The organism is Nostoc sp. CHAB 5836, from assembly GCF_020829445.1.
In the GTDB taxonomy this organism is placed as follows: Bacteria; Cyanobacteriota; Cyanobacteriia; order Cyanobacteriales; family Nostocaceae; genus Nostoc.
This window is the reverse complement of sequence record NZ_JAIVFV010000013.1, coordinates 1-57,671: the sequence shown is the minus strand read 5'-3', so window position 1 is coordinate 57,671 and position 57,671 is coordinate 1. Positions and strand designations below refer to the sequence as shown.

Here is a 57,671-nt window from a genome sequence, read left to right as displayed (position 1 = left end):
GCGTTTCACACAGTTTCGCAGTTGGGCTTTATCCTCGCTGCGCCGTCCGTGGGTGGTTTTTATGCGCTGACGCACGGACTGGTTAAATCGGCGCTTTTTCTAATTGCCGGGGCTTTACCGAGTCGCAATTTCAAGGAACTGCAACATCAACCGATCGCTACCCCGGTTTGGATTGCCTTAGTTATAGCCAGCTTCTCGATATCGGGCTTTCCCTTGTTATCCGGCTTTGGGGCGAAAGTATTGACGACAAAGAATTTACTGCCTTGGCAAGCGATCGCAATGAATGTTGCAGCCCTCGGAACCGCAATATCCTTTGCCAAATTCATATTTCTGCCGCGTGGAGGAAAAGCCGATTTAAAGCCTAGTTTCTGGGCAGCCATGATTCTGTTGCTCGGTGGGCTAATTCTGGCTAATGTTGTGTATTACGAGGCCTACACCGTTGCGAATATCATCAAACCCCTGGCAACCATCGGCGTTGGCTGGTTGGCGTACTTACTGATTTTTAAACATTCAATAATCAAGTTACCGCGTGTCCTTGAACAATTTGACCATTTGGTCGGTGTCATGAGTCTGATTTTAATCCTGTTGTTCTGGAAGGGATTTGCATGGTTGGGTATTTAAATCTAATATTGCGACTGACTATCTGGTTTTTGCTCACTGCCGATTTCAGTGTGGCAAATATCATCATTGGCATCAGCATCGCACTTCTATTGCCCGGTGGTCACACAGCTAGGGAATCATTAAAAGATTGGGTGCGTGTGCTGGGTGAAATCATGGCGGCAATTCCCCAGGCGTATGTTGAGGCATTTGAAATGATCCTCCGCCCGCATAACCACGAAGATATAACGATGGAACAAGTTAAACCAGGACGCACACCAGGGCTGATATTTCTGGATATATTCTTAATTACCTTTACACCAAAGACTGTTGTTTTGAAATACCACGAAGCAGGCTGGTACGAGGTACATTGGGTGCGACGAAGGAGAAAAGAATGAATCTGAATCTGGTATTGATTGCAATGATTCTCGCACTGCTCATCCCCATGTATGAGGCATGGCAAGATGATGATATTTGGCAAAAAATGCTCGCATTTGGCAGTGCTGCTACCAAAACTTCAATCATGATCCTGGTCGTATCCCTCTTGCGTGATGATTGGATGATTGGGGTTGTCGGCGTGATCATCCTCAGTGTGGGAAATGCTGGATTAATGTTGCTGGCTCATGTACTCAAACGAATGAATGAAGCGTAAACTACCCACCACCAATTGCTAAGAGCAATATGGTGGGGGCAATAAATCGCCCAGAGTTTACCCGACTAAGTGTTAAATCACTACGATTTTCAGGTCATCTTACCTACAAATACGAAGCCAGTTTGTAGCTCTAAGGTTAGCAGTTAAACAGAGTCATTGGGTTTGAGTCAGTGCTGTTAGCGTAAAAAGCCTTTAAATCATTGTCCAGGCTAACATTACCCGAAAGGAGGGACTTCATGTCCAAAATATTTGTTTTAGACACAAACTTTATACAACTAGACCCAATTCATCCAGCACAGGCAAGACAGTTATTGCAAAACAAAAAAGCAGCAATTTATCGCCGCTTTCCGTTCACAATTATTCTAAAAAAGTCTCAACCAGATTCAACAGTTCAACCACTGCGATTAAAGATTGATCCAGGTGCAAAATTCACAGGAATTGCATTAGTCAACGAAACAAATGGAGAGGTTGTATTTGCAGCAGAATTAAAGCATCGCGGCTTTGCTATTAGAGAAGCTTTAACATCTAGACGACAATTAAGACGTGGTAGACGGGCAAGAATTACTCGTTACAGACAACCTAGATTTTTAAATAGAACACGTCCAGAGGGATGGTTAGCGCCAAGCTTACAAAGTCGTGTTGAAAATATTAAAACCTGGGTTAATAAACTGCGCAAACTTGCACCAATTGCAGCTATCAGTCAAGAATTAGTACGCTTTGATATGCAGTTAATGCGTAACCCAGAAATTCAAGGGAAAGAGTATCAACAAGGTACTTTGCAAGGCTACGAAACGAGAGAATATCTACTCTTAAAATGGGGCAGACAATGTGCTTATTGTGGAGTGAAAGACGTGCCACTACAGATAGAACATATTCATCCCAGAGCTAAAGGAGGTTCTAATTCAATTACTAATCTCACCTTAAGTTGCGAAAAGTGCAACACCAAAAAAGGAACTAAAGACATTAAAGATTTCCTGAAAAAAGACCCATCCAAATTAACAAAAATCTTGGCGCAAACTAAAAGACCCTTGGCAGATGCAGCCGCAGTTAACACAACTCGCTCTTGCTTATTTAGGATTTTAAAAGAAACCGGATTACCTGTAGAAACAGGTTCAGGAGGTCTAACAAAGTTTAATCGCAGTCAACAGAAATTAGAAAAAAGTCACTCTTTCTGATGCTGCTTGTGTTGGTCAATCAACACCCAAACTAATTATTAAATGCGTCAAGACTCTATTAATTACAGCTAACGGACACGGTTCAAGACAATCATGCAGAACGGACAAATTTGGATTTCCCAATCGTCATGTACCAAGAGAAAAAATACACTTTAATTTTCAAACTGGCGACATCGTAAAAGCAGTTGTCATCACTGGTAAAAAGATTGGTAATTATGTTGGGAAAGTGGCTATTCGTTCATCCGGTAGTTTCAATACTTCTGCTAAAAATGGATTAGTTCAAGGAATATCGCACAAGTTTTGTAAACGTATTCACGCGAAAGACGGTTACTCATATGCACAATAAAAGATTTATTAATTGCTCAACTGTCCCTCTCAAAGTTTTAGCTAACGCACAAAATCATTTAAGGGACGTTTCACAATTAACCCTCCATTCCTCCCACCACCAAACTGAGTACAGTTTTGGTGGGGGTCTCCTGGAGGTTTGAGATGATTGACTTTTTCAGTTATACCTGCATAGGTTTAGGACTTTTCTTCTGGTTTTGGGGAACCTTTCCCATACTGGGCAAGCGATCGCTATTGTTCAAACTCCATAGTCTTTCGGTTGCAGATACCCTTGGCTCAATGAGTATCATCGTCGGGCTACTCTTAAAGATACCCAGCAAATGGCCGCTACTCATCCTTGCTTTCATCTCCTTGGCCATCTGGAATACAGTACTGGGGTATGTGTTGGCTTACTGTTCTACTAACGAGGGTAGCCATGAATGATAGCTATCTCTATGTGATCATCGCCCTGTTGCCGTTGGCTGCGTCTATGGTGGTATTTCAGGCCAATCCATACCATGCACTGGTAATTCGCGGTATCTTGGGAGCGGTGGCAGCAATGGTATATGCAGTTTTGGGAGCGCCAGATGTTGCTTTAACCGAAGCATTGGTGGGTACGATGTTGGCAATTACCCTTTACGCGATCGCCGTGCGTTCATCCCTGGTGATGCGTCTTGGCTTGGTTGAAAACGAGGCGATCGAGGCAGATGACGAACACCATTTTGGGCAACTGATGGATGACTTACGCACAATTTTTCGCAAACGCCAGATGCGTCTAGAACTGGTTCCCTACCCAAATACCCAAGCTTTGCAACGGGCGCTGATGGATAAAGAAGTCCATGCAACCTGTGTCAGACGAGAACAGGTGACAAGTGAGGACGAAAAACAGTTTTATCACACCGCCATCAGGATAAAACGTATCTATGAAATAATGCAAACCGAACTTGCATCACCAGCCACAATCCTGAGTTATGTAAGTACACCAGATGAAGGGGAGAAGCATAAATAAATGAAGTGGATCTACATTGCAGCAGGGATAGCGCTGTTTGTAAAAATGCTTATCTTGCCGAACTCAGCGCCAGTGGTACCGGATTTCTCGATTGTTGAATCGGTTGTCAAAGATGGTGGGATGCCCAATGCGGTTACAGTCATTATTCTCAGGAATCGTTTATACGACACTATCTTCGAGGTGGTGGTATTTACGATCGCGATCATGGGAGCTAATTTTATGTTAGCCAATGAAAAGCCGTCCTGCGCCATCTATCGTTTCACCGATGAACCATCCATTGTCCTGGCGCGTCTGGGAGCAACTATTGCTACGATGGTAAGTGTCGAACTAGCTATTCGGGGACATCTCAGTCCCGGCGGTGGTTTTGCGTCCGGGGTGGCGGGTGGAACAGCAATCGGGTTGATTGCGATTACCTCTTCACCAGAGTGGATGCAAGGGATTTACCAGCGCTACCACGCCGCTATATGGGAGAAAGTTTCGGTTCTGGTTTTCATTGTACTGGCGGCTATAACTCTGGCTGGAATTGAGTTACCCCACGGAGAGATGGGCGCACTTTTCAGTGGGGGGATTGTCCCCTTGCTGAATATCCTAGTTGCAGTGAAAGTTGCGTTGGGGTCGTGGGCGGTGATTTTGGTTTTTATTCGTTATCGGGGATTGTTGTAATCCCAAATCTATATACAAACCAAAAAATGCCTGGGAGTGTTGCCGTGTTTCCACCCCAGGCATTTTTTATTCTTAGCTTGCTCCTCACACACTCTTATATACTATCACTACTTCTATCAAATAGCAACTATAGCGGTTCTCAATTGCATGGAATACAGACCTAACCCCCAATACTGCGTAGGTTTTGGCAAAAAAATAAAAAATGTGTAGTAGGTTGGGGAGCCACTGCGTTGGGCGGGTTCCCCGACTTGAAGCACGTGGCGTTTGAGGAACGAAACCCAACCTAAGAGCTGGGTTTGTTGGGTAACGCATTGCTCATAGGTGTCAACTTAACGTTAAAAGGGCGGTTAGAAACCGCGTCTACACAGACGAAACCCGCCTGCGCGGGTTAAAAATATTAATTTTCTCTTAGTCCGCGCAGGCGGACTTTGTTTGTGTAGCCGCGAATTCCATTCGCCCAGGCTTAAGTTGACACCAATGCGCATTGCTCAACCCAACCTTGTATCTTAAGAGAAGTAGTATTGACCTAACCCCCAGCCCCTTCCCTACTAGCGTTGGGGAGTAAGACTCCAGGGCAAAGGCATCTAAATTACTTCTTCCTTCCCTAACGAGAGGCACTCGCGTTTGCGTCTACGTAAAAAAAATTGACTTTGGCAAACAGCTTTAGCCTTAACCCAAGCGTATTGAACTATATTCAAAACTGCACAAAAAATCCAATTTCATGACAAATTAAAAAGCGTTTGGGAGTGTTGCCGTGTTTCCACCCCAAACGCTTCTTATTTTTTAACTTGCTCCTCACACACTATTAAATAATATCACTGCTTCCATCAAAGGACAAGTATGTTAAGGGACAGTTTCCAAACTGCACACCTTACCGTCAATAATTTAGTGTAAAAAGTGACGTACACCAGTTAAGGTCATCACCAAACCCAGTTCGTTAGCAGCTTTGATTGAATCTTGATCGCGCAAACTTCCCCCTGGTTGGACAATGGCTGTAATTCCTGCGGCTGCGGCTGTTCTGACTGAATCATCAAAGGGGAAGAATCCATCGCTGGCGAGAGTTGCACCTTTGGTCTTTTCTCCAGCTTGTTCTAGGGCAATTTTAACTGAGCCGACACGGTTCATTTGACCAGCACCTACTCCTAGTGTAGTGCGATCGCTTGTCACAACAATGGCATTAGATTTAACGTGTTTGCAAACTTTCCACGCAAACAGCAATTCGGCTAATTCGTCGGCGGTTGGTTGACGTTCAGTGACTACTTGCCATTGACTGCTATCAGCAATGACGTCATCGCTAGCTTGGACAAGGAAACCACCTGCGATCGCTTTCGCTGTATCCTTAGAGCCACTGCTCAAATCAGCTAGAGTCAAAACCCGTACTTTCGATTTAGCAGCCAGAATTTCTTGAGCATCCGCTTCACAACTCGGTGCAACCACACATTCTAAAAATGTTTTGGTTAACTCCGTTGCTGTATGATTATCAATCGGACGATTGAGAGCGACAATCCCACCAAAAGCAGAAACAGAGTCAGCATTGAAAGCTTTTTGATATGCTTCCACAATGGTGTTGCCTAGTGCCGTACCACAGGGATTTGTATGTTTGATAATTGTAGCTGCTGGGGTATCAGTGAATTCAGCAATAATTCGGCGTGCAGCTTCTAAATCAACTAAGTTATTGTAACTAAGTTCTTTACCTTGTAGTTTTGTCGCGGCTGCCCATCCCGTTGGAGTAGTACCAGTTTGATACCAAGCAGCGGGTTGATGGGGATTCTCGCCGTAACGCAGAGATTGCAGTTGTGTACCGCTAAGGGTGTACTGCTGTGTTCCTGCGAGGTAAGAGGCGATCGCTTGATCGTAACTAGCAGTGTGCGAAAATCCTTTTAATGCTGCCTTTTGGCGAAACTCTAGGGATGCTACGCCGTTATTTTGCCGCAATTCCTGCAAATACTCGCCATACTGTGCTGGATCGCATAATACAGCAAGATGGGCGAAGTTTTTCGATGATGCCCTTAGCATCGCAGGGCCACCGATATCAATTTGCTCAACCGCTTGGGATAATGTTACCCCTGATTTAGCGATCGTTTCCTCAAAAGGATATAGATTCACCACCACTAAATCAATCGGGCGAATTTGGTTATTTTCTAAATCTGTAATATCTTGAGGAACATCTCGCCGCGCCAAAATTCCGCCATGAATTCGCGGATGTAGGGTTTTGACTCTACCACCTAAAATTTCTGGAGAACCAGTGTAATCTGCAACCTTCGTAACCGGGAGTCCCGCATCGAGGAGTACTTGGGCTGTTCCCCCACTGCTGATTAAATCAAAGTCGAATTCTTCAACTAAGCTACGGGCTAAGTCAATTAAACCAGTTTTGTTAGATACACTCAGCAGGGCTAGACGCGCCATTGATCAATTCCTTAAAAGTAGGCTAGAAGCAGAAGGATCTCAAGTTTTACATAAGCCTTGCTTCACTTCAAGACTTTTGGCGATCATTCTGAAGTACGGTAATATTGTGGTAATAAAAAGAATATCCAACTTCTACGTAACTCCAGTTGAAAATGAATATAGCCGTAATTGAACAGTTTGGGCTAGCAAAGATAACAGTAGACATAGGAGTGAAAAAGAGTGTAGAGACGTAGCAGTGCTACGTCTCTACAAGGGTTCTGGGTAACGCATATTTAATTTCACCAGATGTCTAGTAGATGAAGAGTAAAATATTGTGACGATGATGCTTGGGGGTAGTTGAATTGAAAGACATGGGAAAAGCTATGCTATTAATAATGAGATCAGCAATGGTGTTATGTTATGGAACTATTGACTATTGGTCACTCCAATCACAGCATTCAAGCTTTTATCGAGCTTTTGCAAAACTATGATGTAACTGCTATTGCTGATGTGCGATCGCACCCCTATAGTCGTTACTTACCCCATTTTAATCGCTTACTGCTTAAAGACTCTCTCTTAAGCGCAGATATTCATTATGAATTTTTAGGGCAAGAACTGGGGGCTAGACCAGCAAATCCTGAGTGTTATGTTGATGGTAAAGCTGTATATGAAAAGATTGCTGCTACTCAGTTATTCAGCGATGGCATTAAACGTGTGTTGAGAGGTGTAGAACGTTATAGAATTGCCCTCATGTGTTCAGAAAAAGACCCAATTGTTTGCCATCGGGCAATTTTGGTTTGTCAACATTTGCGAGGTGAGCCTAATTTAGCAATTAATCATATTAAAAGTAACGGCGATTTAGAATCACATCATCAACTGGAAGACAGATTATTAGCTAAACATGGGTTAAAAAAATTAGCTCTTGCACCAGTTTCAGTTCAGTTATCTCTTTTTGGTGATATTCCATCTAATAATCAGCCCGATAATTTGCTATCAAAAGAGGAATCTATCCAAGAAGTCTACAAATTGCAAGGTGATGAAATTGCCTATGTAGAAAAAAGAGGAAGTGAACATGAATAATTCCATTAACTTATTCACAATCGGCTTTACGCAAAAAACCGCCCAAAAATTCTTTGAAACTCTCGTTAAATCTGGAGTCAAGCGAGTTATAGATACACGATTGAATAATGTCTCTCAATTGGCGGGATTTACAAAAAAGTCAGATTTAGAATACTTTCTCCAAAAAATTGGGAATATTGAATATACTCATATTCTTGAACTAGCGCCTACAAAAGAGATTTTAGACGAGTATAAGAAAAATAAAGGTGATTGGGCAGTTTATGAACAGAAGTTTCTCCAGTTGATAACTGAACGAGAAATTGAGAAGAAAGTTAAACCAGACATATTAGATGGTGGATGTCTTTTATGTAGTGAAGCTAAACCACATCAATGTCATCGTCGCTTAGTGGCAGAATATTTAAATGGCAAGTGGGGAAATGTGAAAATATGCCATCTGTGAAGCAAATTGTTTGTCTTGCCAATTCTAAGAAAAATGGGGAGCGTTGCATTGCTGGCATTGATTTGGATACTGGTAATTGGATTCGTCCAGTATGTGATCGTGACGGTTATTCTGATGATGGTCGAGTCCCAAGAGACGTTCGACTTGTGGAAAGGAGAGAACCAGAATTATTAGACATTATAGAAATACCTTTAGCGGATGAAGGTAATAACTTTGACTTTGAAAGTGAGAATTTAACCATACTATAGGAATCCGGTTTGATTTTTGAACAACATTAAGTATTTGTAGGGTGCGTTAGCGACAGCGTAACGCACCATTCTTAAGGATTCGGTGCGTTACGCGAAACGCTAACGCACCCTACGTATCTGTTCAGAAATCAAATAGTAGTCCTATATCAGGAGAATGGAGACTATTAGGCAAAGCTAAACCGACTGATGTATTTCAATATTGTGGAAACTATCCTTACATTCTTCATAATCGCAAGAAATATGTCAATGTGTCTGAACTCCAATCCCTACCTTTTCGGCAAAGACGTACACTACAGTTGCTTCATGTTGTCAATTTGTCTGTACAGTCTCAAGGAATCAAGCAGTGGAAAGGTTCACTAGAAACTGCTTCTGGTCAAAAGTTAACAGATGCTAAAATTACTGATCCTATTTTTATTGAAAAACTAGAAACGGGATACCAAATCACAAATGATTATTTAGTGACAGTTAGCTTGGGTATGCCTTGGGCACATGATGATTGGGAAGGTGAACCTCCTTGCTGGAAACTCATTGCGGGTGTGATAGAATTTTCTAAATATGCAAATCAACAAAGTGATTTAATTGGTCAAACAGATAAGGAAATAGAGCGAATAGGTTGGGATGTAGATCAAGGACGTAAGTATTTGCAGCAAACTTTTAACAAGCGATCGCGCCAACAGTTGACTTTGCAGGAATTAACCCAATTCTTGAATTATCTTAAATCCATTCCTGATGACTCTGATAATCTCCCCTTTTGATGAGATGATCAATAGACATCTGGTAGAAATTAAATATGCGTTATCCAGAACCTTTGTAGAGACGTAGCAGTGCTACGTCAAAACAATTCATTTTCACCAGATGTCTAATAAATTAAAGTGATTAGTTATTGCTTCAGAACCCAAAATCTACTGCGGAAAAACTTTTACACTATCACTAACTATAGATAACTCCACCCTTGTACCTACAGGTAACGCCATATCTGTCATCGTCCGCGCATGGAGTTCTTTACCAGAGGGAGTTTGCAAACAATACTGGTACTCGCGTCCTAAAAAGCGGCGGGTGCGGACGACTATTGGCGCATCTGTGGCTGGTTTTAAAATAAAATCTTCTTGGCGGATCATGATTTCACCAGTATCATCGCTGTGGTTTGATGTTAACTCAAAACTGCCAATTTCTGTTTCCCATAAATTACCTTGACGACGGGCGGGAACGAAATTAGCTTGAGTGACAAATTCGGCGACAAATCTTGATGCTGGATGAGTATAAATTTCTTCTGGTGTGCCTAGTTGCTCTAAATGTCCTTGGCGCATTACACCCACTATATCTGAAATAGCTAATGCCTCTTCTTGGTCGTGGGTAACAAAAATTGCTGAAGTACCCGCCGCTTTCAGAATATCTCGCACTTCTTCTCGCAAGCGCAACCTAACTTGAATATCAAGATTACTCAAAGGTTCATCCAAAAGCATGAGTTGGGGTTGGGGTGCTAAAGCACGGGCGAGTGCAACCCGTTGCTGTTGTCCACCAGAAAGTTCGTAAGGGTAACGTTTTTCTAAGCCTTCGAGTCTCACCAAAGTAATAACTTCGGCTATCCGTTTTTGTATTTGCTGTTTACTGAAATGTTTCAACCCAAAGGCCACATTTTCTGCCACATTTAGATGGGGAAACAGTGCATAATCTTGAAAAACAACGCCGATGTCGCGCTGTTCGGCTGGGATGCAAGTAGAACTATTACAAACCATCTGTTTACCAATTTTAATTTCTCCTACTTGCGATCGCTCAAAACCAGCAATCATTCGCAACAGTGTAGTTTTACCACAACCAGAAGGGCCGAGCAATCCCAATATATCTCCTTGTTGCAACGTCAAAGATACGTTATCCACAGCAGGAAAAGCACTTTCTGCAAACCGCTTGGTGACATTTTGTAAATCTAGAATTACTTGTTGCATAGAGAGTAGGGAGTGGAGACTGGAGAGTAGTATAGTCGAAGGGCAGTACAAGTGACAGCCTTGACCAGTTAGCTTTAATTGCGCCGACCTACTTATAAGTGATTTACTCCTTCTACCTCCTTCAAAACTTGCTCTTTTTTGACGTTCTCTTGAGATAGCACCAATAAAGTTGAACCCATAGAAACCAACAGCATCGCTAATGAAGCCGCCGCCGCATCTGCAAAATCTACATTTTCTGTGGCTTGCCAAATTTGCATTGCTAAGGTATTAAAGCTAATAGGCGCTAACAACATAGTGGCGGGTAGTTCTTTAATTGCTGTTAAAAATACCAGCACTGCACCACTCAACACACCCGGTTGCACCAGAGGTAGGGTAATTTCTCTTAAAGTTTGCCAACCATTCCTCCCTAAACTACGCGCTGATTCTTCTAGCTGGGGATTGACTTGCAAAAGCGAACTGCGGACTGTTCCTACTGATTGCGGTAAAAATAAAACTAAATAAGCAAATATCAGCATCGGCATAGTTTGGTAAAGTGGTGACAGATAGTTTGCACCAAAAAATACCAAAGATAAAGCAACCACGATTCCTGGAACTCCAAAACCTAAGTAAGAACAGCGTTCAATTATGGCAGTGATTTTACTCGGAAATCTGACTGCTAAAATTGCTACTGGCAAAGCAAATATGGTGGTAGCTAAAGCCGCCAGTCCAGCCGCTCCAATCGAGTTGAGAATGGTGGGGAGTAAGTTGGGGAAAGTGTACCCACCGTTAAGTCCCCGAATCAGCCAAAATAAGGTAATACCTACTGGCAAAACTACACCGAAGCTAGTAATCAATAGACAAAAGCCCAAAGCTGGCCATTTCCAAATTCCCAATTTGACAATTTTTGGTGGACGTAGAGAAGCCGAACCACGACTATAATAAGCTGCACGCGATCGCATTCGATATTCCAACCATAAAATCAGCAGCACCAATGTCACCAACATCAAAGATAAAGCTGCGGCTGAATTCCGATTAAAGCTAGTTTTATACTGTAAAAAAATTGCCCGTGTAAAGGCATCAAACTGCATCAGTGAAGGTGTACCAAAGTCGCGTAAAGCATACAAAGATACCAGTAATCCACCTGCAATTATTGATGGTTTCAACTGTGGCAAAACTACCTTAAAAAAGGTTTCTCTGCTACCATAACCTAAACTACGAGATGCTTCTTCCAAAGATGGATCAATACCTTGCAAGGCAGAACGTATACTCAGCAACATATAGGGATAGGTAAACAAAGTAATTGCCAAAACTGTCCCAGGAAAACCATAAATAGAAGGTAATTCTTTTACTCCTAATGGTTGAAGCAACAACTGCAAAAAACTACCCCGTGGTGCCAAAGTTGCAATCAGCGCAAAACTGCCTACATAGCTAGGAACCGCTAAGGGTAATGTTGTCGCCACTAACCAAAAACGTCGTCCTGGTAAGTCTGTCCGCACAGTTAAAAATGCTAACGGTACGGCAATTAATATGGAAAATAATGTTACCGTTGCCGCCATTGCCGCACTGTTGAAAAAAACCATGATATTGCGAGGACGAGAAATCACTTCACTTAACTCTTCCCCGCCAATACCTGCGGTGCGAATCACTAAATACAGTAATGGCAGAGCAATGGCAACTGCTACTACTCCTGCCGCTAATGTGAGAAATAATGGAGGGCGAACCGCTTTCAACTGTTACAAAACTCCTGCCTGCTTTAGTAAGTTCAAGGTTCCTGGTAAATCATCTAAATCTGTCAGGTTAAGATTAGGTGGATTGAGCTTATTGATTGGTATTTGGTTGGATGGCGCTGGTATTCCTTTTACTAAAGGATATTCATTAGTTTCTTGAGCAAAGTAGTTTTGCGAACTCGGTTTTAGCAGATAATCAATTAAAGCCTCAACATCAGCTTTCTGATCTGTAGTTTTCGTAATTGCCACTCCTGCCACGTTAATCATTGCTCCTGCATCTTTGATTGTATAGTGGTTGGCAACAGGAAGGTTTGGATCATTTTTTTTCAAGTTATACAAGTAGTAGTTATTCACTAAACCAAGATAAACTTCTCCACGTCCCACGGCTTCGACGATCGCAGAATTCCCAGCGTAATCTTTGACACCATTAGCTTTCATCGCTTTGAGCCATTGGAGAGTTGTTCCATCCCCTTCTAAGACTCGCTTTGCGGTAATAAATGACTGAAAGGAGGCGTTAGTTGGTGCCCAGCCGACTTTGCCCCGCCATTTTGGTTGGGTTAACTGCGAAACTAATAACGGTAGTTCCCCTCGGTTTACTAATTTAGTATTGTAGCTAATTACACGGGCACGCCCAGAAATTCCTAGCCAATACCCCTTAGCAGAACGAAAGCGAGCATCAACTTTGTCGAGCAGTTTAGAAGGAATCGGGAGTGTCACCTGTTTTTTCTCCAAATTGCCTAAAGCACCAGCGTCTTGGGCGAAAAACAAGTCTGCACGGCTATTTTGACCTTCTTCCAAAAGTGCGATCGCTAACTCAGCAGTACTACCATAACGCACTTGAATATCCTTATTTAAATCTTTTTTTGCTTTCTCAATTAAGGGGCCAATTAGTTTTTCATCTCTCCCTGAATAGATCACAAGGGTTTTCGTTTGAGCGTCTACAGCCACTCCGATTCCCCAACCGAGCGTTATAGCTAGAGCTAATCCTGAAACTTTCAGCAATGGTAAAGTTTTCAATCTACTAATCCTCCACTTTGATTTTTACTAGGAATTTTTTGCAATAGCCGGCATATTCTCAATTTGTACCATTAACGTGTACTAGTAAGCAAGAAAATTTCTCAAAATTTTGGGATTTTTGCTCCTCTTGCTAGATAAATCCCAGCACATTGCAGCTTATATGACTTGTACTTGCTGCATAAGTTTGAGTGTTGCCTCTAAATCGCTAAGATTACTCAAGTCGATTTTTTGAGCTTGTTTTTTAATTTGTTCGAGAGATTTGAGTTTCCCTTTGGGTGTAACTGCCAAAGTTAGAGGATACTCATAGGTTTTATTCGCAAAGTAGTTTTGGGCATTTTCGTTCAGCATGAATTCGACAAACTTTTGAGCAATATTGGGATGTTTGGCGCTGTTGAGAATTACTATACCTGCGACATTTACTAAGGAACCCACATCATCGGTAAAATGATGCTCCACTGGAACTTGAGGATTATCTTGTTTGACTCGTTCCAGATAGTAATGATTAACAAATCCAACAGCAATTTCGCCACGAGACAAGGCTTCTATGATCGCTGCATTATTAGGATAAACTTTAGCATTGTTAGCTTTAATACCTTCTAACCATTGCTTAGCTTTATCTTCTCCTTCTGTAACCCGCAAGGCGGTGACAAAAGACTGAAAGGAACCATTTGTTGGTGCCCAGCCGATTTTACCTTTCCATTTTGGTTCCGTAAAGCCGAAAATCGACGATGGTAATTCACTCGGCTTCACGGATTTAGAGTTGTAATCTACTGTACGCACTCTCCCCGTAATACCTAGCCATTTCCCCTCTGGTGAACGGTAGCTACTATCTACCTGATTCAGAAGAGATGTTGGTAACTGTACTGCTCTATTTGCTTTTTCCATAGCTCCGAGGGCGCCCGCATCTTGGGCAAAGAAGACATCTGCGGGACTGTTGACCCCTTCTTCCAAAATTGCTGATGCTAACTCAGCACTATCGCCGTAGCGGACTTGTACTTTAGTATTGGTTTGTTGCTCAAATTGTTTAATAAGCTCGCCAATAAGTTTTTGGTTGCGTCCGGAGTAGACTACTAGCTCTTTTTCTAATGCACTGCTAGTAGCCCTAGTTGGTGTAGACTGCGTTGGTGGCGATTCGGCAGTATCGGTGGGTGTTTGATTAGGATTACAAGCGATCGCTAATCCCCCACTAGCAGATGCTAGTCCCACCATATAGACAAATTTGCGGCGCTTCATAAGCTTTCTCCAGTAGAACACAAACTATTATCAGATTATTGAAATATATTACTATTAATTGAGTCGGCTTGCCTAGTGACATTCTGATGTATAATCAGACCAATGTATTTTGCTAATTCTTCTTAGAAAGACGCTATTCACTTCTTTCTAAGAAAAATTATTTACCAGATTATTGACAATTAATTACAATAATTATCTCAAAAATAATTGATAATAGTTTTTATTAAATCAAAAAATCTGACTAAAAGCAATCATTTACAGATAGGAATTATTCTTGTATAAAAATTGATGAAAAAATGTTTTCAGAGAAAATTCTCATCTGGCCTTTGCTTGCTAGCGCCATAACGACGTAAGTAAGTTGGCGCGAAAAAATCAAAGTATGTTACGAAACGTAAATAGCCTTAAAATCTTTACTAGTGACCAATGACAAAGGACAAAGGACAAATGACAGCCTTAGCCAGTTAGCTTTAATTGCGCCGACCTACTTAGGTATTCTTTGGGCAAGCAGATAGGATCTATGAAAAGCCTAGAATTTTAGGAGTAAACCTCTGTCTTTACAAGTTATCACCGTTAAGAGAGAAACTTCTCAACCCCCCGCAGGCTTAATTGTCACTTTGCATGGTTGGGGAGCGAATGCTGAGGATGTAGCATCTTTATTACCCTTGCTCAACTTACCTGATTACCAGTTTGTATTACCGGATGCACCTTTTCCTTATCCCTATTCCCCTGTAGGGAGGGCATGGTATGACCTGCGGGTGGAGAATATGTATCAAGGGTTGGCACAAAGTCGGCAACTGCTAACAGATTTCTTGAAATCTTTAGAAAGTAGCACTGGCGTACCTTTATCACGCACCATTTTGAGTGGATTTTCTCAAGGGGGAGCAATGACTTTAGATGTCGGCTCAAAATTGCCCTTAGCAGGTTTAGTTGTTATGAGTGGCTATTTACATCCCGATGCACTAACGGCAGCTAAAAGTGGGATTCCACCAACTTTAATTACTCACGGTAGATATGATGAAGTTGTGCCCCTGCAAGCTGCCTTGAAGGCGCAAGAAACTCTCAAGTCTCTAGGAGTGGCGGTAGAATACCACGAATTTGATATGGGGCATGAAATACATCCACAAACCTTAGAGGTGCTACGGAATTTCGTTGTAAATATAATTGGCTAGTCAGGATTACGAATTTTTTATAAATTCTGGTACAAATTCTGACAATTTTCACGAAATGAATGACATCTAATGAGTAATATATATTGGGTGGGTGCGTTTAGCGCAACTTAACCCAGGCTGAAGGCGAGTGCTGCATAAGGGAGGGGCGAGCATTATGACAACTCTAAGCATTTCCAAAAAAGAAATCGCTGCCATGACTGCGGCAGAAGTGGAAGAACTAGCTACACGTCTGGAACTGGATAATTATAGCAATGCTTTCGAGGGTTTAAATGATTGGCATCTATTGCGAGCGATCGCATTTCAGCGTCCAGAGTTAGTTGAACCCTACATCTACCTCTTAGACTTGGAACCCTACGATGAAGCGTAGTTGAGGTTAGGAGTTAGGAGTTTGGAGTTTGGAGTTTGGAGTTAGGAGTTAGGAGTTAGGAGTTAGGAGTTAGGAGTTTGGAGTTAGAAATTAATATTCCTAACTAGTTGCTCTTAAGTCAATAGGGTTCGGATATTATCCGATTCCCCCAACCCCCTTAAAAAGCTTGCTCAAAATGGCTCTATTTCCCCCAATTTATCGAGGGACTAAGGGGGATCTTTAAGACCTATGGACCTTAACCGAACCGTATTGGCTCCTGAGTTAGTACTTACTCCTAACTTTTTACCATGACTAATCCAAAATTAAACAGGGTTCTAATTGCTGTAGGTGGCGGTATCGCCGCCTATAAAATTTGTGAGTTGGTTTCGACGCTGTTTCAAATTGGGGTGGAGGTTCGAGTCATTCTCACCCGTTCGGCACAAGAATTCATCACGCCTCTGACAATAGCCACTCTATCTCGTCATCGCGCCTACACAGATGATGATTTCTGGCAATCAACTCACTCTCGTCCGTTGCATATTGAGTTGGGTGAATGGGCTGATGTCATGGTAATTGCCCCCTTGACAGCTAATACATTAGCAAAGTTAGCCTACGGGATGGCTGATAATTTGCTCACAAATACCGTGCTTGCTTCTACTTGTCCCGTGCTGTTAGCACCCGCAATGAATACGGATATGTGGGAACAGCAATCGGTGCAGCGAAATTGGCAACAGGTATTGACAGATAGCCGATATCATGGGATGAATACAGCATCAGGGTTATTAGCGTGCGATCGCATCGGTGCTGGTAGATTAGCAGAACCTCCAGAAATTTTGGCTCACATCCAATCGTTGTTACACACTCAAGGTAAACGAGATTTAGCTGGTAAACGAGTGTTAATTAGCGCTGGGGGAACGCGAGAGTTTCTTGACCCAGTGAGGTTTATTGGTAATCCTTCCACAGGTAAAATGGGATTAGGAATTGCGCAAGCCGCACTTCATCGAGGCGCAAGTGTTATCCTGGTACATGGCCCAGCTAATTGGGATGTACCATTAGGAGTGCAAGGGATTCCTGTTGTTAGTGCCGAGCAAATGCAGCACGCGATGCTGGAATGTTTACCCAACGCTGATGTAATTGTGATGTCAGCAGCCGTAGCAGATGTGAAGCCAAAAGATTATAGTACAGAAAAATTGCCCAAGCGATCGCTCCCCCAAGCCTTGCCCTTGGAACCAGTACCGGATATCGTTGCTCAGTTAGCACAACTCAAACAGCCGCATCAGATCTTAATTGGATTTGCTGCACAAACTGGAGATATTGTCAAGCCAGCGTTAGAAAAGTTACAGAGAAAAAAACTCGATGCGATTGTTGCCAATGCCATCGATCAACCGGATAGTGGTTTTGGGAGTGATCATAATCAAGGGATATTTTTAGATAGCCAAGGAAATCAGCTAGCGATCGCACCTTGTTATAAATTAGAAATGGCCCATCAATTATTTGATTTTGTCAGTAAGTAGGTTGGCGCAATTAAAGTTAACTGGCTAAGGCTGTCATTTGTCATTTGTCATTGGTCATTTGTCATTTGTCATTTGTCATTTGTCATTGGTCATTGGTCATTAGTAAGGATTTTAAGCTTATTTATGTTTCGTAACATACTTGACTTTTTTTGCACCAATGTACTTAGTTGACCAATTGGTGTCAATTTAACGTGAAAGCTAGCCGACGCAAACCGGGATAATTTGGGCAGACGACAGGCGGCGTTATACATTAATAAGTGTATCTGCAATACCGGACTTGTTCTGGCTCAGTCTCAATAGCAAAGGTTTGGAGATGTTTACTTTATCAGAAACTTCTATCCTGGCGGCAATCCTACTGGTAGCTTTAGGCATTTTGGGCTGGGGCTTTTATCGCGCCAGACCTTTTGGTAAGCTGGGAATCTTAGCCTGGTTACAGTCGGTGGTGTTGATGACTCCCTGGCTCCTGTTTTTTGGATTGTTTGCCGCAGGAATTTACATCAATATAGCGGGTATATTGTTCTTAGTGGTTACTTCTGCTGGATTGTACGTCTTTTTGGGCAGACAGTTACGCGCAGCTGGGCAAGATGCCATCCTCAAGCAACGCGCAACGGAAAGACTCGCTGCTGCTTCCTCTCTTGAAGCAAATTCCCCACAATTAGCAGTAGCACAACTGAAAGCGGAGATCCCGCCAATACCGGAAGATGACTTGAATGCAATTAAAGGTATTTTCGGTATCGATACATTTTTTGCTACAGAAACCATCGCCTACCAAGATGGAGCCATTTTCAAAGGTAATTTGCGGGGAGAACCAGAAGAGACTCACAACCGTCTAACTGCAAGTTTACAGCAACGCCTCGATGATCAATATCGCCTGTTTTTAGTGGAAAATACGGACGGTAGACCGGTGGTGATTGTCTTACCCAGCCGCAATGATCCCCGTCCGATGTTGTTATCGCAAAAAATCTTTGCAGGTATTCTGTTGATTGCAACCATTGCCACAAATTTAGAAGCTGCGGGCTTATTGCTGAATTTTGATTTCTTTGCCAATCCAGGGCGATTCACAGAAGCTTTGCCTATAGGCGCTGGAATATTTACGATTTTAGCAGCTCACGAAACTGGTCATTGGTTACTTGCTCGGCGTCACCAAGTTCGCCTTAGCTGGCCTTTCTTTCTGCCGGCTGTGCAAATTGGTTCCTTCGGTGCAATTACCCGCTTTGAGTCTCTGTTGCCCAACCGCAAAGTATTATTTGATATCGCTTTGGCAGGCCCAGCCGTAGGTGGGATCATTTCTTTGTTAATGCTGGTGACGGGCTTACTGCTTTCTCACCCAGGTAGTTTATTCCAATTGCCAAATCAGTTTTTCCAAGGGTCGATTTTGGTGGGAAGTTTGGCGCGAGTTGTCCTTGGTTCAGCGTTGCAGTCCTCCCTAGTAAGTGTTCATCCCTTAGTGATAATTGGTTGGTTGGGGTTAGTAATTACCGCATTGAACTTAATGCCAGCAGGACAACTAGATGGTGGGCGCATTGTTCAGGCGATTTATGGACGCAAAACCGCAGGACGGGCAACGATCGCAACTTTAATTTTACTGGCCCTAGTGTCCCTTGGTAATATGATTGCCATGTACTGGGCGATCGTGATTTTCTTTTTGCAACGCGATCAAGAACGCCCCAGCTTGAATGAAGTCACTGAACCGGATGATGCTAGAGCCGCTTTGGGGCTTTTAGCTCTATTCTTGATGATTACTACTCTTCTACCCCTAACTCCCGGCTTGGCTGGGCGTTTGGGAATAGGATAGTGCTATTTGTGAAAGGTTAAGACTATATAGCTTTTGTCAATAAGTAATAGTACTTAAAATTATGCTGAAAATCGAGCTAGTCAAGAGAGTTTTTGGGCTAGCGATGCCTACGCGTCACATCAAATACTCACTACTTCAGCACATTTTCAGCATGACTATTAGACATCTGGTAGAAATTAAATATGCGTTACCCAGAACCCTTGTAGAGACGTAGCACTGCTACGTCTCTACATTTTAACCAGATGTCTATTAATTGACAAAAATGATTTTGTCTTAACCTCTGGCGAATGGTGCTAAATAAAGAAACTGCTGACTGCAATATTTCCCAACGCGGGTAAAGTACCTGTTAATCCTGTTAAATTGACTAACAAATCACTACTGGACTGAAAACCAGCAGTGCTATCGTTGATTGCGAGGTAAGTTCCAGCGATCGCTCCACTTGTGATTTTGACTAAGGCTGCACCATTCAACCCTAAAGCTTGATTTCCGGTTGAGGCTCCATTAGCATCGGTAAATACCTGATTGACTAAATTTACTAAAGTGGTGGCAGTGCTATCGCCGGCACGGCTAAAAGTGCTAGGTGTAATGAATATTTATCTGAGGATTAAATCCTGATCATTAAGGTTTGCAAGCAGTCACAATACTCCAGTAACCGAAGGTCGGTTTAATTTCAATATTATTAAAACCAACTTCACTTAACATGGTTGATATTTCTAAAGCTGAATACTGCTGACCTTCTGTCCACAAAAGCATTGCTGTATTGTAGTTAGCTACAGTAACTGGACCTGTTTTTTCATCGTTATAGAGCATTTCATGAATCATGATACTTCCTCCAGATTCTAAAGTATCGAAGCTCTTTTGAGTTAAAAAGCGTCCTTTCTCTGGTGGCCAGTCATGATAAATGTCAGCATAGAAGTGGATATCTGCTACAGGAAAAGGGTTATCCCACATATTACTAACATAAGTTTTAACGCGACTTTGTAAACCGTAACTAGCGATATACTCCTTTGCGACTTCGCAAACTGGAGGCATATCCAAAACAATTGATTGCAGATTTGACCACTTTAATGCTGCTGCAATTGCATGAGCTCCAGAACCACCACCAATATCAAGTAAAACTTGATATTTTGATAGGTCAATCGAACTTGACCAAGCTAGAGCTGCTCCCATGCTATGTCCGTGCATAGCATGAGTAAAAGCTTTTGCAAGTTTTACTTCCTCTTCATGAGATTGGAAGAGTTTGCCATTGTCGTATACTTGAGAAGAATTTGTAAGTACAGCATTTTTCAATTTCTCAAATGACAAGGTAGAATTATTAGCAATATTCAATTCCAAAAAAGCACCAAAATATGTTGGACTACTTTCTAGTAAATATTCTTCTGCAACAAGAGTTAAAGAATAGTAATTGTCATTGAAACTTAGTATTCCTACAGAAGTACAAAATGTTAGCAAAGCATTAGTAGGACGAATTTGAATATTCAAAGCTTTAGCTACTCCCACGGCAGTAAGTGGTTGATTAGCAAGAAGTGAGAAGAGCTTGATATCGTGAGCAATAAGAAGGAGATTATGTCCAAATCCTCCTAAGAAAATATCCCATAGTAAACGTTCATTCGTTTGAAGTTTATGAATAGCTTGTGAAGTATTATTCATTAATCTAAAGAATGGTTAAAATTTAGATATTGCAGTAGTTTACGAACTTTCAACAAGAAGGCAACAGGCAACAGGGAACAGGGAGGAACGACCTGTTAAGAGTTCCCTTCTAGATAAAATCCGGAGGTCTGAGTCCCCCACTAATTGGACTAACTTTTCACGTCATGTGGAAAAGCTAACTATTAACCTCCTTCCCCTAGTCGGGAAGGGGGAAAATTCAAAGTCTGTCTCCTTAAAGGAAGAGAGAAATAGAAGAGAGGTTTTCCAGATACCGTGAAAAGTCAGACTAATTAGAATGGCACATTCCAATTAGTGGAACGCGTTGGTGGGGGTCTAAGTCTTTTTATTTAGAACAGCTAAGTAAGTGGGCGGAAATAAAGCACACTTGTTTTGTTCTGGTTAAGAGCGCTAAAGTCAAACTGTGATAAGATTACAGCAGTTTTAGATTTCGTTACATAGGTGTAAATTTTTCCGTTCACCTACTTGTATCAAGTGTTAAATTTGCGAAGCTGAAGCTTCTTTTTCCAAATTAGAGTCTAACCACGAAAACATATCAGCAATCGAACTTACCATATCTTGAACTCCTTCACGGAATAATGCAAAATCTTTCTCAGACTTTGTATGCATAAGAGCTACTTGAATTAACTCATCCGTGTGTTCTGGATCTAAATGACAATGAATATGAAAATATTCCATTGTATAGTCATCAATGCCTGGAAATATTTTGCGTAATCCCAAGGTATATTTTGTAAAAATTGCAGGTAGTACTTGCTCAATAGCAGCAAACCTTCCTAATGAACGAACTATAGGCTCATCATCACAAACCTCAAACTTTTTAAAACGTAATTCTGGAATACGAAACGCTCCATCATCAGCATTAATATCAATTTTCAGACAGCCAATCCCTTTCATAAAACGCATAAATAATGCGACATGAGCTAAGTCGGAATTAAGTTCCCCATGCTCGGTAAAAGCATTTTCTAGCATAATGGTTCTAGCATGATAACTATCCATCTTTGATGCGACTTTCAAAAATGCCATGTTGAACCGATTTGAGCCAGGTAACATTTTGATTGCAAATTGACGAATTGCATTTTGCGAAAATTCTCCATTTGCAAATCGCTGAACAAAACTATGTGAAGATAAATCTTGTGTAGATATTATCTCTAATAAAATTTCATGTAGATCATTGTAAATTTTATTCTCTAAAGAAAGTACTACTGTCATTGTTTTTGGTTTGTAAAGTGTTTACATCTCAGTAATTCTTAATCCAAGGGGATGAGCAAAAAATTGGCAGATTAAACTTTCTGAGCCGTAAAATGCTTACAAAACAGAACTTTATGCCCAAAATTTCTTAGGATTAATATCACTTTTAGAGAGCTTATATTAAAGTCTATAGATTTCAAAAGCGTAGTTTTGCAGTAAAATTATGTATTTTTTATTACTGATTCAATATACAAAAATTAGAAGATGGACAATCGAACATTGACTAGTAGCTGATTTATCGGCTCTTGCGTACTTAACGTGCTAAATTAATAAGGTAATGCCAAAAAAGTAAAGCTATAATCTCAAAATTACGAAAGTTTCTAAATCAAAATCTACTTCGCTTTATTAACTTCAATTTATTATTTATTTCTTCTACTACTCCACTGGTAGTTCTTCGTTCAAAATATCCTACTATCTCTCCAAACCACCGGGCATATCTTCTCCACCAAATTTTTATAATTACCGATCAGATCCATACTAACTTCTTCTATAGGAATCCGGTTTGATTTTTGAACAACATTAAGTATTTGTAGGGTGCGTTAGCGACAGCGTAACGCACCATTCTTAAGGATTCGGTGCGTTACGCGAAACGCTAACGCACCCTACGTATCTGTTCAGAAATCAAATAGTAGTCCTATATTTGCTCTAAAACTTTTTCTCCCCAGTTTTTCATAACATTTTCTATTTCGATTTGTTTTCTTTCTTTTACTAGTCCTATTAATTTACCTGAATCTATATCTACAAGCACAACAATAAATTTTCCTTGTTATTTAACCAAACTAATTTCGTCTATTCCTAACCTCTTCAAATTGCTCACATCTATTGACATCACATTTTCAGCTACATCTTCAAGCATTGAATTAACTTCTTCGTCAGTTAATCCATTATTTCTAGCAACGTTACTAACATTGCTACTAATAAGTTGTTTAACAATATTTTCTGCATATCTATGTGTAAATCTCTTTCTTGCTCCGACAAAATCAAGCTCCTCACTAAATGTTTTTCGACATTTTTTACACTTAAATCTTCGTCTATTTACATTTAATATTACTTCTTTATCCCCCATCGGCAAATCTTTTACTAAATATCTTTGATTTTGGTGTAACTTTTCTGACTTTTGACCACACTGTAGACACACAGCGCTTTTCGCCTTTTTACTTACTGATAAAATTAACGTCTGACCCTCTTGTAGATTTGATTCTACTATTACTTCAGGCAAATTTAAGAGTTGAGTCAGGATTCTCTTCATAATTAACTTTTATGAAAAACATTAATTAATATATTCAAATTTTAGCACGCTAAGTACGCAAGAACCGGGATTTCCCTGTTCCCTGTTCCCTTTTAATACTCAATGTTCCAGGAATTTTTCAGTAAAGTTACTAATTGGCAAAAATGATTTTGTCTTTACCTCTCACGAATCCTCCAATGAGGAAAATTAACTGAACGGTTTCCAACCTGTGAGCAAATTCGGGTAAGGCGTTGGTGTGGGGAAAATTTTCTGGAAGCCAGCTTGACGCTCTTGGGGCTTTTCTTTGCTCATATTCCAGAGGGATTCATAGAAAAAGAAAGAGACTCCAGCAAAATTGCGATCGCGTACTTTTTGCACTTGTGTCTGAATTTGCTGCATCGGTACGCTTCGGTTTTTCAACCCAGCCAAAATGCCCACACTCACTGGAATATGCCTCTTGGCTGCTTTCACTTCTGGATACTCTAATTCTCTGACAAAGACATTCAAATCATCTCGATATATCTGCAAAACTAAATCTTCAATGATTCCCAGCCGTTCCCACTTTTGCCAGTCTGCTAAAAAGAAGTCGTAGGAAAAACGTTGAGGGTTAGGAGCAACGGAAACCAAGCAATCTTTTTTAGTAGCTTTAATAGCTGTAAATACCCGTTTCATAAACTTGGTAATTTTGTTAGCTCTCCATCTCACCCATTCTGGATCTTTAAAGTTTTTGGAAGGAGCTTTACCACGGTGTTCTTTTTTGTAAAGTGCCACTGTATAGGCATCGTAACCTAATTCTGATGGTAAACCAAAATGGTCATCAAATTGAATACCATCAATATTGTAGTTTCTGACAATTTCAACGATTAAATCTTGGATAAACTGTTGTACTTCTGGGCGAAAGGGATTCAGCCAAACGCGATTATGTGTCCCTTCTTTAACAATCCGAGTTCCATCGCTGCGTAGGGTCAGCCATTGGGGACGATTTTTAGCTAATAGGGAATCTGCTGGCGCCATGAAGCCAAATTCAAACCAGGGAATCACCGTTAACCCTTTTTGATGTCCCACATCAACAATTTCTTTGAGGATATCTCGCCCTTTGAGTCCTGGTGTGGGATCGATCGCTCGCCCAATAACTTTGGCTGCAACTTTGCTAGGATACAATGTATATCCCCAATTCCAAACCGCCGGATATATCGTGTTAAAGTTGAGTTCATCAAGGCGTTGCAAAGATCCCTTGAGGCGATCGCGCTCAAATAACACATCACTATCAATATTTGTTAACCACACCCCTCTTAACTCCGATACGGGCGTTTGCGGCAGATTGATTTGAGCGTTCAAAGGGAACGATAGCATCAGCGTAGTTATTACGCTCAAGGTAAGCATAACGACAAACAAAAGAGACTTTCTGCTTTGGCGAATATTCCACCAAGAAGGAAACTCAACACACCACTTGACAAAGGTTTTGATCATTTGGCTACAATCATCAAATTATGAACAATCAGTATGAATAGCGATCGTTTCGATTGTAAGCGCTAAAACAATCCCTATTTAAATAATTAACAACAAAGAATTCATGAGTCAGGAACCAGAATTGAATTCTGTCTTATTTCCCGACAGGTCTATTCTTAAACACGTAGCGATCGCTCAATGCCCAATGCCTAATGCCCCTAAATTTTAGAAGCTATTTGTTTACTACTACCCAATCCAACAGGCAATGGTTGAGCGGCTTTCAATACCACATCCAGCAACCCTGGAAACAGCACCTCTAAATCTTCACGGCGCAGTATGTTAATGTGCTGTGTCCCGGATTTCCGGGTAAAGACTATCCCCGACTCCCGCAAAATCTTGAAGTGATTGGACATGGTGGACTTGGCGATCGCAAAATCAAATCTGGCACAGCATTGTTCCCCCTCTGTAGCCAGCAGTCGCACAATCTCTAGCCGCACCGGATCGCCCAATGCATACAGCACTCCTGCTAAAGAAATATTTTTTCGATCTGGATGATAAAGAAATCTCATAGTTGCATTATCTCATCAGGTGGCATATATTTTTATTATTCGATATTATCGAATAATAGAATTAACTAGGAAGGCAATTTATGTCATCCATTACAAACGTCACAGAAGCTACATTCAAGCAAGAAGTCTTGGAAAGTGAAATTCCGGTCTTAGTTGACTTTTGGGCACCGTGGTGCGGCCCTTGCCGGATGGTGGGCCCAGTAGTCGATGAAGTTGCTGCTGAATACGAAGGACAGGTAAAATTTGTGAAGCTGAACACAGACCAAAATCCGACTGTCGCCAGCCACTATGGAATTCGTAGCATTCCGACGCTGATGGTTTTTAAGGGAGGTCGGCAGGTCGATACGGTCGTAGGGGCAGTCCCAAAAACTACCTTGAATAAGACCTTAGCACAGCATCTTTAATCTAGATACTATTGGTGAGATGCATTTATAGCGCTTCTGGGTTGAGTCCAATACAGACCTAACCCCCAGCCCCTTCCCTACAAGGGAAGGGGAGTAAGATTCAAAGCTATAAGGGTTTGTTGAATGCCTGCGATCGCTTCCACAAATGTTAAGACAAATGTGACTAATGGATTGCCCCATGCCCAATTACAGACCAATTTGAAGATATAACCAATGACTACTGATATCAACTTATTTTCTCCTTACCAATTAGGAAATCTCGAATTACCTAACCGGATAGTAATGGCACCCTTAACTCGAAACAGGGCAGGTCAGGGAAATGTACCACACCAACTGAATGCTACCTACTACGCCCAACGTGCTTCCGCCGGACTGATTATTTCTGAAGCATCACAAGTAACTCCTGAAGGACAGGGCTATCCTGCTACACCAGGAATTCATTCATCAGAACAGGTGGAGGGATGGAAGTTAGTAACCGATGCCGTGCATCAGCAGGGAGGGAGAATTTTTCTGCAACTATGGCACGTAGGCAGAATTTCTCACCCAGACTTACAACCGAATGGAGTTTTACCTGTGGCACCTTCTGCCATTGCTGCTAAAGGTGATGCTGCAACTTATGACGGGCCAAAACCCTTTGTAACTCCCCGTGCTTTAGAAACTTCGGAAATATCGCAGATAGTCGAACAGTACCGTCAAGGAGCAGCAAATGCCCTAGCGGCTGGGTTTGATGGGGTAGAAATTCACTCAGCCAATGGTTATTTAATAGATCAGTTTCTCCGCGATCGCACCAATCAACGTACAGATAAATATGGGGGTTCCATTGAGAATCGCGCCCGATTTCTGTTGGAGGTGACAGATGCGGTAACTAGTGTGTGGGATTCTAACCGAGTCGGGGTACGTTTATCTCCCAGTGGGACTTTTAACGATATCGGTGACTCCAATCCCCTAGAGACATTCGGTTATACGGCTCAAGCGTTGAACCAGTTTAATTTGGCATATCTGCATATTTATGAGGCAACAGAGGCAGACATTAGACATGGCGGGATAATTGTACCGACTAGTCATATACGCGATCGCTTTACAGGTACACTCATCGTCAATGGTGGTTATACTCGTGAAAAAGGCGATGTCGTACTGGCAAACAAAGCAGCAGATTTAGTTGCCTTTGGCACATTATTTATCGCAAATCCCGATTTACCTCGACGCTTGGCTTTAAATGCACCACTAAACCAACCAATTCAAGCAACCTTTTATGGTGGCGATGAAAAGGGATATACAGATTATCCATTTTGGTCGGCTGCTAATGAGCCAGTAGCTAACTTGTAAATAGATCGGCGCAATTAAAGCTAACTGGCTAAGGCTGTCATTTGTCCTAAGTCAATTGGTCACTAGTAAAGATTTTAAGCCTATTTACGTTTCGTAACATACTTTGATTTTTTCGCGCCAACTTACTTAATTCGTAATTAGGGCTTTAAGCTTATTTACGTTTCGTAACATACTTGGGTTTTTTTGCACCAACGTACTGATCAGGAGAATCTCATGACTTCCATCACTCAAACCCAACCTTTAGATGTACCTAGTGCGATCGCGAAACGTCGTTCCATCAAAACTTTTAAAACAGACCCCATCACCCCAGAACTGCTCAAGCAACTGGTAGAGTTAACTGTGGCTGCGCCCAGCAGCTATAATATCCAGAGTTGGCAAATTATTCTTGTGCAAGATGAGGCGCAAAAGGCAGCGCTATCAGCAGCATCGTGGAATCAACAGCAAATTGTCCAAGCACCTGTTACCTTTGTGTTTGCTGCTGATGCTAACGCCGGCGAACAAAACTTGACCCCAATTCTAGAGCGGGGACTGGAAACTGGGGCATGGAATGAAGGTACGGTAAACTATTTTAAAAGCGCCATCCCGCAATTTCAAGCTGGGCTAGGCGACAAGCGACGCGAATATGCGATCAAAGATGCCATCATTGCCGCTACTCATTTGGTGCTAGCAGCAGAAAGTTTGGGATTATCCACTTGTTTTATGAACGGTTGGATTGAGGATCAGGTAAAACAAGTGATTGGTGCAGGGGATAATCCAGATTTAGCGATCGCTGTTTTAGTTCCTGTCGGTTATGCAGCAGAACCACGCTTAAATCCTGGCCGTTTGCCATTCTCTTCCAACGTCTCTGTAGACAGAATTGGTAATTCTTATGCAGGGTAGTTCTCAATACGGTTCACAAAAGGGCTGAAACTCTTTTTTTTACAAACCACAGAGGCGCAGAGAACACAGAGAGAAGAAATAGACATAGGAGTGAAAAAGAATTGTTTTGACGTAGCAGTGCTACGTCAAAACAAGGGTTCTGGGTAACGCATATTTAATTTCTACCAGATGTCTAATTGTTACAAAAATACTTTTGCAGGTATGAAAATTGATTTTGGTGCAACTGCTAGTGATTATGCAAAACACCGCGCTGGCTTTCCCAGTTCATTATTTAACAAACTGTCTGAATATGGTATAGGTTTACCAGGTCAGAATATTGTTGATCTTGGCACAGGAACAGGAACACTAGCGCGGGGCTTTGCTGATAGAGGTGCTTATGTGATTGGTATTGACCCATCAGAGTCACTTTTAGAACAAGCGAGACTGTTAAGCGAATCTGCCCAACTCAAAGTAGATTATCGAGTTGCAACTGCCGAAAATACCGAGTTACCAGACGCAAGTGCGGATGTGGTGACAGCAGGACAGTGTTGGCATTGGTTTGACCGTCCACGTGCTGTCCAGGAAATTACTCGGATATTGAGAAGAAATGGCTCGATCGCGATCGCACATTTTGATTGGATACCCTTAAAAGGTAATGTAGTTGAAGCCACAGAACAACTGATCCAGGCTCATAATCCCCAATGGAATCTGGCCGGCGGTAATGGCTTGCATCCCCTGTGGCTACAGGATATTGGCGAAGTTGGATTCCGAGAAATCCGCACATTTTCTTACGATGTATTTGTATCTTATACACACGAAGATTGGCGGGGACGAATTCGTGCTAGTGCTGGCGTGGGAGCCAGTTTGACACCAGAAAAGGTAGAAGTATTTGACCAGGAATTGGCGATATTACTCGAAGCAAAATATCCCACACCAATTCTTCAGGTTCACCACAGAGTTTGGGCAGCGATCGCCAAATCACCGCAATCTAATTCGTAATTAATCAGCACTTACAACAGGCGATACCTTTCCTGCGGAACGCTACGCGAACTTATGCACCTTCATATTAAATTGGTATTAGTAATAGAACGTGGATGGAAGCTTATTCTATTGTGCAAGGTTTTCTCAACTTAAACAAACCATTTGACTGGACTTCCCACGACTGCGTGGCGCGGGTACGAAAATTGTTGCGCCTTAAACGTGTGGGACACGCAGGAACCTTAGATCCAGCAGCTACAGGGGTGTTACCGATCGCACTTGGGAAAGCCACAAGATTATTGCAATATCTGCCAGAAAACAAAGCTTACAAGGCTACCATTCGCTTGGGTGTGCGTACTACAACCGATGATTTAGAAGGCGAAATCATTAATTCTCAACCTTGTCCTGGATTGAGTTTGGCAGAGGTGAAAACTGCACTGGCACAATTTGAAGGCAAGATTGAGCAAATACCACCGAGTTACAGTGCAATTCAAGTGGATGGGAAACGCCTCTACGACTTAGCACGTAAAGGTGAAATAGTGGAAGTTCCAGTGCGGACAGTGGAAATTTTTCAGATAGATATTTTGGATTGGAGAGAAGGGGATTTTCCCGAATTGGATGTGGCGATCGCCTGTGGTTCTGGTACATATATTAGAGCGATCGCTCGTGACTTAGGTGCAATCTTAGAAACTGGTGGCACTCTCGCGGGTTTGATCCGCACCCAAAGCAGTGGTTTCGACTTAACAGATAGTCTGACTTTGACCGACTTAGAAACTAAACTGCAAGGCGGGACATTTCAACCTCTTCCCCCTGATACAGTCTTACAACATTTGTTGTCTGTTACTTTACCAGCAACATCTGCTCAAAAATGGTGTCAAGGTCAGCGAGTTTCTCTGAATTCTGATGTTACTGGGATAGTGCGAGTTTATGAAGAAGAGACTCGCTTTTTGGGTATTGGACAATTACAAGATCAACTGTTGATTCCTCAAATGGTTTTTGAACCAATTTCTTAAAACTGTTGTTATAACTGAGTTAACATGAATAATTAAATGTTTGTAGTAAGGGATTTCCGTGCTTACTAGTGTACATTCTCCGGTGCGATCGGATCTACTTATAACTTACGCAAAACTACGCGCCCTCAGGGCAATTCATCAAATTTTTCTACGTGACAATAAGGCTTTTACCTATTTTTGCGTAAGTTATTCTACTTACGTGAAAGTTCTGCCGAATGAGGAATTATTAATATTAATTATTTGGAAATTAGTAAAACTAGAGGTGTATCAATGGCTAGGTCTACACTAATGGTATCTTTGCAACGCGCTTATAAAATTGCAAGGGCATCGATCAAAACTGGCATTCCCACGGATGAAATAGTTGATATTTTAAAACAAAAAACTACCCGTCGTCGCTTACTGTATGGAGGTTTGGGATTAGCAAGTGCATTAGCTACAGCTAGCTGGCATAATGGACGCGATTCTGCGGCTTTTGCGACAATTCCCAAAGTGCTGGTGGTAGGTGCGGGAATTGCTGGCTTGACTGCTGCCTACCGCCTCCGGCAAGCTGGGGTGACTGTAGATATCATTGAGGCGAGGAACCGTGTTGGTGGTCGGATACGGAGTTTAGCCAACACAGCAGGTACTGGCGTCACTGTGGAACTAGGTGGAGAATTTATTGATACAGATCATACGAAATTGCGATCGCTTGCTGAAGAACTGGGTTTAACAATAGTTGATTTACTCGCTAATGATCAGGGATTAGTGCCAGAAACATGGTACTTTCAAGGACGCAAAATTCCCGAACTAGAAATTATTAATTACTTCATTCCTTTAGCACAGAAAATTGAGGAGGATTTAGTTGCTATTGGCGATGGAGATGTAACTTATCGCTCTTACAATCAGGCAACTTTCGCTTTAGATAATACCTCTATTACAGAATATTTAAAGCAAGCACAAATTAATCCGATTCTGCAAGAAATGCTGGATGTTTCTTATACTACCGAATATGGTCGAGAAGCAGCAGAACAATCCTGTTTGAATCTAGTGTTTTTGATTGGTACTAACACTGATAGATTCTCAGTCTACGGCGAAAGCGATGAACGTTATACTATTCGTGGTGGTAACGACCAAGTACCCCGTCTACTAGCCAATTCCTTAGCTTATTTTATAGAAACGGAAACAGAATTGGAAGCTATCAGTATCCGTCCTGATGGTCGCTATCGAGTTAGTTTACGGTCTGGTTATAAAACTTTTGATCGTACTTATGAAAGAATTTTATTGACACTACCTTTTAGCACTTTGCGTTTAGTGAAGTTAAAAGTCAATTTACCAGCAATTAAACAGAAAGCGATCGCAGAACTAGGATATGGTACAAATGCAAAATTAATTACAGCCTATCGACAAAAATTGTGGCGCACTCAGTATAATTCGACAGCAGCAACATTTACTGATACAGGATTTCAAAACACCTGGGAAGCCAGTCGCTACCAAAAAGGTTCCAAAGGTGTGATTATTAATTTTACTGGTGGTGAACATGGTTTATCTTTGGGTAAAGGTTCAGCAGAGTCTCAAGCCCAAATACTGTTACCACAATTAGATCAGATTTTCCCTGGAATTAAAAACTTGCGCCAAGGTGAAGCCATTCGCACCTATTGGACTGGAGAGCAATATACACGAGCCTCCTATACTTGCTATTTAGTTGGACAGTGGACGAGCATAGCTGGAGTTGAACAACAACGTGTAGGTAATCTATTTTTTGCTGGCGAACACTGCTCTTTGTCTTACCAAGGGTATATGGAAGGGGGTTGTAGAACAGGTGAAGTTGCAGCTCGAACAATCCTCAAAGATTTAGGTTTCCGAAATCTTCCTACTCAACAGCAATAGCCAATTACTACTTATCAACTACATCGCCATCGCAAAATTCTCAGGGGGCAACGCTAAATAAGTCAACATCACCATGCTCTAATTTGTATAGGAACAACTGTGCCATCTCAACATAACTTTGGGGATGAGAAAGTCCGACACTAGTCAATACTGCGTAGGTTTTGCATAAAAAATAGAAATTTGTAGGTTGGGTTGAGGAACGAAACCCAACATTTTCATGGGTTTGTTGGGTAACGCATTGCCTCAACCCAACCTACGAATATTCACAAAGCGTGTAGTATTGCGACACTAGTGGTTCCTCTAGCATTGGGCATTATAGCGGTTCTCAATTCAGTGAGGTACAAGAACCCCACCCCCAACCCCCTAAGAGCAAGCAAAGAGGGAGCTTTCGATATACCTCATGTGATTAGGAAACGCTATAGTGATTTCACGAGCATTAATTCATAATTGATAATTCAGTTCCTCATTCAGAGTGTTTTCTTCAAGTACCTGCAATTTTCTTATATATTTTCTCACCCTTCATTATCTCTTCATAGTACTGCTCATAGGGGGTGAATCTCATAGATTCTTGCCTTCCTAAACCCAAGATGCCAAAAGTGCAAAGGCTATTATAAAATAGTTCATGTACCTGCTTTTGAAGTACCTGATTGAAATATATGAGGACGTTACGACAAAGGATAACATTAAACTCATTAAAAGAACTGTCAGTTGCTAAATTATGCTGGGCAAAAACAATATTTTCTCTTAGTGATGTTCTAAAAATAGCGTTATCATAAGCTGCTGTATAATACTCTGAGAAGGACTTTTTTCCCCCTGCTTTCAGATAAAGGTGAGTATATTCCTGCATTAGTTTCAGCGAGAAAATACCACTTTTTGCATTTTGTAATACCTTCTCGTTAGTATCAGTGGCATATATGCGGCAACGGTGGTAAAGTCCTTCTTCTTGCAGTAAAATCGCCATTGAGTAAACCTCCTCACCAGTCGAGCATCCAGCGTGCCAGATGCGAATAAACGGGTAGGTTTGCAAGAAGGGGATAACTTGATTTCTAAAGGTGTTATAAAAGCTGGGATCACGAAACATTGATGTTACATTCACCGTCAGAGCAAGCAAAAATCGTTCCAAATAGGCACGGTTGTGAAGTAACCGCTCTTGCAATGCAGAAACATTTGCTAACCCCTCTAAGTGTATGAAGCTCTGAATCCGGCGCTTGAGTGAGGAAATAGCATAATTACGAAAGTCATAACCGTAGTACTGATACACCCCTTCCAAAAGTAGATGTATTTCGATGTCCTCCAAGATCGGTTTGGGCAAAGGCATAATAATTCGTAATTCGTAATTCGTAATTCGTAATTATTACCCCAGGTATGAATGAGCTTTTTTAAAAAATAATGCTGGACTTGGGGAAATTTAAATATATCACTGTAGTTGCCTCTCAATTCGTCACGGATTTATGAAATGCTGTACTAAGTGGCTGTTATTCCTAAAACAGCGATCGCAATTATTGAAATCCCAGCTAACCATCTGACCTGGTAGCGCAGATTTTTAATTTCTTGACTCAGATTTTCTGTCTGTGATATGGGATATGGTTGTAGTTTTGTAACTTCAATAGCCACTTGTTCAGGTTTATTAAGGAGATTTACAAAAGAAACCTGCGTATATAGCCAATTAGTAATTAGTTGCGGACAGTTTTTTTTAAACCAATTTAAGGCTAAGGTTCTAAAAACGGGTTTAGACATTCGAGCAATTAATTTCATCACCCTGTTTAGAGGCTTCAAGGGAAGCTTTTGGTTGATAAGATTGACTGAACCAACATCATAAAGACAATCCAGAATTAGTTTCACAGTGGCTTCTTCACTGTTAACCAAGTTTTGCAGTAAAAGCAGAACATCATGCATACGCTCTGCTTCCATATACTTTTCTGCCAAGTTTTCTGGAGAACTTATTGAAGGACTTAGAGTTGTATTTAGGGTGTTTTGTTTTACGATTGTCATATTAGTAACATAGCAGCCATAATAATGTAAGTACACCTATCTCCCGAGAGAAAGATTTTTTATCTAGAGAGAGAATTTAAAAGCTAAAACTTGTTTGTGAGGCATATGACTCAATACAGTTGGGTTAAGCATTTCTTTGTCCTCTTTCTTCTCTTTCTTTGCGTCCTTCTCTGACGAGACGCTGCGCGAATGCGGTTCGTTAAAAAAATTGACTTTGGCAAAGAGTTTTAGCCTTAACTGAACTGTATTGGCACATGACTATGACTATTGATAGCCCTCATCCCCTAACCCCGAATCCCAAACATGGGATTCGGGGAACTAGAATTATGTCTCCCCTCTCCCAAACATGGGAGAGGGGCTGGCGATGAGGGAAAAGATTTGCGAATTGCGAATTGGTGTCATCGAGATGCTAATACCTCAATCTGTGCAACAACCCGTTCTAATTCTTCAATGATCACGGTGGTTCCAGTCTTCCTAAAGGCATCCACAAGCGCCCGATAATACCAAAGAGTACCTTCTTTACGACCCTGAAAACGTTCCCAAAGTGATTCGCCCAAAACGCGATAATCTTTGAGAATAGACTGAGCATTGTAAAGTTTATCGGCTAACGACACGAGGAGAACTGATGGAGAAGCGGTAGGAATATGAGCAATGTATGCCTCCTTACGCTGTCGCCAAGGGGGTTTTGGAGTTGTATCAGCATCAGTACAACCATGTACAATTGCCGTTACATGATCACCAAAGCGGCGGCAAATTTCTTCCCGTGTTGCGGCGCCACCTTGGTCTTCGATCGCATCGTGTAACAGAGCTGCGATCGCTTCATCTTCATTTGCCCCGTATTCTAAAGCAATACTGGCCACACCTAATAAATGGGCAATGTAGGGAACACCTGAACCTTTACGAACTTGGTTGGCGTGCAGTTGTGTGGCGTAGGTGAGGGCTGCGGTAAAACGTTCTGAAAGCATTGCTTACCATTCCCGCCAAAAAAACTGAACTTAATTTGTCAACGCAAAGATCTAATTTGGCAATCTACAATTATCCAAAGCGGGCGATGGGACTCGAACCCACGACATTCACCTTGGGAAAGTGAAATTCTACCACTGAATTACACCCGCGAACTGCTGCCATAAATTTAGAGACCAAATTGAGCATACCACTATTTACAGCTATTTTCAATCGACTTGAACATAGACTGTTTTGGCAACTGCTGATGCATGAGTCCTGTCGCTGTTCAGATTGGGACGTTTTTTTAGCTCACAGATCACAGCATTTAGTACCATATTTAACTAAAGAACAATGTCTTCTCCTCGCTCGGTGAAGCGAACCTCTTTAATATTCCATTGAGCATTACTTGTTAGGGTTTTGCGGAGGCTGCCAAACAGAGCAAACTGTTCACAACTAGAAAGAGAAGCTATTTGCCGCTTTGACTCAGGAGATATTCGCAAATCGACTGTAGCAATGCCATTTTTGATGTTGACACGATACCCAGATAAGCTAAAGTCGCTTGTATCTCGTTTTTCTAAGATTTTACTCACTACATTTGTCACTGGTTCCTTGGCTGCTACTGAAACCTTTTCTGGAATTAGTTCTTGGCATTGAGTATCACTTGTGTATAGTGTCACGTTGGTAGCTGTGCTAGTGGCAGCTTTAGAAGTTGATGAGGAAGGCCTATTTTCCTTAAGAAATTCTTGATTAGGAGATTTTTCTCTCAACTGAGCTACGCTAGGAATTTGTCTGGGAGCCTGAGATGATGGGCTATTCGTCCCTGTTGTGGTAGGGGATAGCCTCGCGCTGTCAATATTACCAGCGCTGGGGTTAAAACTACAACTGCTGACGCTGACAATCATTGTCAGAAAAATAAGGGGTAAAAAATGTTTCTTGGTTGTGTTCATAAATTTTGCTTATATCAAATGATGTTGCTGCTATCAACTTCAGTGGCGATGGTATCAATTCCGCATAAAATTAGGAATTTTCAGCCAGTCTATAAAGTGTCAACCCGAAATCCGTTAAGGTCAATAATTATACTATAGTCCTTCTGGCTCCTATGGAATACACTCTGACCTCTCCCAAAACCTATCTCCTAAAAAGAGATAGGTTTTGAGGCTTACTCTCCGGGCTGGGGGTTAGGCCTGTATTCAATGCAATTAAGAACCGTATATACACGTAAATTACAACATCTATTGTTGAAGGAGCGATCGCCAATTTCAGAAAGCTTGACAACGATAATACTTAAGCTTTTGAATATTGGGAAAACTCTTTCCCCATAAAGCACTACAGAGGTGATAAAAGAATAGCAATTACTCGCTCTGTTGATAAACCCAAGGGCTTAGGTTATATCTGATAAAATAAGATATCAAATGCCAGCAATTTTAAGAAAAGGCGGTTTTGAGGTTCGTATCTACCTTAACGATCATATTCCTGCTCATGTCCATGTTTTTAAGGGGGGCGGAGAGGCAAAAATCAATATAGGAGATGAAAACCTAGCTCCAGAGTGGGTTTCGGTATCCCCAGGAATGAGTGATAAAGATGCGGTGAAAGCCTTACAGTTAGTCGCGGATCACCAATTGGAACTACTAAAAAAGTGGCGAGAATATCATGGTTAAGAAGATTGCGGCTACAGAAGAATTAAAAGAAAAACTAGCCAATGCCAGAGCAAAATCAGATGCGATCGCAATATCTGAACCACGGGCTACTCGTGCTTTTTATGACGCTTATTTAGGAATGATTATAGTTATCTTGTCCAACAAATGTATGTTTGGGTTCCCTTCAGAGGTAGGACAAGGGCTAGCGGATGCTTCGATCAAGGACTTAGCAGAAGTAGAGGTAACACCTTCTGGTGAAGGATTACACTGGAAAACCCTAGATGTAGATTTGAGTATTCCTGCTTTGATGAATGGAATATTTGGAACTAAAAAATGGATGGCTGAACTTGCTAGAAAGGGTGGAAGTTCCACTTCTGCTGCAAAATCTAAGGCATCTCGACTGAACGGTACAAAAGGCGATCGCCCTCGAAATGTACTGCCTATTGATGAAGCTTAACTTACTAAAAGGGTATTGAGTTGAACTAAGTTGCTCACTGACCAGATATTCGGTACGTCTTCTTGTAGTTCACATAGAATTCACGAAAAGTACAGGAAGAATACTGTTGAATATTGAACCTAGTACTAGATAAGATTAATACGTTAACTTAATGGTATTACTAATGAGTAACAATAATGACAATAATCCAGCAGAAGCAGCAGGTTATGCAGCAGCAGGCGCAGCAGCAGGCGCGGGTGTTGCAGCGACAGTAGGGGGCATGGGTTTAGCCGTAGGTGGTACAGCCGTAGCTATTGGTGCTGCTCCTGTTATAGCCGCAGGTGCAGTTGTAGGACTAGCAGCTTATGGGTTGAAAAAAATCTTCGGTTAGTAAGTATTCAACAGTAGTTAAAAGTAAAACCGCCCTCAGTCTCTGGGCGGTTTTGTTTTTGCTATGATCACGGTTCAAAATTCAAGCGAGCAAGTGACGTAGCAGTAAGAATTTGAGAGAGATGCACAGTGCTTATCCCAGTTTCTTATTTCTTAGGACTTATACCAATTCTTTGTGAAGTCGCATAGAATTTAACCCCACACGCCAGATGCACAACGAAGGGGAGACCCCATCGCCTTTGGCGTCTCCCCTTGGGAGAAGACCGCACTGGCTCCCCTTAGTCCCCGAACGAAGAGCGGAGAGGGGAAAATCTAGTTCCCTCCCCGATTTCGGGGAGGGTTAGGGTGGGGTTCTTTATTATGCAGTTTCAGATTAAATTGGTATTACGCAAAATAATGAAAAAACGAACCGCAAAGTGCGCATTCGCGCAGCGTCTTGTTAGAGAAAGACACAAAGGAATAAGAGTTTCAGAGAGTTATTGCGTAAGTCCTATTTCTATTCAGTCAAAGCATCAAGTTTAGCCAGTGGATATTATTTAACATTGTTAAAGCTTGTTCAGTGGAGACATCTTTGAGCGATCGCCAATTTCAGAAAGCTTGACAATGATAATACTCAAGCTTTGCAGTTGCGATCGCTACGCCCCCCGCAGTCATCGCAATTGAGATAAAGCTTTTTTCTCCAGAGTTAACTAAAATTTACTAATAATGTTTCTTACTATCTGTATATTAAGTAGAGTTACCTAAATTTTTTAGTGTAGTTCTACCATGACAATTCGTAAAATCTTCTCTACTGCTGTATTTGCTTCCCTCCTGATGCCAGCAATTCTCAATTCAGGGGCAGCCACTGCTTCAGAAAACAAGTGTTTGCGCGAATCTGCTACTTACATTATTAGCCTTGAGTCAGCTTCGGGTTTTGCTGGACGGGGGGTACTCAGCTTCGAGAAGGACGGTACCCTGGCTGTGACCAGTTCTAGTCAGGATGGTGGCAATATTGACTGTCCTCAGTGTTCAATATGGCTCAAAAGCCCAAGCTTCGTATAGTACATATGTATGATGCGTAAGTCCTAGTAATTTTGAGATCTCCCTTAGAGGATGTTTTAAAAAGGTCTTTTGCTCTGGTAGTTAGCAGAGCAAAGTATCTCAGTACATGGCTAAAACCTTGATTGATCGTCTAAGTTCACCCAATTCAGAACAGCAAAATTATACCTTCTGGGACTTTTAAAACATTCTCTTACTCCCCCTTAAAATAATTCGTAATTCGTAATTCGTAATTCGTAATGACGCTCGCGGACTCGCTACCGCTACGAAGACAGTAAATTTTGTTTTGTGACTCTTATTTAGACCCCGACCCAAAACGTTCTGCCTTTCAAAGGCTAGGAATTAAACCCCTAAACTTTGTTAATCGTATGATCAATTTTGCGCAGGACTACTAGCCTTTAACTTAGGATAGGCAATGCGTTTGTGATGAAATTGCTGCCAAACATCCACAAATATTTGAGCAATTTGTGACATTTCTTCTCGTGTTAATCCTGAATCTACGAGTTGATTGTCTTGCCACTTGGCACGCAGAATATTATTTAACATTGTTAAAGCTTGTTCAGTGGAGACATCTTTGAGCGATCGCCAACTTCAGAAAGCTTGACAACGATAATAGCCAAGCTTTGCAATTGCGATCGCTACACCCCCCGCAGTCATCGCAATTGAGATAAAGCTTAGGACTTACGCAACTGGCATATTATTTGGAGTTTGTGGTGAACGCGAGTGCGTCTCGTTGGCGTGGTCACTGAGCGTAGTCGAAGTGCAGCCTAAGAAGAGAAGAGAGGACTTTAGTCCTCTTTCATCAGCGCTAAAGCCGTTACTACAAACTAAAAGCTTTTATTTTTTGTGACACTTGCGTAAGTCCTAAAGCTTTTTTCTCTGGAGTTAACTAAAATTTATTAATAATGTTTCTTACTATCTGTATATTAAGTAGAGTTACCTAAATTTTTTAGTTTAGTTCTACCATGAAAATTCGTAAAATCTTCTCTACTGCTGTATTTGCTTCCCTCCTGATGCCAGCAATTCTCAATTCAGGAGCAGCCACTGCTTCAGAAAACAAGTGTTTGCCCGAACCTGGTGCTTACATTATTACCCTTGAGTCAACTTCGGGTTTTGTTGCACGGGGGGTAATCAGCTTCGACGAAGAGGATACCCTGGCTGTGACCAGTTCTAATGAGGGTGGTAGCACGAACTTTGCACCCTTTACCAGTCAACTAGGAACCTGGAAATGCGTCGGCAACCAGATTACTGCCAGAACGATCGATTTTACCCTGCCTCTCAACGGTCAGAATAAACAGATTGGGCGAATTGATTACAAAGCAACCGTGACGGGTAAAAACATGATTCAGGGCACTCTGGAAGGGCGATTCTTTCCCCTTAATGGCAATCCCCAGGCTTCTGACCCCGCACCAGCGTTCACTAATACATTTCGCGGTGAATTGATCAAACCCCGTCTCTAGGCGGTTAGAAACCGCGTCTACACAAACGAAACCCACCTTTGTGGGTTTCAAAACCTTGATTTGACTTTCGTCCGCCTGCGCGGACGAAAGCCTGTATAGCCGCGAATGACCTTCGCCAAGGCTTAAGTTAACGAACTTTAGGGGTTTAAGTCCCCAGCAATACAGGCAGAACGTTTTGGGTCGGGGTCTAAATAAGAGTCACAAAACTTAATTACGAATTACGAACTTGTGCCGAGCGACTCGCCCTGAGCGCAGTCGAAGGGAGTCGAGGTATTACGAATTATTTTAATCGTATTATCAACTTTGCGCAGGACTACTAGCCTTTAACTTAGGATAGGCAATGCGTTTGTGATGAAATTGTTGCCAAACATCCACAAATATTTGAGCAATTTGTGACATTTCTTCTCGTGTTAGTCCTGAATCTACAAGTTGATTGTCTTGCCACTTGGCACGCAGAATATTATTTAACATTGTTAAAGCTTGTTCAGTGGAGACATCTTTGAGCGATCGCTTCTCTCCCACAGGTTTAGCCGATGCTTCCAGCGATCGCAGCGCTGCTTCGCAAGAATCTGCTAACATGACAATTCCTGTTTCCCGTGATTGGGGAATTGGCCCATCATAGCGAAAATCTGCATCGTCTACTGTTAAACTTGGATCTGACTGAGCCATTTGCTGGGCTTGATGATGGAAATAGGCAATTAACATTGTTCCCTGATGCTCTGGAATAAAAGCTTGAATTGCTGTCGGTAAAAGGTGTTTACGCGCCATCACCAACCCTTCAGTTACGTGCTTTTTGATGATCTCTGCACTCTTCCAAGGGTCTTTAATCTCTGTATCATGTTTATTCGGCCCCCCCATTTGATTTTCAATAAAGCCAAGGGGGTCGTGCATTTTGCCAATATCGTGATATAATGTCCCAGCCCTGACTAGTTCAACGTTGCATTTTAGTTCTTTGGCAGCAGCTTCGGCAAGGGTAGCCACAAGCAATGTATGCTGAAAAGTTCCCGGAGTTTCAGTAGCAAGTCGTTTTAATAAAGGGCGGTTAGGGTTCGCCAACTCTGCTAAACGGATTGGTGTAACTAAATCAAAAACTTTTTCGAGATAAGGACTCAATCCTAAAGCGACAACACTCCAGCCTAAACCGGATAAAGCAAACAATCCGGCTTCTCGGAGGACAACATACCAAGTTGAACCAAATGCTTGACCAATTAAGATTTTAACAACCAGATAAATGCCGCCCTGAGTTAAGGCGATCGCCACACCCAATAATGCCAATTCCTCACGCGATCGCAATCGTTGTGCAATGTAACTACCTAATATTCCTCCCCCGACACCAGCTAAAAGTGCAGCCTTGCTCATATCCAAGGTAATGCCTAATATCGGCGACAGCAGTCCGACAACTGTCAACGCCAAAGTCGGGCCATAAAAGCTTCCCAACAATAAACCAAGGGCACTCCAGCTAGTATAAGGCAATCCCATCGCCATCACTCCTGGCACACTCAGAGTCAGCAGTAACACCAATAGGCGATCGCGTTGTCGCAATTCGTAATTGATATGGCATTCTACCCAGACAAAAATGCCAATGGCGATCGCAATAATACCTGCTAACTTCACCAACCCCTGCCATTTTACCTCCCGGCGAATCAGGTGATAATGCTCCAGCACCTCAAAGTTCCACGCAGTAATCTGCTCTCCTCTTTTGACAATCACCTCACCATATCCTACCTTCACCATCACGGCTGGAACGCCAGCAGCAGCCTTTTGAGCATTTTCTCTGGTTTGTTCTTCATCTTTTTGCAGATTCGGCTTAAGTACAGCCAACAACAGGTTCTTTGCCAAAGTTTCGGCGGATTTTGGTACAAAGGTCTGCAATTGTAAGCTGACTGCATCTTGTAAAATATTTTTTGGCAGTCCTTGTGGGATGCCTTGGGTGAGAATCCGCTCTACACTCTGATTGATTCCGATTTGTGTTGTTTCCCACTCCACATCTGACAAATCCAAAAACACGGATTTCTCGTATATTCCTTCTGGACTAACAGTTTCCAACTGTAAAAGTTTGGTAGTAGCTTGGGTGTATCTTTGGCGTACTTCAGAAATTTGGGCAATTAGTGAGGACAAGTTTTTCTCAAAACTTGTGAGACGGTAAGATTCTAGTTCTGCTTCTGCTTGAGTAAAGTCAACGTTTTCAGAAAAATTAACTGGCTCTGTCTTTTGTGGATTCTGGGAATCAGATTTGGGTGTCGTGGGTGGCTGACGTTCCTGATTGGGTACAGCTATAGATGATGAACGGTATGAAGCCGCAGTTCGTCCTGTTCCTTTCTTCTGCTGACTTTGACTATTTTGTACATTTAATAGCAGTGCTTCCCATTCCTCCTCAGCACAAGAGCGGAGGTAACGCTGGGTAGAGATGGACAAAACGACAGGATCAAAAAAAGGAAAAGATCCAGCAACGGCGCGAATTTCATTGCCATCATCCAGAAGTTGTTGCAAATTCTGGTTGATTTTTTCGTTCATTTGCTCATCAACCATCAACACTTGTAACGAGCTATTACTGACGGCTTGGCGCCCGGCTTTTGTTTTTTTCTGATCTTCGATGCTAGCTGTGTAAGGCGCTGTAATTGTCTGGGGTGCGGGATGTCCGACTTGGATTTGAGTTTGGTTGTATAATTTATGTCCAATAATGCCTGTGAGGGAAACTAGAGCGATCGCCAAGATTGCCAAGGAACGCTGTTCATGTGCCCAGTTTAAACCGACTGTATAAATACTACTCTTAGTTTTGACCGATTTTGCCTTTGACCTTAGCGCTCTTTCTTGTTTTCGGCGATGTCTACCACGGGCTACGCCTACGCTTTTCTCATTGATTTTTGATAAAAACAGAACTACATTCTTGACCAGAGTCCTGAGAAGTTCCCTTCTATGGCTTTTACCTTTGGGACTTCTCATTAACTTTCCCTTACGGCATAGTTCTTTGCACTGTCGCTGCCACTGAGTCAATTGCTGGGTCAAGAATTGCAATAATTGCTGGATTTTCATTATCTCTGCCTGCAATTGCCGACTTTGATAGCTCAAAAAAAGACAATCAATTATCAGGGAAATTTGTTCTGCGGCAACTGCTAATTAACAATTCGTAATTACGAATTATGAATTATTGTTAACGCGACCGAATAACGCGAGGAGCGGCGTAAACTGAAAGCGGAGCCTCTTCACATCCCTCCTGTGTGAACTCCCTTGCATTTAAGTCCAGATCATACACTCCTGACCACACTGCCACAAATGCATCGGTCAATTTTAACATTTGGGAAAAACTAGTTAGTCCCCATGCTGGCGAATTCCTCTGCAAGAGCAAGACTTGCCAACTTACAGGAATTCCAACTGTACCGTTATATGCTCCTGATAAAGCACCAGTAATTGCACCTGTAGCCTGTGAGCTTATGGGCGTAACATCTTGCATTTGAAAATTGCTATTGTGAGTAGCCCGCAAAACTGCAAGGCGAAAGTCTTCCAAGGTACTCAAAAAGCAGTAAAATGCCATAGCAATAGTGTTACTGAGTTTTTCTTCCCTAGCAAATTCAGCTTCTGCCGTTGATAACCCATCTCCCTGCTCTAATAAATTCTGGACTCTTAATAATTTTTTTGGTATTGATGTAGGTGTTTCTCCGAGAAAAGAAATTGTTTGCGGGATCACGGTCAAAGGGTGAAGTTTTTCAGTTAGGGCAAGAGATATCGCATATCCTACTGCTAGGGTTCCATCCCTTACTACTGGGTCATCTTCCCAGATTTTTAGCACACGCAGCAAGTTTTGTCGGAGCTTAATTGGATTTTCGTGAAAAAAAAGTGCTACTGGTAGGGTGGCAATAATTATTTTTGTTGAGATGTCATCAGTTGCTGCTAAATGAGGAGATTCTTGTTGCTCACGCTCTATCCAATCATCTAAATTTAATTTACCCAACGCAATCAAACTTTGGATACCCAGAATTGCCATTCTGCCTAAATCTAGGCAACCTTGAAACTGTATTTCACCACCAAATACTAAACTTTCCCCCAGGAATGCTCCGAGTAAAGTACCTTTAAAGCGACTTATAGGAGAGTAACGCATAAATTATGTAGTTAGGAGTTAGGAGTTAGGAGTTAGGAGTTAGGAGTTAGGAGTTAAGGAAAGATTGCTAATTCCTACTCCCTTCCCGCCAGAAGAATACCTAATTTTTTTTACGAACCGCAAACGCGAGTGCGTCTCCCCTTGCGAGAAGGACGCCAAGGACGCCAAGGACACCAAGGAAGAGAGAGAAAAATCAATAGGTAATCTTATAGGGGGAAGGGAGTAACTTTACTACCAACGACCAATTCTTGTTCAAACTCCCAACTCCCAACTCCCAACTCCCAACTCCTAACTTTTAACTCCCAACTCCTAACTCCTAACTCCTAACTCCTAACTCGGAAACTCCTAACTCCTAACTCTTAAATGATTAACTAATGCTTGTAAGCCCAACAAGTAACTTTGGACACCAAAACCACTTATTTGCCCGATCGCTACTGGGGCGATGTAAGAATGATGGCGAAAATCTTCCCGGCGGTAAATGTTACTTAGATGTACTTCTACAGTGGGTAAGTTAACAGCTGCGATCGCATCTCGCAAGGCCACACTTGTGTGGGTATATGCGCCTGCATTAATCAGAATTCCCTGATGTTGCCCGAGTGCGCCATGAATAGTATCTACCAAAATTCCTTCATGATTTGACTGCAAAGGGAAAATTTTCGCCTGTAACTTGAATGCTTCTTCTTCTAACAGGCGGTTAATTTCAGCTAGGGTCAACGAGCCATAAATTCCTGGTTCTCGCTGTCCTAGTAAATTTAAGTTTGGCCCATGCAGTGCCAGAATGCTTAAGGGTTCTAACGTCGAGTTCAGCACTTTGGGGTTAGTGACGACGACGCGAGCGATCGTTTACAGGAATCGGAATCAGTTCCGGTTCCGGTTCAGCCTCTGGGCCTAACAGGCTCTCAATTAGCCTACGCGCTAATTCCTTAAGCTTTTCCAGCACCTTTTCTATATAGTCCATGAACTGACCGCTCCTGAGATACTACCTCAATTTTTGATTAACAGGTACGCAGAAAATGGCATCTTTTTTTCGCACCTCTGGCTTCCAATTTGGCTAAGACACAATCCCGTATTTGGGACATCAGCCACTTCTCAAATTTGGCGTTGTGTTTTCCCTTACTTTTTAGATTATCACACTTGCAACCTATAGAGCTGTATCCTATCAAGGATGGATATCAAGGGTCAACATCCTTCGGAGGAATTCCAAATTCTTGCATTGAAGACCCCACGGATAAATCCGGGGGCTTGCACCATTGGCTGCAACTAAAATTCAAATAATTCAAAACAGGACTTACGCAAAAATTCCTAAAAAGCTTAATTTATCGAACCGCCTTCTCTTCTTAGGCTGACGCCAACGCGCAATTTAATTTTTGGGAATTTAGAGAGAAGTCGGAGGGGCGGCAGATGCCGTTGGCGCAGCCCGCCCAGGGGTCTGAACTTCTCCTACCAAAGAGGCTGCGCCAACAGTGATTTGGAATTAATAAAAGGGGTACTAGCCTTCCGTGCCCTTTTTTTTCGCAGAGGTCGTTGATGACTTAGTAGTTGACTTAGATTTGGAACTCGTTGATTTACTCGTTTTGCGAGTCGATTTTCCGGTCGGTGCCTTAGTTGCTAACAAGTTCAGCGCCGCAGCCAGGGTTACATCTTCTACCGATTGACCTTCTGGGATACTCACATTAGTTTTGCCATGCTTGATGTAAGGGCCATAGGGGCCATCGTAGATGTTGATTGTTTCCCCGTCCTCTGGATGTGTACCCAATTCGCGTAAGGCTGCCTTGGATTTGCTGTTGGTGGAACTGCGTCCCTTTTTTGGTTCGGATAACAATTCCAATGCACGTTCTAAACTAATTGTCAATACATTATCAGCAGCTTTCAGGGAGCGGTAGTCTTTTCCCTCCTTACCCTGGTCATGAACGACATAAGGGCCAAAGCGTCCCAAACTTGCTTGGATTTTGCTGCCAGACACTGGATGAACTCCCAATGTCCGGGGTAGTGCCAACAGACCAACAGCCATTTCCAGAGTCAGGGTTTCTGGGGTGACACCTTTGAGTAGGGAGGCTTGTTTGGGTTTGGGGTTTTCGTCGGTTTTGTCACCCAATTGGACATAGGGTCCATAAGCACCAATTTTCACATAAATCGGTTCACCAGTTTCGGGATGCCGACCTACCTGGTCAGGGCCAGTGGTTTTTTGTCGCAGCAATACTTCTACCTGTTTGGGGTCGAGGTCTGCTGGTGTCAGGTCTTTGGGAATTGAGGCGGTGACAACTCCGTGATCATTTTCGACTTCAATGTAGGGGCCATATTTACCAATGCGGACTTTGGCGTCTAGATTCTCCAGTTCTACAGTCCTAGCTTTGGTGGCGTCAATTTTATTTTCCTGCTCTTTGACTAGGGTTTCCAGTCCTTTCTCTCCCAGATAGAATTGCCGCAAGTAGGGTAGCCATTTCGCTTCACCTGTGGCAATATCATCGAGGGTTTGCTCCATCTTTGAGGTAAAACTAGGATCAACGATGTCTGGGAAATGTTTTTCCAGCAAGTCGGTGACGGCGAAAGCGGTGAAGGTGGGGATGAGAGCGTTACTCACCAATTGGGCATAACCCTTGTCGATGATCGTGCCGATGATGCTGGCGTAGGTACTGGGACGACCGATACCTTCGCTTTCCAAGGTTTTCACCAAAGTCGCTTCGGTGTACCTAGCTGGGGGTTGGGTTTCGTGCCCAACTGCTTCTAGTTCTGTACAATTGGGATGATCTCCGACTTTCAGATTCGGCAAAATTACTTCTTGGTCTTCCAGTGCTGCTTCCGGGTCGTCTGAGCCTTCGACGTAGGCGCGTAAGTATCCGGGAAATTCAATCCGTTTGCCAGAAGAACGAAATCCAGCGTCCTCAACTTGCAATTGCACGGTAATTTGAGTTTGCCGAGAATCAGCCATTTGACAGGCGACAGTGCGTTTCCAAATCAAATCGTAAAGGGCAAGTTCCCTACCGCCCAAACCAGTTTCTTGGGGGGTGCGGAAGCTGCTACCGGCTGGACGAATGGCTTCGTGCGCCTCTTGTGCGCCTTTGGATTTGGTAGTGTATTGCCGAGGTTGGGGACTAAGGTATTGTTGACCATAGAGTTTTTCTACACAACTGCGAGCAGCGGCGATCGCCTGATCTGACAAATGTACCGAATCTGTCCGCATATAGGTAATATACCCCTGCTCGTACAAATTCTGAGCAACCCGCATCGTGTCACGGGCTGAAAGACGTAGTTTCCGGTTAGATTCTTGTTGCAACGTCGAGGTGGTGAACGGTGGTGACGGTTTGCGCGTCACAGGGCGTTCCTCGATGTCGTTCACACTCCAGGTTTTACCAGTTAGGCGTTCCTTGAGGGCTACAGCTTGGTCAACGTTTAGCAACAAGACATTGCGACCTGCGATAATTTGTCCGGTCGCGGCATCAAAATCGCTGCCGTTAGCGATTTTGGTTCCTCCCAATGTTACCAACTGGGCACCAAAGGGGGTTTTTTCCTTTTCTAAACTAGCTTTCAAATCCCAGTATGTACCCTCATGGAAAGCGCGGCGTTGGCGTTCCCTAGTGACTAAAAGCCGCACGGCTACAGATTGCACTCGCCCAGCAGATAATCCCCAGGCGATTTTTTTCCATAGCAGGGGAGATAGGGTATAACCCACCAGCCGATCTAAAATCCGCCGGGTTTCTTGGGCGCGAACCAACTGTTCATCAATATTGCGGCAGTTTTTCAGAGCTTTTTTAATCGCCTCTTGGGTAATTTCGTGAAACACCATCCGCTTAGTCGGAACTTTCGGCTTCAGCAATTGGTATAAATGCCAACTAATGCTTTCACCTTCCCGGTCTTCGTCCGTTGCCAGAATCAGTTCATCTACATCTTTGAGGGCTTCTTTAAGCTGGGTGACAATTTTCTTTTTGTCTTTCGGGACAACATATACCGGTTCAAAGTCGGCGTCCACATTTACCCCTAGCTGCGCCCATGTTTCCCCCTTGACGGCAGCGGGAATTTCACTAGCCGACTGGGGTAGGTCACGTACATGACCCATAGACGCCTCCACCCGATAGCCTGATGGCAGGTAGTTGCGAATGGTACGAGCTTTGGTTGGAGATTCGACGATGACGAGAGTTGACATGGAAATTTCAAAAAAAAGAATAGCTGCTAAGCTAAACAGTCAAATTGAGGTAATTTTTGCAAATTGTCAAGATAAATGGTCACGCTTAGGGCGGTGATTTAATCCTCACATAAACTGCCTGCTTGGGAGAAAATCCGCCCAACTTAGGGCCCAGTATGTCCCAGAGGATAAATGAGGGTACGCTGGATCTGAATTTCCAGCTATTTTAATCTTTAACTTATCTAACGCATAATTGGCGACTACAGTTTTCAAAATACCCCGCAAGTGTAATTTCAGAACTTACGTATCATACATATAGGAATCATATTTGATTTTTGAAAAAATCCAAGTATTTGTAGGGTGTGTTAGGCGTAAGCCGTAATGCACCAAAAGCTTGAGATGGTGCTGTACTTTCGTCTAACACAACGCCAGTTCGCTCAAGTCGGGAAACCCGCCCAAACGACTGGCTCCCCTACGTATATTTCAAAAATAAAATACTAGTACTATATCAGGGCTATTTCATTCTCATCTAGCCCGCCTCAGAATGAATTCACCAGTCTAATAGCGAAAGTCGTTTCAAGACGACTGAGAAAAGGTTATAGTCCGTTAAAACGTACTTTAGCTATAAGAGAGGAACTTCAGATCCGGGTGGTTTATGTCTAGAATGAAATAGCCCTGGGGTTATGTTCTGCGTCTGAAACGTTGATTTTGATTAACACATATTTTGGTTAATTTGTATAGTGCGTAAGTCCGACAAATTTGAAGAGTTAAAAGCAGACAACTATGAATTGACGGCAATAGCATAGGATCAAGATAACGGCGTGAAGCAATTCGCTGGGGAAATTGGGGAATAGAACCAGAATAATTTGCTGTGCAAACTTAATTGCTTAAGAGATTTTCTCCATTTAGAAATCGTTCAATAATCACTACCCAATTTCTTGATAAAATCTCCGTGTTCAACAGACTGCAAACCTGTTTGTAAAACCTTCAATACACCCTGCATATTACCTGCTAATAATTTCGTTGTTGCTAACCACAACCCTGGAAATACCCGACTTCGTAAAATGCCTTCATTGTCAGGTACTAATTCCAAATATTCACCCTGTTCCAGAGAAAACCAAGTCAATTTTTGGTCTAAAACTTGCCAAACAATATATTCTTTGACACCGTTACGACGATAGGCCTGTTTTTTGCCATGAAGGTCAATAGCCGCACTACTAGCAGCAATTTCCACAACTAACTCTGGCGCACCTTCAATATAATCATCTTCACTCAGCCGCGTTTGGCCTCCTGCTTCCGGTTCAATCAACAGAACAACATCGGGTTGAGGTTCGTTATCTAAGTCTAAACGGACGGTAGGTTCAACTCCCAACGCGACACCAGAAGTCGCAGCTTCGTAAGTAACTAACCAACCAATAATCCAACCATGCGGTTGACCATGACTTCGGAAACGCAGAGCAGCAGGCATAATATAAACAATACCTTCGATTAATTCAGCCTTTTTCAGGTTAGGGGTGGCATTATAGCGACGCTCAAATTCATACCGGGTGAGTTTGTCGCCATTTTCCAAAGGAGGAATTGTCCAAGGACGGGAGGGTGTTTTCACCATAATTTTTGTACTGAAAATGAGCTTGTGTACATCCTAGCGAATTACCTAAAAACGCAACCCACTAGGGAATGAAAGATTATAGCGTTTTTCGTTTGTATGTAATACATTTTGACCTCTCTCCAAACCTCTCTCCTAAAAGGAGAGAGGTTTGGAGAGAGGTTTTCCAAATGCCGTGAAAAGTCAGGTTCTTAAGGGGCTGTTCTTGTTAGGTCTAATTCACCGAAAGATTAAGATTTTTTTCCAAAAGCAACAGGAATGTTGGTTAAATTGATAGCCATATCCCAAGGAGTAAATAGGTTTCAGCTATATCGACTCCCCTAAAACCCGCAACAAACCTTATTTTTTTTCAGCCAGCAGGTTTGAGAAAATCAGAAACGATTTAATAATCAAGCACTTATGAGTAGATGGGCTGAATTCAAAGATAATACCTCTCTCCAAACCTCTCCCCCTTCTTGACCAACGGCACGCTGCGCGATGCCTACGGTGGTAAACTACGCACCAAAGGGGTTAGTGGTAAAGTCTATCTTATATTTTTACGCCCAGTTACTTAGTTATTTGAGTTGAAAAGGGAGAATACAAACATGAAATTGGCTTACTGGATGTATGCTGGGCCCGCCCACATCGGCACTCTGCGAATCGCTAGTTCTTTTAAAAATGTCCATGCGATCATGCACGCCCCCATTGGCGATGACTACTTTAACGTCATGCGCTCCATGTTATCGCGGGAGAGGGATTTTACTCCGGTGACAACCAGTGTCGTCGATCGCAACGTTTTGGCACGCGGTTCCCAAGAGAAGGTGGTAGATAACATCGTCCGCAAGGATGCTGAGGAACATCCAGATTTGATTGTGTTAACTCCCACCTGCACCTCTAGCATTTTGCAAGAGGATTTGCACAACTTTGTTGAACGATCGCAGTTAGAAGCGAAAGGAGACGTGATGCTGGCGGATGTGAACCACTACCGCTACAACGAACTGCAAGCCGCCGATCGCACTTTGGATCAAATTGTCCAATACTACATCGAAAAAGCTCGGAAGCGGGGCGAATTGGCACAGGGCAAAACTGCAAAGCCCTCAGTCAACATTATTGGTACTACTACCCTGGGTTTCCACAACAATCACGACTGCACCGAACTCAAACGGCTAATGGCTGACTTGGGAATTGAAGTAAATACCTTAATTCCCGAAGGTGCTTCGGTAAATGACTTGAAAAAGATGCCCCAAGCTTGGTTTAACCTCGTGCCTTACCGTGAACTCGGTTTGACCACAGCTCGTTACCTAGAAGAACAATTCGGCACACCTTATATAGACATTACTCCAATGGGTGTAGTGGAAACTGCCCGTTGTATTCGCAAGATTCAGCAGGTAATTAATGCTCAAGGTGCAGAAGTTGACTACGAAAACTTCATCAATGAGCAAACCCTGTATGTATCTCAGGCTGCTTGGTTCTCCCGTTCCATTGACTGTCAAAACTTGACTGGTAAAAAAGCTGTGGTGTTTGGTGACAACACTCACGCCGCCGCCATTACCAAGATTCTGGCGCGAGAAATGGGGATTCATGTTGTTTGGGCTGGAACTTACTGTAAATATGATGCAGATTGGTTCCGCGAACAGGTTAGCGAGTATTGCGATGAAGTGCTAATTTCCGAAGATCATGGTGAAATTGGGGATGCGATCGCTCGCGTCGAACCCTCTGCTATTTTTGGCACCCAAATGGAACGCCACGTCGGTAAACGTTTGGATATTCCCTGCGGCGTAATTGCAGCACCCATCCACGTCCAAAACTTCCCCATTGGTTACAAACCATTTATGGGTTATGAAGGCACAAATCAGATTACAGATTTGATCTACAATTCCTTTACTTTGGGAATGGAAGATCACCTATTAGAAATCTTCGGTGGTCATGATACCAAAGAAGTTATTACTAAAGGAATTTCTGCTGATTCTGATTTGAATTGGACAAAAGATGGTCAAGCAGAATTGAATAAGATTCCGGGATTTGTGCGCGGTAAAGTGAAGCGTAATACTGAGAAATTTGCCCGCGATCGCGGTTTCAAAGAAATCAATGCTGAGGTATTGTACGCCGCGAAGGAAGCTGTTGGGGCTTAGATTAGCGGTTAATTAAGAAGATTGAGGGGTGAGGAGTTATGTATACTCTTTATCCCCATTTTTTTGCTTTAGTGATAAAAATTAAATTATGATATATCATAGATTTAATATTAATTTTTATATATTTTTCTCAAGAAATATTTAAAATAACTAAATTAAATATGAACGATGAAAAAGCGGCATTATTTGCGGCACTGTGTCAGGCTGGTATTAAGCACAGTCCAGAAAAGGTTGTGCGGATTGCCAAGCAAGCCGATGGCAAAATCGTATTTTTAGAGGAGGGAAAAGCTGGTAGAAGAGGTAGCGGATTATCACACATCTTAAAGGAACATCAAGATGATTTTGCCAGACGCGGAATCTCTCAGAATGAAATCCCTGATGCTGTTATGGCTGCTGTGACAATAGGAAAGTTTCTTGGTTATCAAGGAACGATAGAACCTCGCCGGGAAATCTATGAAGTAATTTTTAATGGACAAACACAATATATAGCAGTGAGTGTGGGCGATAATGGTTATATAGTCGGAGCAAATCCCGCCTCTTTAGCATAATTTCACCTGAATAGCTATGGCAGTAAAGATAAAACTAATGGCTGATTATGGGTGCGACCCTTTATGGTGGGCAGATGCTGATAAGGTTGGTAATATCGATCCAGCAAGACTGCCCCTCAGTCAAGAAACCATTAGCCATTTGAGAAAATGGGCGGCTGATTATAATGCAACATTAAATTGGCAAGATCCTGCTAACTCACCAGATTTAAGTGTAGAAGCTGAAGTAGCTTTTGAGGAAGAAGGAATTAGTTTGTGGAAGAAATTACGAACAGAACTTGCACCTAATTATCAAGTTGTTTATTTCAGTGAGCCATTAGGCAAAGTTTTAACTCATCCTAGTGAATTAGAAGTTTTACGTCCGATTCAACAATGATTTCACATAACAGAATATAAAGAAGAGTGCAGCACCAAGAAATTTATCTGCGATCGCGGTTTCAAAGAAATCAATGCTGAGGTATTGTACGCCGCAAAGGAAGCTGTCGGGGCGTAGGTTAACGGTTTAGCGATTATTTAAACTAAAGGGTGTCCTGTATGGATGCCCTTTTTGCTTACTTATCCTTGATTTACTCATCATGTACAAAAAACTGTACTACCTACAGTTTTTTTCATAACTTTCATATTTTGACAAAGATTTTATGTTTTTGACTGCTAAATTCTTACAGAGGAATTAATGTAAATTATACATAAATGAATACTGAAGAATTTAACAATGAAAAATCAGCTTTAATTGCCGAACTCGCCCAACTTAGCATTAAACACAGTCCTGAGAAGATTGTGCGGATTGCCAAGCAATCTGATGGCAAAATTGTATTTTTAGAAGAGGGAAATGCTGAAGCAGGACTCCAACACATATTGCAAGAACATTCTTTAGAATTTGCTAATCAGGGAATCAAGCCAAACCAGATACCAGATGCAATTATCACCGCAGTAACCCAAGGTAAAATAATTGGTTATCAAGGAAGAAAAAAAACTCGCACTATTTATGAAGTTAATTTTAATGGCAAAACCCAGTACATCTGTGTGACTGTAAGCGATAATGGATATATAGTAGGTGCTAATCCCAGAACTTCCTCATAATTTCGGTAAAGTAACTATGGCAGAAAAAATCAAACTCATGGCTGATTATGGATGCTACCCGCTATGGTGGGCTAGTTCCGATAAAGCTGGAGATATTGATCCAGAGACAATGCCATTAAGTAAAGAAACTATTAACCGTTTGGAAAAATGGGCAGAAGTTTATGATGCAAAGTTGAACTGGGAAGAACCTAATTCTTCAGGTTTTCCCAGTTTAGAGGCTAAAACGGCTTTTGAAGCAGAAGGAATTAGCTTGTGGAAGCGACTGCAAAAAGAACTTGCACCCAACTATGAAGTTTCCTATTTCAGTGAAACGTTACGTAAAGTTGTAACTGATACCTATATCCTGATAAATCGCAAGAGAATTAAACGATGACAACAGCTAGTTTATTTCAGTGGGTAGAACTAAAGCAGGATGTTCCTAACAGCCCTGTAAAAGCTGGCAATAGGGGAGTTGTATTGGATCATCTACGTCCTACTAAAACTCAGCAAGAGCCAGGATATATTTTAGAAATCTTTAAAGACGGTGAAACTCTAAATGTAGTTACTGTGCCTATTTCCTGGGTGAACCCTCTACCTGAAACCTGGGGAAGTATTGAACATGATACAAGACAGACAGTTTTGTGACAACTGTATTGTTAGTGTTTTAGCCATTTTATTCACCAGTTATGAATAATAAAAAGAACATTTGCAAAGACTTAGTGCGATCGCTTGTATTTTTCGAGCAATTGTAGCAAGTAATCATAACCGTCCACGCCAATAAATTTAATAATGTTAGTTCGGTACTTTATGATTAATTGCTGTACAGCTTCATCTCCTAATTTACTCTGTAAAATTGTTAGTAATCCAGCCGCTTGCCGCCATTCCACAGCAGTAATTTGCTCTAATAAATACATACCTAGACAGCTATTGTATACAGCTTTTTCGGAATTATTCAGGTTGTAATAACTTTCTGCCAAATACAAAAAGTTCAGCCCTTGCAGATATTTATCACTAGAAAACTGCACCGCCTCACTGCCTTTTTCTAGGTATTCTACAGCAGCTTGGGGTTTTTCTAAGGCGACGTGAGCAATGCCAAGACTGATGTAACAAAGGGCTTGAGTTTGGCGAGCTGCCAAGGTGATACCAAATCGTGAATCACTCAATTTTTCTGACAATTCTAAACCTCGGCGCAAGTATTCTATTGCTTGTTCATAGACATCTGGTTCTATGCGTTCCATCTGCTGCGCCGCAAACACTTCGCTATAGCCCAAAGTTGCCAAGGCGTGGGCTTCTCCCAAGCGATCGCCTGCTTGACGAGCCAAAATTAACGCCCTTTGGCTGTAGTTAATCGCCTGAGAATAATCTTTTTGAGCAACACAAATACGGCTATTGTGGTTGAGATTGGCAATTTCACAGGGTTGATCCCCGGCTTGACGAGCAATTTCTAAGGCTTCTTGGTGAAATGAGTTCGCCTCTGGATATTTACCTAAAATAAACTGGGAATACCCCAACAGCGTTAATATCCGGGCTTTTTCTTGAGTACCTTCCACTTCTTTTAGTGGTGTATCCAAATAAGCGATCGCATCCCGCAGCGAATCCCTACCGAAAAAGGCAAAGACTCCCCCGTAAAGGGGAAAGTATTCGCGATGAGCAAAAGTTCTGAGAATTTGTAACACAATCTGAAAACAGGCTTTCGCTAATTCTTCGCCTTTGGTGCGATCGATACTGGTAGCCATACGGAAACCATTAGATAACTCGCACCAAACTACAGTGAAACTGAGAAAAGTGGCAATGGACGAAGATGTACCCCATTTGGAATCATAGGGTTGTCTTTCAAACCAAGTCACCAAACCTTGCTGCATTCTTTGCAGAATTACTGTCAACTCCACCCAGTCTTTCATATCTATATAAGACTGACGGACAACTACCTCCGTTGCAGATTCGCCATCTGCCAATGCACAAAATAACAGTTTTGGCAATGGACTGCTGACTTTTAGCGCCCATGAAGCCCAAGGGTCTTGCTTTGCTCTGGACTCTTTCAATTCTAATGGAGTTGCTGTTGGTTCGTAAATCCAACTGACAAGAGAACCTTCTAATTGCTGATAGGATTCTACGCCGTTAGCAATGCCGATCACTAGTTGTTGTATTTCTTGTTTTAGGTGCAGATCCTCGTGAGAAGACACCGTTTCCTTTAACTCTTGCGCCAGTTGTTGTAATTGATTTTGGCTGAAAACTTGGTTTTGGTTGGGGTCAATAATTTGTAACAAGACTGAAAAGCGAGATGCTTCTGAGGCTGTGAGAATTTGTTGCACAGCTGCGGTGACTGCGGCTTGATTTCGCTTTTGTTTTTGGATTCGTTCCCATTCCCCTTGAATACTTTGTAATGCTTTGAGGGTACGATTTAAACGAGCTTTCTTTAACTCAGGAGTCTCTTTTTGGAACAAACTCGGAGAATTTATCACCTGATCTAGTTCAGATTGGGTGGAATGTAAGCGATCGCTCAAACAGCGTTCAAAGATTTCACCATTACCACTGCTTACATTTTCTACTAATTGGCGATATATAAACTCTTTGGAACTGATTTTACCTTTGAGGGCGGTAGTAATAATTTCCTCGATTAACTTTTGATAGCAGTCAGATAAGGAATTAGATCCTGCGGCTGGCGTAGGTTCTGCTGCTAGATTATTTGTTTCAGAAGTAGAGGAATCGGATATTTCTTCTTTAGTTGGCGTTACTAAAGTTTCCTGAGAAATAGAAGAATCGGATATTTCTTCTTTAGTTGGCGTTACTAAAGTTTTCCGAGAATTTATAGGTGAAGCATTTGCTTTAGAATTAGATAAGTAATAATCTGCTAAAGAGCCGCAGAGAAACTCTTCACGAAAGCTGTCTATTTTGGCAACTGACTGGATTTTGCGGTAACGACGTTTCTGATACCATAAACCAGAAATGAGTAAGCCTGCGATGACTCCTATGCCAACTCCTGCCATAGCAACCTTGGCAGCTTCTAAAGCATTATTTTGTTGTCCAGATTCGACAGTAGGGTTGGAAGATGTACTTTGAGCAATAGCATAGTCACTCCCTGAACTTAGCTGCACGCTAGTGGCGATCGCCGCAACCGACAGTATAAATCTAAATATAAACTTTGATTTCGACATAATTTGAGAGTTAAAAAAATATGTTGTCTATTTCTGGAGACTAACCGCCTCCCCAAAGAGTGGAGAGTCAAAAATAAAACTCACTAGCTCCCTTTTTTACTAAGGAAGTTACATACATATAAAAATAAACTTTGTCAACGGTAGTTTCCAGAAGATGTTCTTATTTCTTAACATTATTTGTGCATTTATGAATCTTGACAAAGCCAGATGTTAAAATAATTCGTAATTCGTAATTGGTAAATTTTGTTTTGTAATGGGGATTTAAACTCCAATTGCATTACTTACCTATTTATTGAACCGGGGGACTTAAACCCGCGGAACTCGTTAATGCCGATTTTCAAAATAATATTTGTATCAGGTATTTCGTAAAATGGTTATAACTTATAGCGATCGCATAATCAAACAGCATTGAGATCGATAGCCAATGGCCGCAGAAGTTGGCATAGATAGTTAGAAAAAATCGTTTAGATGACTTAGATAATAGATAATTTTTTTGATACATCATCAAACGAAGTTCAAAAATATCAGTAGCTTAAGTATAAATTACATTACTTCAGATAAATCTAGCACTAATTATTTGGCAATACGGAAATATCACTAATACAATAATAAAATTAAGCTGCGTCAAAATTAGGCTCAAATAAAGCCCAATAAATTCATATATAAGTAATAAAATAGAAAGTAGAATTTTAACCTGATAATGGTATGGTCTGTAAACACCTGTAATCCGAATATTTTTGTGTCCAAACCTTTCAAGAATAATTACATAAAGTGCTAGCTTAACATTAAGCTCCAGGTTGTAACACTACTAGCTGACTAGGGTTTTCAATTGTCAGTTCACAAGTGCCGTCTTCTAGTTCTGTTGGCTCTACTCCAATAATATTGACTTGTTTTCTATTAATAATTTCTGGTGAGCTACCATCTGTAATTTTGTTCAGCGTTTGTGAAGAAACAAAGGCTTGGCAACTTTTATGATTTTCTCGTTCCAATCGGAATCGAATCATTCCATTGTCCTGGTTGGTGAAACCAGCCACCCGTCCTAGAATCCCTTGAGATGTTGCATTGCAAAAAAATTGTACGGGATTTCTACTAAAATTAGCGCAAGACAAAACCTGATCTCCTCTTAATGCAATCGTTCTAAACTCTTTATAGTCTGGCTCTTCTCCTGTGTCGTAGTTT

General features: G+C 42.0%; 54 protein-coding genes, 1 tRNA gene and 3 pseudogenes (1 of these 58 running past the window's edge). 32 read left to right on the top strand and 26 right to left on the bottom strand.

The window, feature by feature from the left end; all coding sequences use genetic code 11:
* From LC605_RS04710 to LC605_RS04680, 7 genes and pseudogenes are all read left to right on the top strand, one after another.
* Positions 1–621, top strand: partial view of a cation:proton antiporter gene (locus LC605_RS04710; RefSeq protein WP_229546410.1) — the end only. The gene continues 819 nt to the left of window position 1, outside the view; only the last 621 of its 1,440 coding nucleotides appear in the window; its start codon lies beyond the left edge, outside the window; the stop codon is at positions 619–621.
* A complete protein-coding gene (locus LC605_RS04705) occupies positions 606–995 on the top strand; it encodes a Na+/H+ antiporter subunit E (protein ID WP_229546409.1) in 390 nt (129 codons plus the stop codon). Before LC605_RS04710 ends, LC605_RS04705 begins: the two co-directional genes overlap by 16 nt.
* Positions 992–1,249: a hypothetical protein gene (locus LC605_RS04700; RefSeq protein WP_229546408.1), complete on the top strand. Its 258-nt coding sequence runs from the start codon at positions 992–994 to the stop codon at positions 1,247–1,249. Before LC605_RS04705 ends, LC605_RS04700 begins: the two co-directional genes overlap by 4 nt.
* A gap of 236 nt (positions 1,250–1,485) precedes the next feature.
* A pseudogene (iscB, locus tag LC605_RS04695) lies at positions 1,486–2,770 on the top strand (RNA-guided endonuclease IscB).
* 143 nt (positions 2,771–2,913) lie between these two features.
* Positions 2,914–3,192 carry a monovalent cation/H(+) antiporter subunit G gene (locus tag LC605_RS04690; protein WP_229546407.1) on the top strand — a complete coding sequence of 93 codons (279 nt, stop codon included), beginning with the start codon at positions 2,914–2,916 and terminating at the stop codon, positions 3,190–3,192.
* Positions 3,185–3,757, top strand: a complete 573-nt coding sequence (locus tag LC605_RS04685; RefSeq protein ID WP_229546406.1) for a DUF4040 domain-containing protein — start codon at positions 3,185–3,187, stop codon at positions 3,755–3,757. Before LC605_RS04690 ends, LC605_RS04685 begins: the two co-directional genes overlap by 8 nt.
* Positions 3,758–4,420, top strand: a complete 663-nt coding sequence (locus LC605_RS04680) for a Na(+)/H(+) antiporter subunit B (RefSeq protein WP_229546405.1) — start codon at positions 3,758–3,760, stop codon at positions 4,418–4,420.
* An 885-nt stretch (positions 4,421–5,305) separates the two neighbouring features.
* Here LC605_RS04680 and purH read toward each other — a convergent pair.
* Positions 5,306–6,826: a bifunctional phosphoribosylaminoimidazolecarboxamide formyltransferase/IMP cyclohydrolase gene (purH, locus tag LC605_RS04675; protein WP_229546404.1), complete on the bottom strand. Its 1,521-nt coding sequence runs from the start codon at positions 6,824–6,826 to the stop codon at positions 5,306–5,308.
* A 399-nt stretch (positions 6,827–7,225) separates the two neighbouring features.
* On the opposite strand from purH, the gene LC605_RS04670 reads away from it, so the two are divergent.
* From LC605_RS04670 to LC605_RS04655, 4 genes are all read left to right on the top strand, one after another.
* Complete coding sequence (locus LC605_RS04670) at positions 7,226–7,885, top strand: DUF488 family protein (RefSeq protein WP_229546403.1); 660 nt, start codon at positions 7,226–7,228, stop codon at positions 7,883–7,885.
* A complete protein-coding gene (locus LC605_RS04665; RefSeq protein ID WP_229546402.1) occupies positions 7,878–8,324 on the top strand; it encodes a DUF488 family protein in 447 nt (148 codons plus the stop codon). Before LC605_RS04670 ends, LC605_RS04665 begins: the two co-directional genes overlap by 8 nt.
* Positions 8,312–8,572 (top strand): hypothetical protein, encoded by a 261-nt coding sequence (locus LC605_RS04660; RefSeq protein ID WP_229546401.1) that lies wholly within the window; start codon positions 8,312–8,314, stop codon positions 8,570–8,572. The genes LC605_RS04665 and LC605_RS04660 overlap by 13 nt, the downstream gene beginning before the upstream one ends.
* A 248-nt stretch (positions 8,573–8,820) precedes the next feature.
* Positions 8,821–9,327, top strand: coding sequence for a hypothetical protein (locus LC605_RS04655; RefSeq protein WP_229546400.1), 507 nt, complete (start codon positions 8,821–8,823; stop codon positions 9,325–9,327).
* A 147-nt stretch (positions 9,328–9,474) separates the two neighbouring features.
* Here the strand turns inward: LC605_RS04655 and LC605_RS04650 are convergent, their stop codons facing one another.
* The 4 genes from LC605_RS04650 to LC605_RS04635 all read right to left on the bottom strand — a co-directional run bounded on the left by LC605_RS04650 (position 9,475) and on the right by LC605_RS04635 (position 14,471).
* The gene (locus LC605_RS04650) at positions 9,475–10,515 is read right to left on the bottom strand and encodes an ABC transporter ATP-binding protein (protein ID WP_229546399.1); all 1,041 of its coding nucleotides are present in this window, start codon (positions 10,513–10,515) and stop codon (positions 9,475–9,477) included.
* 92 nt (positions 10,516–10,607) lie between these two features.
* On the bottom strand, positions 10,608–12,224 hold the full coding sequence (locus tag LC605_RS04645) for an iron ABC transporter permease (protein WP_229546398.1): 1,617 nt from the start codon (positions 12,222–12,224) through the stop codon (positions 10,608–10,610).
* Positions 12,225–12,227: 3 nt separating this feature from the next.
* Complete coding sequence (locus tag LC605_RS04640) at positions 12,228–13,238, bottom strand: iron ABC transporter substrate-binding protein (RefSeq protein WP_229546397.1); 1,011 nt, start codon at positions 13,236–13,238, stop codon at positions 12,228–12,230.
* 156 nt (positions 13,239–13,394) lie between these two features.
* Positions 13,395–14,471 carry an iron ABC transporter substrate-binding protein gene (locus LC605_RS04635; protein WP_229546396.1) on the bottom strand — a complete coding sequence of 359 codons (1,077 nt, stop codon included), beginning with the start codon at positions 14,469–14,471 and terminating at the stop codon, positions 13,395–13,397.
* 563 nt (positions 14,472–15,034) lie between these two features.
* Here LC605_RS04635 and LC605_RS04630 point away from each other — a divergent pair.
* From LC605_RS04630 to LC605_RS04615, 4 genes are all read left to right on the top strand, one after another.
* Positions 15,035–15,640 (top strand): alpha/beta hydrolase, encoded by a 606-nt coding sequence (locus LC605_RS04630; RefSeq protein WP_229546423.1) that lies wholly within the window; start codon positions 15,035–15,037, stop codon positions 15,638–15,640.
* Between the two features lie 154 nt (positions 15,641–15,794).
* Complete coding sequence (locus LC605_RS04625; RefSeq protein ID WP_190877921.1) at positions 15,795–16,007, top strand: DUF2555 domain-containing protein; 213 nt, start codon at positions 15,795–15,797, stop codon at positions 16,005–16,007.
* Positions 16,008–16,294: 287 nt separating this feature from the next.
* The gene (gene coaBC, locus LC605_RS04620; protein WP_229546395.1) at positions 16,295–17,500 is read left to right on the top strand and encodes a bifunctional phosphopantothenoylcysteine decarboxylase/phosphopantothenate--cysteine ligase CoaBC; all 1,206 of its coding nucleotides are present in this window, start codon (positions 16,295–16,297) and stop codon (positions 17,498–17,500) included.
* 313 nt (positions 17,501–17,813) lie between these two features.
* Positions 17,814–19,295, top strand: a complete 1,482-nt coding sequence (locus tag LC605_RS04615; protein WP_229546394.1) for a site-2 protease family protein — start codon at positions 17,814–17,816, stop codon at positions 19,293–19,295.
* 293 nt (positions 19,296–19,588) lie between these two features.
* On the opposite strand, the gene LC605_RS04610 is transcribed toward LC605_RS04615, so the two are convergent.
* From LC605_RS04610 to LC605_RS04580, 7 genes and pseudogenes are all read right to left on the bottom strand, one after another.
* A complete protein-coding gene (locus LC605_RS04610) occupies positions 19,589–19,765 on the bottom strand; it encodes a bluetail domain-containing putative surface protein (RefSeq protein ID WP_229546393.1) in 177 nt (58 codons plus the stop codon).
* A gap of 148 nt (positions 19,766–19,913) precedes the next feature.
* Positions 19,914–20,945 carry an acetylserotonin O-methyltransferase gene (locus LC605_RS04605; protein ID WP_229546392.1) on the bottom strand — a complete coding sequence of 344 codons (1,032 nt, stop codon included), beginning with the start codon at positions 20,943–20,945 and terminating at the stop codon, positions 19,914–19,916.
* 495 nt (positions 20,946–21,440) lie between these two features.
* Positions 21,441–22,172: an iron-containing redox enzyme family protein gene (locus LC605_RS04600; RefSeq protein WP_229546391.1), complete on the bottom strand. Its 732-nt coding sequence runs from the start codon at positions 22,170–22,172 to the stop codon at positions 21,441–21,443.
* 292 nt (positions 22,173–22,464) lie between these two features.
* A pseudogene (locus LC605_RS04595) lies at positions 22,465–22,641 on the bottom strand (transposase); the annotation flags it as partial.
* A gap of 336 nt (positions 22,642–22,977) precedes the next feature.
* Positions 22,978–23,460, bottom strand: a complete 483-nt coding sequence (locus LC605_RS04590) for a transposase family protein (RefSeq protein WP_229546390.1) — start codon at positions 23,458–23,460, stop codon at positions 22,978–22,980.
* 186 nt (positions 23,461–23,646) lie between these two features.
* Entirely contained in the window at positions 23,647–24,909 is a 1,263-nt protein-coding gene (locus tag LC605_RS04585; RefSeq protein WP_229546389.1) for a glycoside hydrolase family 10 protein, read from the bottom strand.
* A 197-nt stretch (positions 24,910–25,106) separates the two neighbouring features.
* A complete protein-coding gene (locus LC605_RS04580) occupies positions 25,107–25,457 on the bottom strand; it encodes a helix-turn-helix transcriptional regulator (protein WP_229546388.1) in 351 nt (116 codons plus the stop codon).
* 80 nt (positions 25,458–25,537) lie between these two features.
* On the opposite strand from LC605_RS04580, the gene trxA reads away from it, so the two are divergent.
* From trxA to LC605_RS04550, 6 genes are all read left to right on the top strand, one after another.
* A complete protein-coding gene (trxA, locus tag LC605_RS04575) occupies positions 25,538–25,861 on the top strand; it encodes a thioredoxin (protein WP_012412473.1) in 324 nt (107 codons plus the stop codon).
* A gap of 213 nt (positions 25,862–26,074) precedes the next feature.
* Positions 26,075–27,187, top strand: coding sequence for an alkene reductase (locus LC605_RS04570; RefSeq protein ID WP_229546387.1), 1,113 nt, complete (start codon positions 26,075–26,077; stop codon positions 27,185–27,187).
* Positions 27,188–27,400: 213 nt separating this feature from the next.
* A complete protein-coding gene (locus LC605_RS04565; protein WP_229546386.1) occupies positions 27,401–28,066 on the top strand; it encodes a nitroreductase family protein in 666 nt (221 codons plus the stop codon).
* 201 nt (positions 28,067–28,267) lie between these two features.
* Entirely contained in the window at positions 28,268–29,044 is a 777-nt protein-coding gene (locus LC605_RS04560; protein ID WP_229546385.1) for a class I SAM-dependent methyltransferase, read from the top strand.
* A gap of 113 nt (positions 29,045–29,157) precedes the next feature.
* Complete coding sequence (truB, locus tag LC605_RS04555) at positions 29,158–30,036, top strand: tRNA pseudouridine(55) synthase TruB (protein ID WP_229546422.1); 879 nt, start codon at positions 29,158–29,160, stop codon at positions 30,034–30,036.
* A 270-nt stretch (positions 30,037–30,306) separates the two neighbouring features.
* The gene (locus LC605_RS04550; protein ID WP_229546384.1) at positions 30,307–31,902 is read left to right on the top strand and encodes an NAD(P)/FAD-dependent oxidoreductase; all 1,596 of its coding nucleotides are present in this window, start codon (positions 30,307–30,309) and stop codon (positions 31,900–31,902) included.
* A 481-nt stretch (positions 31,903–32,383) separates the two neighbouring features.
* On the opposite strand, the gene LC605_RS04545 is transcribed toward LC605_RS04550, so the two are convergent.
* The 5 genes from LC605_RS04545 to LC605_RS04525 form a co-directional block, all read right to left on the bottom strand.
* Entirely contained in the window at positions 32,384–33,220 is an 837-nt protein-coding gene (locus LC605_RS04545) for a protein-glutamate O-methyltransferase CheR (RefSeq protein ID WP_229546383.1), read from the bottom strand.
* Positions 33,221–33,366: 146 nt separating this feature from the next.
* Positions 33,367–33,894, bottom strand: a complete 528-nt coding sequence (locus tag LC605_RS04540) for a hypothetical protein (protein ID WP_229546382.1) — start codon at positions 33,892–33,894, stop codon at positions 33,367–33,369.
* 398 nt (positions 33,895–34,292) lie between these two features.
* Entirely contained in the window at positions 34,293–34,859 is a 567-nt protein-coding gene (locus tag LC605_RS04535) for an HD domain-containing protein (RefSeq protein ID WP_229546381.1), read from the bottom strand.
* A gap of 78 nt (positions 34,860–34,937) precedes the next feature.
* A tRNA-Gly gene (locus LC605_RS04530) sits at positions 34,938–35,009 on the bottom strand.
* A 171-nt stretch (positions 35,010–35,180) separates the two neighbouring features.
* Positions 35,181–35,786, bottom strand: coding sequence for a GerMN domain-containing protein (locus tag LC605_RS04525; RefSeq protein ID WP_229546380.1), 606 nt, complete (start codon positions 35,784–35,786; stop codon positions 35,181–35,183).
* Between the two features lie 465 nt (positions 35,787–36,251).
* Here LC605_RS04525 and LC605_RS04520 point away from each other — a divergent pair, with 465 nt between their 5' ends.
* From LC605_RS04520 to LC605_RS04505, 4 genes are all read left to right on the top strand, one after another.
* Entirely contained in the window at positions 36,252–36,497 is a 246-nt protein-coding gene (locus LC605_RS04520; protein WP_229546379.1) for a DUF4160 domain-containing protein, read from the top strand.
* Positions 36,490–36,933 carry a DUF2442 domain-containing protein gene (locus LC605_RS04515; RefSeq protein ID WP_229546378.1) on the top strand — a complete coding sequence of 148 codons (444 nt, stop codon included), beginning with the start codon at positions 36,490–36,492 and terminating at the stop codon, positions 36,931–36,933. Before LC605_RS04520 ends, LC605_RS04515 begins: the two co-directional genes overlap by 8 nt.
* A gap of 163 nt (positions 36,934–37,096) precedes the next feature.
* Positions 37,097–37,303, top strand: coding sequence for a hypothetical protein (locus LC605_RS04510; RefSeq protein WP_229546377.1), 207 nt, complete (start codon positions 37,097–37,099; stop codon positions 37,301–37,303).
* A 764-nt stretch (positions 37,304–38,067) separates the two neighbouring features.
* The gene (locus LC605_RS04505) at positions 38,068–38,343 is read left to right on the top strand and encodes a hypothetical protein (RefSeq protein ID WP_229546376.1); all 276 of its coding nucleotides are present in this window, start codon (positions 38,068–38,070) and stop codon (positions 38,341–38,343) included.
* A gap of 369 nt (positions 38,344–38,712) precedes the next feature.
* Here the strand turns inward: LC605_RS04505 and LC605_RS04500 are convergent, their stop codons facing one another.
* Positions 38,713–38,886, bottom strand: a complete 174-nt coding sequence (locus LC605_RS04500) for a hypothetical protein (RefSeq protein ID WP_229546375.1) — start codon at positions 38,884–38,886, stop codon at positions 38,713–38,715.
* A 419-nt stretch (positions 38,887–39,305) separates the two neighbouring features.
* On the opposite strand from LC605_RS04500, the gene LC605_RS04495 reads away from it, so the two are divergent.
* Positions 39,306–39,800 (top strand): hypothetical protein, encoded by a 495-nt coding sequence (locus LC605_RS04495; RefSeq protein WP_229546374.1) that lies wholly within the window; start codon positions 39,306–39,308, stop codon positions 39,798–39,800.
* 297 nt (positions 39,801–40,097) lie between these two features.
* On the opposite strand, the gene LC605_RS04490 is transcribed toward LC605_RS04495, so the two are convergent.
* From LC605_RS04490 to LC605_RS04465, 6 genes are all read right to left on the bottom strand, one after another.
* A complete protein-coding gene (locus tag LC605_RS04490; protein WP_229546373.1) occupies positions 40,098–42,833 on the bottom strand; it encodes an HD family phosphohydrolase in 2,736 nt (911 codons plus the stop codon).
* A gap of 118 nt (positions 42,834–42,951) precedes the next feature.
* A complete protein-coding gene (locus LC605_RS04485; RefSeq protein ID WP_229546372.1) occupies positions 42,952–43,896 on the bottom strand; it encodes an ADP-ribosylglycohydrolase family protein in 945 nt (314 codons plus the stop codon).
* Between the two features lie 345 nt (positions 43,897–44,241).
* Complete coding sequence (gene aroQ, locus LC605_RS04480; protein ID WP_229546371.1) at positions 44,242–44,706, bottom strand: type II 3-dehydroquinate dehydratase; 465 nt, start codon at positions 44,704–44,706, stop codon at positions 44,242–44,244.
* Positions 44,707–44,713: 7 nt separating this feature from the next.
* The gene (locus LC605_RS04475; protein WP_012410890.1) at positions 44,714–44,854 is read right to left on the bottom strand and encodes a hypothetical protein; all 141 of its coding nucleotides are present in this window, start codon (positions 44,852–44,854) and stop codon (positions 44,714–44,716) included.
* Between the two features lie 531 nt (positions 44,855–45,385).
* Positions 45,386–48,037 carry a type I DNA topoisomerase gene (gene topA, locus LC605_RS04470; RefSeq protein WP_229546370.1) on the bottom strand — a complete coding sequence of 884 codons (2,652 nt, stop codon included), beginning with the start codon at positions 48,035–48,037 and terminating at the stop codon, positions 45,386–45,388.
* Between the two features lie 895 nt (positions 48,038–48,932).
* Positions 48,933–49,625 carry a Uma2 family endonuclease gene (locus LC605_RS04465; protein ID WP_229546369.1) on the bottom strand — a complete coding sequence of 231 codons (693 nt, stop codon included), beginning with the start codon at positions 49,623–49,625 and terminating at the stop codon, positions 48,933–48,935.
* A 581-nt stretch (positions 49,626–50,206) separates the two neighbouring features.
* Here LC605_RS04465 and bchB point away from each other — a divergent pair.
* From bchB to LC605_RS04435, 6 genes are all read left to right on the top strand, one after another.
* A complete protein-coding gene (bchB, locus tag LC605_RS04460; RefSeq protein WP_229546368.1) occupies positions 50,207–51,733 on the top strand; it encodes a ferredoxin:protochlorophyllide reductase (ATP-dependent) subunit B in 1,527 nt (508 codons plus the stop codon).
* 161 nt (positions 51,734–51,894) lie between these two features.
* Positions 51,895–52,281 (top strand): hypothetical protein, encoded by a 387-nt coding sequence (locus tag LC605_RS04455; protein ID WP_229546367.1) that lies wholly within the window; start codon positions 51,895–51,897, stop codon positions 52,279–52,281.
* 16 nt (positions 52,282–52,297) lie between these two features.
* Entirely contained in the window at positions 52,298–52,654 is a 357-nt protein-coding gene (locus LC605_RS04450) for a hypothetical protein (RefSeq protein WP_229546366.1), read from the top strand.
* Between the two features lie 314 nt (positions 52,655–52,968).
* Positions 52,969–53,358: a hypothetical protein gene (locus LC605_RS04445; RefSeq protein WP_229546365.1), complete on the top strand. Its 390-nt coding sequence runs from the start codon at positions 52,969–52,971 to the stop codon at positions 53,356–53,358.
* Positions 53,359–53,374: 16 nt separating this feature from the next.
* A complete protein-coding gene (locus LC605_RS04440) occupies positions 53,375–53,731 on the top strand; it encodes a hypothetical protein (protein WP_229546364.1) in 357 nt (118 codons plus the stop codon).
* Positions 53,728–53,982 (top strand): DUF4926 domain-containing protein, encoded by a 255-nt coding sequence (locus LC605_RS04435; protein ID WP_229546363.1) that lies wholly within the window; start codon positions 53,728–53,730, stop codon positions 53,980–53,982. The genes LC605_RS04440 and LC605_RS04435 overlap by 4 nt, the downstream gene beginning before the upstream one ends.
* Positions 53,983–54,053: 71 nt before the next feature.
* On the opposite strand, the gene LC605_RS04430 is transcribed toward LC605_RS04435, so the two are convergent.
* Both LC605_RS04430 and LC605_RS04425 read right to left on the bottom strand, forming a co-directional pair.
* Positions 54,054–56,492 (bottom strand): tetratricopeptide repeat protein, encoded by a 2,439-nt coding sequence (locus LC605_RS04430; protein ID WP_306426845.1) that lies wholly within the window; start codon positions 56,490–56,492, stop codon positions 54,054–54,056.
* Between the two features lie 785 nt (positions 56,493–57,277).
* Positions 57,278–57,671 (bottom strand): annotated as a pseudogene (locus LC605_RS04425) (hypothetical protein); the annotation flags it as partial.

Bases quoted from the DNA above. Each gene is read 5' to 3' on its own strand.
- LC605_RS04690 (WP_229546407.1), top strand. From the start codon at position 2,914: ATGATTGACTTTTTCAGTTATACCTGCATAGGTTTAGGACTTTTCTTC.
- topA (WP_229546370.1), bottom strand. From the start codon at position 48,037: ATGTCAACTCTCGTCATCGTCGAATCTCCAACCAAAGCTCGTACCATT.
- LC605_RS04590 (WP_229546390.1), bottom strand. From the start codon at position 23,460: ATGAAGAGAATCCTGACTCAACTCTTAAATTTGCCTGAAGTAATAGTA.
- LC605_RS04475 (WP_012410890.1), bottom strand. From the start codon at position 44,854: ATGGACTATATAGAAAAGGTGCTGGAAAAGCTTAAGGAATTAGCGCGT.
- LC605_RS04435 (WP_229546363.1), top strand. From the start codon at position 53,728: ATGACAACAGCTAGTTTATTTCAGTGGGTAGAACTAAAGCAGGATGTT.
- LC605_RS04540 (WP_229546382.1), bottom strand. From the start codon at position 33,894: ATGACAATCGTAAAACAAAACACCCTAAATACAACTCTAAGTCCTTCA.
- LC605_RS04600 (WP_229546391.1), bottom strand. From the start codon at position 22,172: ATGACAGTAGTACTTTCTTTAGAGAATAAAATTTACAATGATCTACAT.
- LC605_RS04670 (WP_229546403.1), top strand. From the start codon at position 7,226: ATGGAACTATTGACTATTGGTCACTCCAATCACAGCATTCAAGCTTTT.
- LC605_RS04660 (WP_229546401.1), top strand. From the start codon at position 8,312: ATGCCATCTGTGAAGCAAATTGTTTGTCTTGCCAATTCTAAGAAAAAT.
- LC605_RS04680 (WP_229546405.1), top strand. From the start codon at position 3,758: ATGAAGTGGATCTACATTGCAGCAGGGATAGCGCTGTTTGTAAAAATG.
- LC605_RS04505 (WP_229546376.1), top strand. From the start codon at position 38,068: ATGACAATTCGTAAAATCTTCTCTACTGCTGTATTTGCTTCCCTCCTG.
- LC605_RS04500 (WP_229546375.1), bottom strand. From the start codon at position 38,886: ATGTTAAATAATATTCTGCGTGCCAAGTGGCAAGACAATCAACTCGTA.
- LC605_RS04520 (WP_229546379.1), top strand. From the start codon at position 36,252: ATGCCAGCAATTTTAAGAAAAGGCGGTTTTGAGGTTCGTATCTACCTT.
- LC605_RS04605 (WP_229546392.1), bottom strand. From the start codon at position 20,945: ATGAATAATACTTCACAAGCTATTCATAAACTTCAAACGAATGAACGT.
- LC605_RS04495 (WP_229546374.1), top strand. From the start codon at position 39,306: ATGAAAATTCGTAAAATCTTCTCTACTGCTGTATTTGCTTCCCTCCTG.
- LC605_RS04580 (WP_229546388.1), bottom strand. From the start codon at position 25,457: ATGAGATTTCTTTATCATCCAGATCGAAAAAATATTTCTTTAGCAGGA.
- LC605_RS04625 (WP_190877921.1), top strand. From the start codon at position 15,795: ATGACAACTCTAAGCATTTCCAAAAAAGAAATCGCTGCCATGACTGCG.
- trxA (WP_012412473.1), top strand. From the start codon at position 25,538: ATGTCATCCATTACAAACGTCACAGAAGCTACATTCAAGCAAGAAGTC.
- LC605_RS04685 (WP_229546406.1), top strand. From the start codon at position 3,185: ATGAATGATAGCTATCTCTATGTGATCATCGCCCTGTTGCCGTTGGCT.
- LC605_RS04455 (WP_229546367.1), top strand. From the start codon at position 51,895: ATGAACGATGAAAAAGCGGCATTATTTGCGGCACTGTGTCAGGCTGGT.
- LC605_RS04515 (WP_229546378.1), top strand. From the start codon at position 36,490: ATGGTTAAGAAGATTGCGGCTACAGAAGAATTAAAAGAAAAACTAGCC.
- LC605_RS04550 (WP_229546384.1), top strand. From the start codon at position 30,307: ATGGCTAGGTCTACACTAATGGTATCTTTGCAACGCGCTTATAAAATT.
- LC605_RS04585 (WP_229546389.1), bottom strand. From the start codon at position 24,909: ATGATCAAAACCTTTGTCAAGTGGTGTGTTGAGTTTCCTTCTTGGTGG.
- LC605_RS04440 (WP_229546364.1), top strand. From the start codon at position 53,375: ATGGCAGAAAAAATCAAACTCATGGCTGATTATGGATGCTACCCGCTA.
- purH (WP_229546404.1), bottom strand. From the start codon at position 6,826: ATGGCGCGTCTAGCCCTGCTGAGTGTATCTAACAAAACTGGTTTAATT.
- LC605_RS04490 (WP_229546373.1), bottom strand. From the start codon at position 42,833: ATGAAAATCCAGCAATTATTGCAATTCTTGACCCAGCAATTGACTCAG.
- LC605_RS04465 (WP_229546369.1), bottom strand. From the start codon at position 49,625: ATGGTGAAAACACCCTCCCGTCCTTGGACAATTCCTCCTTTGGAAAAT.
- LC605_RS04560 (WP_229546385.1), top strand. From the start codon at position 28,268: ATGAAAATTGATTTTGGTGCAACTGCTAGTGATTATGCAAAACACCGC.
- LC605_RS04700 (WP_229546408.1), top strand. From the start codon at position 992: ATGAATCTGAATCTGGTATTGATTGCAATGATTCTCGCACTGCTCATC.
- LC605_RS04545 (WP_229546383.1), bottom strand. From the start codon at position 33,220: ATGCCTTTGCCCAAACCGATCTTGGAGGACATCGAAATACATCTACTT.
- LC605_RS04615 (WP_229546394.1), top strand. From the start codon at position 17,814: ATGTTTACTTTATCAGAAACTTCTATCCTGGCGGCAATCCTACTGGTA.
- LC605_RS04510 (WP_229546377.1), top strand. From the start codon at position 37,097: ATGAGTAACAATAATGACAATAATCCAGCAGAAGCAGCAGGTTATGCA.
- LC605_RS04635 (WP_229546396.1), bottom strand. From the start codon at position 14,471: ATGAAGCGCCGCAAATTTGTCTATATGGTGGGACTAGCATCTGCTAGT.
- LC605_RS04450 (WP_229546366.1), top strand. From the start codon at position 52,298: ATGGCAGTAAAGATAAAACTAATGGCTGATTATGGGTGCGACCCTTTA.
- LC605_RS04535 (WP_229546381.1), bottom strand. From the start codon at position 34,859: ATGCTTTCAGAACGTTTTACCGCAGCCCTCACCTACGCCACACAACTG.
- LC605_RS04650 (WP_229546399.1), bottom strand. From the start codon at position 10,515: ATGCAACAAGTAATTCTAGATTTACAAAATGTCACCAAGCGGTTTGCA.
- LC605_RS04565 (WP_229546386.1), top strand. From the start codon at position 27,401: ATGACTTCCATCACTCAAACCCAACCTTTAGATGTACCTAGTGCGATC.
- bchB (WP_229546368.1), top strand. From the start codon at position 50,207: ATGAAATTGGCTTACTGGATGTATGCTGGGCCCGCCCACATCGGCACT.
- LC605_RS04445 (WP_229546365.1), top strand. From the start codon at position 52,969: ATGAATACTGAAGAATTTAACAATGAAAAATCAGCTTTAATTGCCGAA.
- LC605_RS04485 (WP_229546372.1), bottom strand. From the start codon at position 43,896: ATGCGTTACTCTCCTATAAGTCGCTTTAAAGGTACTTTACTCGGAGCA.
- LC605_RS04570 (WP_229546387.1), top strand. From the start codon at position 26,075: ATGACTACTGATATCAACTTATTTTCTCCTTACCAATTAGGAAATCTC.
- LC605_RS04665 (WP_229546402.1), top strand. From the start codon at position 7,878: ATGAATAATTCCATTAACTTATTCACAATCGGCTTTACGCAAAAAACC.
- LC605_RS04525 (WP_229546380.1), bottom strand. From the start codon at position 35,786: ATGAACACAACCAAGAAACATTTTTTACCCCTTATTTTTCTGACAATG.
- coaBC (WP_229546395.1), top strand. From the start codon at position 16,295: ATGACTAATCCAAAATTAAACAGGGTTCTAATTGCTGTAGGTGGCGGT.
- LC605_RS04430 (WP_306426845.1), bottom strand. From the start codon at position 56,492: ATGTCGAAATCAAAGTTTATATTTAGATTTATACTGTCGGTTGCGGCG.
- LC605_RS04705 (WP_229546409.1), top strand. From the start codon at position 606: ATGGTTGGGTATTTAAATCTAATATTGCGACTGACTATCTGGTTTTTG.